Annotated in this window: 51 protein-coding genes, 4 tRNA genes and 1 other RNA gene (2 of these 56 only partly in view); 19 read left to right on the top strand and 37 right to left on the bottom strand. The window is 72.8% G+C overall.

Translation table 11 applies throughout. The features are described 5' to 3' along the window. The 5 genes from AA0005_RS07715 to AA0005_RS07695 form a co-directional block, all read right to left on the bottom strand. A protein-coding gene (locus tag AA0005_RS07715; RefSeq protein WP_413452827.1) for a hypothetical protein crosses the window boundary here: on the bottom strand, positions 1-570 show its 5' portion. 24 nt of this gene lie to the left of the window's left edge; 570 of the gene's 594 nt are visible here — the first part of the coding sequence; its start codon is at positions 568-570; its stop codon lies beyond the left edge, outside the window. A 22-nt stretch (positions 571-592) separates the two neighbouring features. Beyond that, complete coding sequence (locus AA0005_RS07710; RefSeq protein ID WP_413452826.1) at positions 593-1,249, bottom strand: hypothetical protein; 657 nt, start codon at positions 1,247-1,249, stop codon at positions 593-595. Between the two features lie 218 nt (positions 1,250-1,467). Then, positions 1,468-2,631, bottom strand: a complete 1,164-nt coding sequence (locus AA0005_RS07705) for an ABC transporter permease (protein WP_413452825.1) — start codon at positions 2,629-2,631, stop codon at positions 1,468-1,470. Next, on the bottom strand, positions 2,628-3,794 hold the full coding sequence (locus AA0005_RS07700; RefSeq protein ID WP_413452824.1) for an ABC transporter permease: 1,167 nt from the start codon (positions 3,792-3,794) through the stop codon (positions 2,628-2,630). Before AA0005_RS07700 ends, AA0005_RS07705 begins: the two co-directional genes overlap by 4 nt. Position 3,795: 1 nt before the next feature. Further along, positions 3,796-4,776, bottom strand: coding sequence for an ABC transporter ATP-binding protein (locus AA0005_RS07695; protein ID WP_413452823.1), 981 nt, complete (start codon positions 4,774-4,776; stop codon positions 3,796-3,798). A 134-nt stretch (positions 4,777-4,910) separates the two neighbouring features. Here AA0005_RS07695 and AA0005_RS07690 point away from each other — a divergent pair, with 134 nt between their 5' ends. Further along, positions 4,911-5,795: a class I SAM-dependent methyltransferase gene (locus AA0005_RS07690; RefSeq protein ID WP_413452822.1), complete on the top strand. Its 885-nt coding sequence runs from the start codon at positions 4,911-4,913 to the stop codon at positions 5,793-5,795. Here AA0005_RS07690 and AA0005_RS07685 read toward each other — a convergent pair. From AA0005_RS07685 to AA0005_RS07655, 7 genes are all read right to left on the bottom strand, one after another. Beyond that, on the bottom strand, positions 5,782-6,291 hold the full coding sequence (locus AA0005_RS07685) for a DUF1440 domain-containing protein (RefSeq protein WP_413452821.1): 510 nt from the start codon (positions 6,289-6,291) through the stop codon (positions 5,782-5,784). The two genes, AA0005_RS07690 and AA0005_RS07685, sit on opposite strands and share 14 nt — an antisense overlap. An 80-nt stretch (positions 6,292-6,371) precedes the next feature. Continuing rightward, positions 6,372-7,043: a hypothetical protein gene (locus AA0005_RS07680; protein WP_413452820.1), complete on the bottom strand. Its 672-nt coding sequence runs from the start codon at positions 7,041-7,043 to the stop codon at positions 6,372-6,374. 155 nt (positions 7,044-7,198) lie between these two features. Then, an RNA gene (gene rnpB, locus AA0005_RS07675) (RNase P RNA component class A) lies at positions 7,199-7,579 on the bottom strand. Positions 7,580-7,593: 14 nt separating this feature from the next. Continuing rightward, positions 7,594-8,790 (bottom strand): histidine phosphatase family protein, encoded by a 1,197-nt coding sequence (locus AA0005_RS07670; protein WP_413452819.1) that lies wholly within the window; start codon positions 8,788-8,790, stop codon positions 7,594-7,596. Next, complete coding sequence (locus tag AA0005_RS07665; protein ID WP_413452818.1) at positions 8,787-9,524, bottom strand: zinc ribbon domain-containing protein; 738 nt, start codon at positions 9,522-9,524, stop codon at positions 8,787-8,789. Before AA0005_RS07665 ends, AA0005_RS07670 begins: the two co-directional genes overlap by 4 nt. Next, complete coding sequence (locus AA0005_RS07660; protein ID WP_413452817.1) at positions 9,521-10,705, bottom strand: Nif3-like dinuclear metal center hexameric protein; 1,185 nt, start codon at positions 10,703-10,705, stop codon at positions 9,521-9,523. The genes AA0005_RS07665 and AA0005_RS07660 overlap by 4 nt, the downstream gene beginning before the upstream one ends. 139 nt (positions 10,706-10,844) lie before the next feature. Continuing rightward, positions 10,845-11,279, bottom strand: a complete 435-nt coding sequence (locus AA0005_RS07655) for an OsmC family peroxiredoxin (protein WP_413452816.1) — start codon at positions 11,277-11,279, stop codon at positions 10,845-10,847. 143 nt (positions 11,280-11,422) lie between these two features. Between AA0005_RS07655 and AA0005_RS07650 the strand changes: the two genes are divergently transcribed. Further along, positions 11,423-12,412, top strand: a complete 990-nt coding sequence (locus tag AA0005_RS07650) for an aldo/keto reductase (protein WP_413452815.1) — start codon at positions 11,423-11,425, stop codon at positions 12,410-12,412. A 14-nt stretch (positions 12,413-12,426) separates the two neighbouring features. Here the strand turns inward: AA0005_RS07650 and AA0005_RS07645 are convergent, their stop codons facing one another. Next, on the bottom strand, positions 12,427-13,263 hold the full coding sequence (locus AA0005_RS07645; RefSeq protein WP_413452814.1) for a formate/nitrite transporter family protein: 837 nt from the start codon (positions 13,261-13,263) through the stop codon (positions 12,427-12,429). Positions 13,264-13,426: 163 nt separating this feature from the next. Continuing rightward, positions 13,427-14,032: a GntR family transcriptional regulator gene (locus AA0005_RS07640; protein ID WP_413452813.1), complete on the bottom strand. Its 606-nt coding sequence runs from the start codon at positions 14,030-14,032 to the stop codon at positions 13,427-13,429. Here AA0005_RS07640 and AA0005_RS07635 point away from each other — a divergent pair. After that, the gene (locus AA0005_RS07635) at positions 14,016-14,849 is read left to right on the top strand and encodes an alpha/beta fold hydrolase (protein WP_413452812.1); all 834 of its coding nucleotides are present in this window, start codon (positions 14,016-14,018) and stop codon (positions 14,847-14,849) included. The two genes, AA0005_RS07640 and AA0005_RS07635, sit on opposite strands and share 17 nt — an antisense overlap. Here AA0005_RS07635 and AA0005_RS07630 read toward each other — a convergent pair. The 7 genes from AA0005_RS07630 to AA0005_RS07600 all read right to left on the bottom strand — a co-directional run bounded on the left by AA0005_RS07630 (position 14,788) and on the right by AA0005_RS07600 (position 24,309). After that, complete coding sequence (locus tag AA0005_RS07630) at positions 14,788-15,207, bottom strand: hypothetical protein (protein ID WP_413452811.1); 420 nt, start codon at positions 15,205-15,207, stop codon at positions 14,788-14,790. The two genes, AA0005_RS07635 and AA0005_RS07630, sit on opposite strands and share 62 nt — an antisense overlap. Before the next feature lie 50 nt (positions 15,208-15,257). Next, positions 15,258-15,641 (bottom strand): beta-class carbonic anhydrase, encoded by a 384-nt coding sequence (locus tag AA0005_RS07625; RefSeq protein ID WP_413452810.1) that lies wholly within the window; start codon positions 15,639-15,641, stop codon positions 15,258-15,260. Between the two features lie 239 nt (positions 15,642-15,880). Beyond that, positions 15,881-18,286 carry a glycosyl hydrolase 53 family protein gene (locus AA0005_RS07620; protein ID WP_413452809.1) on the bottom strand — a complete coding sequence of 802 codons (2,406 nt, stop codon included), beginning with the start codon at positions 18,284-18,286 and terminating at the stop codon, positions 15,881-15,883. A gap of 103 nt (positions 18,287-18,389) precedes the next feature. Next, positions 18,390-19,271, bottom strand: coding sequence for a sugar ABC transporter permease (locus AA0005_RS07615; RefSeq protein ID WP_413452808.1), 882 nt, complete (start codon positions 19,269-19,271; stop codon positions 18,390-18,392). Positions 19,272-19,273: 2 nt separating this feature from the next. Further along, positions 19,274-20,881, bottom strand: coding sequence for an ABC transporter permease subunit (locus AA0005_RS07610; protein ID WP_413452807.1), 1,608 nt, complete (start codon positions 20,879-20,881; stop codon positions 19,274-19,276). A 64-nt stretch (positions 20,882-20,945) separates the two neighbouring features. Beyond that, positions 20,946-22,205 (bottom strand): extracellular solute-binding protein, encoded by a 1,260-nt coding sequence (locus AA0005_RS07605; RefSeq protein WP_413452806.1) that lies wholly within the window; start codon positions 22,203-22,205, stop codon positions 20,946-20,948. A gap of 97 nt (positions 22,206-22,302) precedes the next feature. Continuing rightward, positions 22,303-24,309, bottom strand: a complete 2,007-nt coding sequence (locus tag AA0005_RS07600; protein WP_413452805.1) for a beta-galactosidase — start codon at positions 24,307-24,309, stop codon at positions 22,303-22,305. 176 nt (positions 24,310-24,485) lie between these two features. Between AA0005_RS07600 and AA0005_RS07595 the strand changes: the two genes are divergently transcribed. After that, on the top strand, positions 24,486-25,529 hold the full coding sequence (locus tag AA0005_RS07595) for a LacI family DNA-binding transcriptional regulator (protein ID WP_413452804.1): 1,044 nt from the start codon (positions 24,486-24,488) through the stop codon (positions 25,527-25,529). Positions 25,530-25,576: 47 nt separating this feature from the next. Here the strand turns inward: AA0005_RS07595 and AA0005_RS07590 are convergent, their stop codons facing one another. After that, positions 25,577-26,002 (bottom strand): VOC family protein, encoded by a 426-nt coding sequence (locus AA0005_RS07590; RefSeq protein WP_413452803.1) that lies wholly within the window; start codon positions 26,000-26,002, stop codon positions 25,577-25,579. A 102-nt stretch (positions 26,003-26,104) separates the two neighbouring features. Between AA0005_RS07590 and AA0005_RS07585 the strand changes: the two genes are divergently transcribed. Continuing rightward, on the top strand, positions 26,105-27,070 hold the full coding sequence (locus tag AA0005_RS07585; protein WP_413452802.1) for a helix-turn-helix transcriptional regulator: 966 nt from the start codon (positions 26,105-26,107) through the stop codon (positions 27,068-27,070). Between the two features lie 2 nt (positions 27,071-27,072). On the opposite strand, the gene AA0005_RS07580 is transcribed toward AA0005_RS07585, so the two are convergent. The 4 genes from AA0005_RS07580 to AA0005_RS07565 all read right to left on the bottom strand — a co-directional run bounded on the left by AA0005_RS07580 (position 27,073) and on the right by AA0005_RS07565 (position 28,584). Next, positions 27,073-27,146, bottom strand: a tRNA-Val gene (locus AA0005_RS07580). A 39-nt stretch (positions 27,147-27,185) separates the two neighbouring features. Further along, entirely contained in the window at positions 27,186-27,638 is a 453-nt protein-coding gene (locus AA0005_RS07575; protein WP_413452801.1) for a VOC family protein, read from the bottom strand. A gap of 90 nt (positions 27,639-27,728) precedes the next feature. Continuing rightward, complete coding sequence (locus AA0005_RS07570; RefSeq protein ID WP_413452800.1) at positions 27,729-28,178, bottom strand: redoxin domain-containing protein; 450 nt, start codon at positions 28,176-28,178, stop codon at positions 27,729-27,731. Further along, positions 28,162-28,584: a DUF3052 domain-containing protein gene (locus AA0005_RS07565; protein WP_413452799.1), complete on the bottom strand. Its 423-nt coding sequence runs from the start codon at positions 28,582-28,584 to the stop codon at positions 28,162-28,164. The genes AA0005_RS07570 and AA0005_RS07565 overlap by 17 nt, the downstream gene beginning before the upstream one ends. 268 nt (positions 28,585-28,852) lie before the next feature. On the opposite strand from AA0005_RS07565, the gene aceE reads away from it, so the two are divergent. Then, positions 28,853-31,594: a pyruvate dehydrogenase (acetyl-transferring), homodimeric type gene (aceE, locus tag AA0005_RS07560; protein WP_413452798.1), complete on the top strand. Its 2,742-nt coding sequence runs from the start codon at positions 28,853-28,855 to the stop codon at positions 31,592-31,594. A gap of 79 nt (positions 31,595-31,673) precedes the next feature. Here aceE and adhP read toward each other — a convergent pair whose 3' ends face one another. Together adhP and AA0005_RS07550 are read right to left on the bottom strand one after the other, a co-directional pair. Next, positions 31,674-32,705: an alcohol dehydrogenase AdhP gene (gene adhP / locus AA0005_RS07555; RefSeq protein WP_413452797.1), complete on the bottom strand. Its 1,032-nt coding sequence runs from the start codon at positions 32,703-32,705 to the stop codon at positions 31,674-31,676. A gap of 176 nt (positions 32,706-32,881) precedes the next feature. Next, the gene (locus AA0005_RS07550; RefSeq protein ID WP_413452796.1) at positions 32,882-33,550 is read right to left on the bottom strand and encodes a hypothetical protein; all 669 of its coding nucleotides are present in this window, start codon (positions 33,548-33,550) and stop codon (positions 32,882-32,884) included. A gap of 130 nt (positions 33,551-33,680) precedes the next feature. On the opposite strand from AA0005_RS07550, the gene AA0005_RS07545 reads away from it, so the two are divergent. The 7 genes from AA0005_RS07545 to lipA all read left to right on the top strand — a co-directional run bounded on the left by AA0005_RS07545 (position 33,681) and on the right by lipA (position 40,350). Continuing rightward, a complete protein-coding gene (locus AA0005_RS07545) occupies positions 33,681-34,874 on the top strand; it encodes a PucR family transcriptional regulator (RefSeq protein ID WP_413452795.1) in 1,194 nt (397 codons plus the stop codon). Between the two features lie 122 nt (positions 34,875-34,996). Beyond that, positions 34,997-35,923: an ACP S-malonyltransferase gene (locus AA0005_RS07540; RefSeq protein WP_413452794.1), complete on the top strand. Its 927-nt coding sequence runs from the start codon at positions 34,997-34,999 to the stop codon at positions 35,921-35,923. After that, entirely contained in the window at positions 35,920-36,927 is a 1,008-nt protein-coding gene (locus AA0005_RS07535; protein WP_413452793.1) for a beta-ketoacyl-ACP synthase III, read from the top strand. Before AA0005_RS07540 ends, AA0005_RS07535 begins: the two co-directional genes overlap by 4 nt. Before the next feature lie 80 nt (positions 36,928-37,007). Beyond that, positions 37,008-37,259, top strand: a complete 252-nt coding sequence (locus AA0005_RS07530; RefSeq protein ID WP_413452792.1) for an acyl carrier protein — start codon at positions 37,008-37,010, stop codon at positions 37,257-37,259. A gap of 67 nt (positions 37,260-37,326) precedes the next feature. After that, on the top strand, positions 37,327-38,568 hold the full coding sequence (locus AA0005_RS07525) for a beta-ketoacyl-[acyl-carrier-protein] synthase family protein (protein WP_413452791.1): 1,242 nt from the start codon (positions 37,327-37,329) through the stop codon (positions 38,566-38,568). 142 nt (positions 38,569-38,710) lie between these two features. Then, entirely contained in the window at positions 38,711-39,355 is a 645-nt protein-coding gene (lipB, locus tag AA0005_RS07520) for a lipoyl(octanoyl) transferase LipB (RefSeq protein WP_413452790.1), read from the top strand. Beyond that, positions 39,352-40,350, top strand: a complete 999-nt coding sequence (gene lipA / locus AA0005_RS07515; protein ID WP_413452789.1) for a lipoyl synthase — start codon at positions 39,352-39,354, stop codon at positions 40,348-40,350. The genes lipB and lipA overlap by 4 nt, the downstream gene beginning before the upstream one ends. A gap of 94 nt (positions 40,351-40,444) precedes the next feature. Here lipA and AA0005_RS07510 read toward each other — a convergent pair whose 3' ends face one another. The 4 genes from AA0005_RS07510 to AA0005_RS07495 all read right to left on the bottom strand — a co-directional run bounded on the left by AA0005_RS07510 (position 40,445) and on the right by AA0005_RS07495 (position 45,200). Continuing rightward, a complete protein-coding gene (locus tag AA0005_RS07510; protein WP_413452788.1) occupies positions 40,445-40,945 on the bottom strand; it encodes a DUF3145 domain-containing protein in 501 nt (166 codons plus the stop codon). 148 nt (positions 40,946-41,093) lie between these two features. Further along, positions 41,094-42,530 carry a dicarboxylate/amino acid:cation symporter gene (locus tag AA0005_RS07505; protein WP_413452787.1) on the bottom strand — a complete coding sequence of 479 codons (1,437 nt, stop codon included), beginning with the start codon at positions 42,528-42,530 and terminating at the stop codon, positions 41,094-41,096. 308 nt (positions 42,531-42,838) lie between these two features. Next, positions 42,839-43,327, bottom strand: coding sequence for a peptide deformylase (gene def, locus AA0005_RS07500; protein ID WP_251838038.1), 489 nt, complete (start codon positions 43,325-43,327; stop codon positions 42,839-42,841). 220 nt (positions 43,328-43,547) lie between these two features. Next, entirely contained in the window at positions 43,548-45,200 is a 1,653-nt protein-coding gene (locus AA0005_RS07495) for an FAD-binding dehydrogenase (RefSeq protein WP_413452786.1), read from the bottom strand. A gap of 223 nt (positions 45,201-45,423) precedes the next feature. Between AA0005_RS07495 and AA0005_RS07490 the strand changes: the two genes are divergently transcribed. Next, on the top strand, positions 45,424-48,798 hold the full coding sequence (locus tag AA0005_RS07490; protein ID WP_413452785.1) for an endo-1,4-beta-xylanase: 3,375 nt from the start codon (positions 45,424-45,426) through the stop codon (positions 48,796-48,798). A gap of 59 nt (positions 48,799-48,857) precedes the next feature. Here the strand turns inward: AA0005_RS07490 and AA0005_RS07485 are convergent. The 3 genes from AA0005_RS07485 to AA0005_RS07475 all read right to left on the bottom strand — a co-directional run bounded on the left by AA0005_RS07485 (position 48,858) and on the right by AA0005_RS07475 (position 49,706). Next, positions 48,858-48,932, bottom strand: a tRNA-Asn gene (locus AA0005_RS07485). Between the two features lie 114 nt (positions 48,933-49,046). Further along, positions 49,047-49,119 (bottom strand) — tRNA-Asn (locus AA0005_RS07480). Positions 49,120-49,199: 80 nt separating this feature from the next. Beyond that, positions 49,200-49,706: a hypothetical protein gene (locus tag AA0005_RS07475; RefSeq protein WP_413452784.1), complete on the bottom strand. Its 507-nt coding sequence runs from the start codon at positions 49,704-49,706 to the stop codon at positions 49,200-49,202. 67 nt (positions 49,707-49,773) lie between these two features. Here AA0005_RS07475 and AA0005_RS07470 point away from each other — a divergent pair. Then, positions 49,774-49,847, top strand: a tRNA-Ile gene (locus AA0005_RS07470). A 504-nt stretch (positions 49,848-50,351) separates the two neighbouring features. After that, positions 50,352-50,993 carry an SMI1/KNR4 family protein gene (locus AA0005_RS07465; RefSeq protein WP_413452783.1) on the top strand — a complete coding sequence of 214 codons (642 nt, stop codon included), beginning with the start codon at positions 50,352-50,354 and terminating at the stop codon, positions 50,991-50,993. Between the two features lie 6 nt (positions 50,994-50,999). On the opposite strand, the gene AA0005_RS07460 is transcribed toward AA0005_RS07465, so the two are convergent. Continuing rightward, on the bottom strand, positions 51,000-51,566 hold the full coding sequence (locus AA0005_RS07460; RefSeq protein WP_413452782.1) for a hypothetical protein: 567 nt from the start codon (positions 51,564-51,566) through the stop codon (positions 51,000-51,002). 36 nt (positions 51,567-51,602) lie between these two features. Here AA0005_RS07460 and AA0005_RS07455 point away from each other — a divergent pair, with 36 nt between their 5' ends. After that, on the top strand, positions 51,603-52,397 hold the full coding sequence (locus AA0005_RS07455; RefSeq protein WP_413452781.1) for an endonuclease/exonuclease/phosphatase family protein: 795 nt from the start codon (positions 51,603-51,605) through the stop codon (positions 52,395-52,397). A 1-nt stretch (position 52,398) separates the two neighbouring features. On the opposite strand, the gene dnaG is transcribed toward AA0005_RS07455, so the two are convergent. Continuing rightward, complete coding sequence (dnaG, locus tag AA0005_RS07450) at positions 52,399-54,426, bottom strand: DNA primase (RefSeq protein ID WP_413452780.1); 2,028 nt, start codon at positions 54,424-54,426, stop codon at positions 52,399-52,401. Between the two features lie 282 nt (positions 54,427-54,708). On the opposite strand from dnaG, the gene AA0005_RS07445 reads away from it, so the two are divergent. After that, on the top strand, positions 54,709-55,416 hold the full coding sequence (locus AA0005_RS07445; protein ID WP_413452779.1) for a GAF and ANTAR domain-containing protein: 708 nt from the start codon (positions 54,709-54,711) through the stop codon (positions 55,414-55,416). Positions 55,417-55,420: 4 nt separating this feature from the next. After that, a protein-coding gene (locus AA0005_RS07440) for a PP2C family protein-serine/threonine phosphatase (RefSeq protein WP_413452778.1) crosses the window boundary here: on the top strand, positions 55,421-56,301 show its 5' portion. The gene runs 604 nt beyond the window's last position; the window shows 881 of its 1,485 coding nt (coding positions 1-881); it begins with the start codon at positions 55,421-55,423; the stop codon falls past the right edge of the window.

The raw sequence follows: 56,301 nt of genomic DNA, 5'->3' as shown, positions 1-56,301 counted from the left end.
CACGTCGTCGGCACGCACCGGACGGCCGTCCTCGTCCTCGACCCACACGTCGTCGGCGAAGGTGTCGAGCTCGCCGACCATGGCCACCGCCTCACCGGGGTCGAGGGTGGACAGCGTGAGAAGAACCGACGTGGGGCCCAGCGTCCACCGGTAGGCCACGGTGACGAGAAGGTCGCCGCGCTGCTCATCGGCGAGCCCGGCGAAGACGGTCCGGACGGCCTGACCCAGCCGGTCCGCGTCGTAGACATCGGTGGCGGGCTCGAGCGGCCCGGCGGGCGGCTCGTCCGGCAGGTCCTCCGTGGGCAGCGAACGCAGGCGCGCCAGATGCATCGGCCGCTTGTCGGGCGGCAGGAAGAGGTAGGCCAGCCCCTCGTCGCGGCCGTTCTCGGAGCGGGCCAGGTCCTCGAGGATCCGCTCGAGGAGCTTGCGGTCCTTGCGGTCGGTGGCCACCTCGGCGGCGACCATCCGCGCCCACGCCCGCGGGTCGCGGGCGTCCTGGTCCGGGTACCGGTTCGGCACCGCGAACCACACCGCGGGGTCCGGGTCGGACAGGAGGTACAGGTCGTTCACGGTGCCATCCTCACCTCGGCCATCAGCGTCCCCTCCCTTGGCGCTTGGCGGCCTTCGCTGCCGCCCGGCGCTCCGCGGCGGCGACCCGCCCGGCCTCTCGTCGGCGCTCCCGCTCGAGGCGCTGCCGCCGCCGGCGCACCGCACCGGCCAGGACGACGGCCAGCATGGCGAGCGCCACGGCCCACCAGAGCAGGGCCACCCACTGGGTCAGGCCGTAGTGCTCGTCCCAGAGGAGAGCGTGCCCGGGCATGAGACTGGCAGCAGAGTGCGCCAGCATGCCCACAGCAAGAGCGCCCCAGCCGACGAAGCCTGCCGGGAGACGGCCGACGGCTCCGCTGGCACCTGTCCCGGCGTCGGGCCCGCGCCACTCGGCCACCGCCGAGCGCGCTGCCAGCACCGCTCCCCAGCACCACAAGGCGAGCAGGAGCGGGACGTGTGCCCAGACGAGGAGCGCGACCAGGAAGGAGTGCCACCGGTCCCCCAGAGCGCCGGCGGCAAGATCGGCGAGGGTGCCCTCCACTCCCTCCCGCGGCAAGGAGAGGACATCGACGATCCCGAAGATCCAGAACGCCACCGCCATGGACGTGAGGAGCACGACCTGGAACTGGCGCAGCGGACTTCCCAGCAGGGCGTCCCGCCACACGAGCCGCACGGGGCGGATACCAGCCGGGTGAGTCATCGCTCTTTCAGGACGGCGTCCTGGACGTTGTCCGGTGCGCCGGTTGCGGCCGCGAGCCAGTACAGGGCCACCTCGAGTCGGCCCATGGTGCTGCTCCTCCGGTGTCGGTTCGCCGCCCATTTCTACCCCAGTGGGAGGCGTCCGGACGAGCCCTCCCCCTGGGGAGAACTCCCCATCGCTCAGCAGCCTCGGAGGCGGGACGCGCCGCGCTCGCCCAGCTACATCGCCCGCGCGACGCTGCGGCGCAGTGCCCACGCGCCGAGGAGGACCAGCCCGAGCGCCATCGCCGCGAGCACGCCCAGCTGCGGGGCGATGTCAGCCAGGCCGCCGCCGTGGCGCTGGATCTCGGCGAAGGCCTCGTAGCCCCAGGCGTGCGGGGTGACGTGGGCGACCGACTGCAGGGTGTCGGGCATGAGCTCGAGGGGGAACATGCAGCCACCGAGCGCGGCGAGCACGAGCCCCAGGCCGACGGCCACGCCGTTGGCCGCGCCCTCGTGGTCCATGAGGGAGCCGAGCAGCATGGCCGCGCCCGTCGCCACCACCCCGAAGACGAGGACGATGAGCAGCGCCAGCCCCACGTCGCCGAAGTCGACGTCGAAGAGCAGCACGCTGGCCACCATGATGTAGACGCCCTGGAAGCTGGCGATGACCCACCGGCCGAGGAGCTGGCCGAGGATCGCCTGCGTCCCGGACACCGGCGCGGCGAGCACCCGGCCCTGGACGCCGAGGCGGCGGGACTGGATGAGGGTGACGGCGCTGCCGAGGGTGGAGAGGAAGACGAAGAGCAGCATCATCGTCGCCGCGCCCAGGTCGAACTGGCCCAGGCCGCCGAGCTCCTGGGCGATCTCGTCGACGTCGACGACGCTCAGCTCGACCGGTGCCACCGCCTCCCGGCTCTGCGCGAGGGCGGCCTGTGCCTCGTCGGCGGGCGCGCCAGCGGCGGTGAGGGCGGTCAGCTGGATGTGGTCGAGGGACAGCGTCTGCAGCGCGGTGCGCACGAGCTGGGCCGCCGTCGGGGAGGCGGCGTCGGAGGAGGAGATGAGCTCGACCTGCGCGGGCGCGCCCACCGCGAAGGCCTCCTCGGCGGCGTCGTCGACGAGCAGACCGATGTCCACGCGTCCGCGGGCGACGAGAGTGCGCATGTCCTCGGCGTCGGCCTCGGTCACGGTGCCGCCGGCGTCGGTGAGCTCGGCCGCGAGCGCGGTGCTCAGCTCGCCGCCGCTGCCGGTGAGCGCCACACGGCCCGAGGGCCCGCCGCCCCCGAACTGCAACCCGATGACGACGACGAGGAGCAGCGGGAAGATGAGCGCGAAGAAGATGTTCGAGCGGTCGCGCACGAAGCGGCGCAGCTCGGTGCCGGCGATCGCCAGGGGCGCCCTCATGCCGTCACCCCGCGGTCGGGCACGAGCCGCGAGAGGAGCGCGCACACGGCGGCGAAGGCGAGCATCATCCCGACCGGTCCGGCGACGTCGGCCAGGCCCCCGCCGCCCGACGTGATGCCGAGCGCGCGGGTGAAGGCGGCGACGGGGTTGAGGTCGAGGAGCGTGGCGGCCAGCCCGCCCGCGGCGATCGGGAAGAAGGCCCCGCCCGCCATCCCCAGGACGACGGCGAGGATCGCCTGCGCCACCCCGGCCTGCTCGGCGGTGCGCGCCACGCGGGCGACGACGAACATGAGCGAGGTTGCAGCGGCGACGACGCACAGCACGAGGACGACGACGACGGCCTCGGAGCCGAAGTCGACGTCGAACAGGAACGTCCCGGCCGTGATGAGCACGAGGGTGGCGGCCACCCCGAGGACGTAGCTCGACAGCGCCTTGGCTCCGACGATGAGCCCGGGCCGCATCGGCATCGACCGCAGCCGCGCCAGGGTGCCCTGCTCCCGCTCGTTGACCAGGGCGAGCACCCCGAAGCCGACGGTGAACAGCAGGAAGAGGCCCGCCTGACCGGCGACCGTCGTGGCGGCGGGGTCGAGCTGCTCGGTCGCGGTCGTCCCTTCCACGGCGGTGACGGCGGGGGCCGCCTGGGCCACCTGCTGCCCGATCGCGCCCACCGCCTCCTCCTCCAGTCCGAGGCCGGCCCCGGCCTGGGTGGCGACTGTCCCGGCGGTCATCTGCTCGGTGACGCCGCGGACGACGAGGACGAGGACGTCGGTCTCCAGGCCGGCGCCGTTCCCCTCGACGAGGTCGACGGTGACGGGCTCCCCAGCAGTGACCGCCGCCCCGAAACCGTCGGGAACGAGGATCCCGAGCGCCGCGTCCCCGGACTCGGCGAAGGGCCGGACCTCCTCCGGCGTGACGTCCTCGACGGTGACCTCGAAGTCCTCGATCCCCGCCAGCGTGGTGAGGAGGGTGGCGGCGAGCTCGTCGTCGGCGGGGGCGGCGGCCGCCACGGTGACGGCGTCGAGCTCGGGCGTCTCTCCACCCGCGAACACGAGGTTCATGACGAACATGAGGGCAACGGGCACGAGGATGCCCATGATGAGGACGGAGCGGTCGCGGACCCGCTGGCGCAGGTCGCTGGCGGCCATCGTGAGGAGCGCGCGCATGTCAGTCCCGCAGCGCCTTGCCGGTGAGGTGGAGGAAGACCGACTCGAGGTCGGGCCGGGTGATCTCGACGTCGGAGAGCTCCATCCCGCTGCGCCCGGCGGTCGTCACGACACCGGCCACCGCCGTCGGCGCCTCACGCAGGTGGAGGATGAGGTCGCGGCCCTCGACGACGACGTTCTCGACGGCGGGCAGCTCGCGCAGCGCGGTGGCGGCCGCGGCGGTGTCGCCGGTGCCGACGAGGCGGATCTCGTCGAGCTCACCGATGATGCGGATGAGCTCGTGGCGGGTGCCCTCGGCCTGGATGCGCCCGGCGTCGATGATGCCGATGCGATCGCAGAGGCGTTCGGCCTCCTCCATGTAGTGCGTCGTGTAGAGGACGGCCATGCCCTCGGTGGAAAGCGCCTCGACGGACTCGAGGATCGCGTTGCGCGACTGCGGGTCCACCCCGACGGTCGGCTCGTCGAGGATGAGCAGCTCGGGGCTGTGGAGCAGGCCGACGCCGATGTTGAGGCGGCGCTTCATGCCGCCGGAGAACTCCTTGGTCTGGTCCTTGGCGCGGTCCGTGAGGCCGATGAGCTCGAGGACCTCGGCGGTCCGCCGCTTGAGCGCGCCGCCGCTGAGGCCGTGGAGGCGTCCGAAGAACTGGAGGTTCTCCCGGGCGGTGAGCTCGGGGTAGATGGCGAGCTCCTGCGGGACGAGGCCGAGGTAGCGCTTGGGCTCCACCTCCCGGGGGCCCATCCGGCGCCCTCCGACGCGGACCTCGCCGGCGTCGGAGGCGAGGAGGCCGGCGACCATGGAGATCGTCGTCGTCTTCCCGGCGCCGTTGGGGCCGAGCAGGCCGTAGGTCTCCCCCGGGGCGATACGGAAGGAGACGCCGTCGACGGCGGTGAGGTCACCGAAGCGGCGGACGAGCCCCGAGACCTCGAGGACCGGGGACCCGGTGCGGGGCGCGGCGGTGCGGTGGACGACGTCGCTCGTCACGGGAGGCTCCTGCGGGTGGGCGGTCGGTGCGGCTCATCGTGGCACAGCCACGGGTGTCCGCGGGAGGGCATTTCACGTCCACACCGGTCCGAAAAGCCTGGCCCGGGTGACGCCGTCGCCGCTACGGTCCCGCCATGCTTGCTCATCCTGACGTGCCGCCCGGCTCCGACGCCGCCGTCGACCCGACCGAGGCGGTGCTCGTCAACCGGACCAACTGGGACGACCGCGCCGACATCCACGCCGGCTCCGCGATGTACGACCTGCCCGGCTTCGTCGCCGACCCGGAGCGGATCAGCGACGTCGTCACCGACGACCTCGCCCTCCTCGCCCCGCACCTGCCGGGCGGCACGGTGCGGGGGCTGGACCTCGTGCACCTCCAGTGCCACGTCGGCCAGGACACCCTGTCCCTGGCCCGCCTCGGGGCGCGGGTCACCGGGGTCGACCTGTCCCCGCGCAGCCTGGAGGTCGCCCGCGAGCTCGCGCGGGAGTGCGGGCTGGAGGCGCGCTTCGTCGAGGCCGACGCGCAGCACGCGGCCGACGCCGTCGCGGACACCTTCGACGTCGTCTACACGAGCATCGGCACGGTGACCTGGCTGCCCGACCTCACCTCCTGGGCGCGCAGCATCGCCCGGCTGCTCCGCCCCGGCGGGACCTTCTTCATCCGGGACGGCCACCCCATGCTCTACACGCTCGACGACGGGCGCAGCGACCTCCTCGAGGTGCGCTACCGCTACTTCCCCACCGGGCTGGCGCAGGTGTGGGACGACGAGATCTCCTACACCGGCGACGAGCGGGTGATCGCCCACCCGCGCACCTACGAGTGGCCGCACTCGCTGGCCGAGATCATCGGTTCTCTGCTGGGCGCGGGCCTGCGCATCACGAGCTTTGGGGAGCAGCAGACCTGCCCGTGGCCGGCGCACCCGCTGATGGAGCCGGTGGGCGCCGACTGGGCCTTCCCCGAGCCGCTGCGCCAGAACGTCCCCACGACCTACAGCATCACCGCCGTCAAGGACGCGTGAGCCGGGCGAGCGCCGCCGTCGTCCCCTCGAAGAGGGCGGGTACTGAGAGCCCGAACGCGACGTGCCCGACCAGCCCCCGCACGTGGGAGGCGAGCGGGTAGTCCTGCGGCGGGGCCGCGGACCCGAGGAGCGGGTTCGCCACCTCGTCGACGAGGAGGGAGACGGACAGGCCGAGGGCGAGCCCCGCCGTGAGCGGCCGCATACCTAGGCGACGGCGCAGGAGGACGTACCCGGGGACGAGGGCGGTGCCCATGGCGTAGTGGAACGCGAGGCCGAGCCGCTCCGCCGTTCCCGGGTCGAGCTGCCCGCCCACGACGCCGGCCACGCGCTGCATGAGGGCGGCGTAGGCGACGTCGCCGCTCGCCTCCTTCTCGCGCCGCCGCGACTCCGGCGACTGCCGCTGCTGGAAGGCGGTGGTCGCCCGGTTCATCACCCAGGAGGCGCCCACGCCGGCAACCGCTGTTGCTGCGGCGTCGTGGGCCAGGTCCGTGCGCATGTCGTCCTCCGGGGGCGGCGGTGCTCGTGGCCGACGGTAGTCGCCGCAGGGCACCGCCGCGCGTCCGCGGGTGGCTGCCGTCAGCCGCTGAGGTGCTCGGGGCACGGGCCCTCCTGCACGCTCTGGCTGGCCAGGAGCCAGGCGCCCTCGTGGTCGGTGAGGCGCACGACGAGACGGACCGGGTCGCCGTCGAGCCCGTAGACGACGGTGCCGTCGGCCTCCTTGACGGCGCCCTCGATGTGGACGCACACGTCGAAGTTGATGCCGAGGCCCGTACCATCCGCCTCCGGCACGACGAGGGAGTAGAGCTCCATCCCGAGCACCTCGCCTCGACCGTCCATCACCCGGCCCTCCTCGGCGAAAGCGGCAGCCTCGGCCTCGAGCAGCTCGCGGACGTCACCGGTAGCGGTGGCGAAGAGCTTCTCGACCAGCCCGGGGGCGGTGAAGCCGGTGCTGGCGGCGGCGTCGTACACGGCGCGGTGGGCGACGTACGCCGCCTCGGCCTCGAGGATCATGCCGTCGATCTCCTCCTCGGGCGGCATGCGGGCGGCGAGCTCCGGGGGCAGCGTGGGGCCCTCGAGGGCGGAGGAGCTCTCCGACGGTTCGGGCTCGGGCGTCGCGGTCGGCTCGGAGCTCGGGCGCGCGCTCGGCGGCGCGGGCGGTGACTCCCGCGCGGACTCCTGCCCGGGACTGCACCCGGCGAGCACGAGGGCGACGGTGGCGAGCATGACGGCGGCTGGGCGGACGCGCACGGGACCTCCTCCGGCTCGCGGCGGACGGGCCCGCCGAGGACTCCAGGATGTCGTCGTCCGCCGACGCGCGTGACGGCAGCCGCGCCACCTGTGGACAGGCTGCGCGCGAAGCCAACCTGTGGACGACCCGCGGCGGAGCGGAAACCCACGAGGGGCGGATGAGTCGGCCGGTACGCCGGGTTCTGTCCCGCGGTGCCGTTACCGGCTCCGCGGTGGCGGCCATCCATCTACGACGTACGTTGCCGCACGCCTCCAGCGACCTACCCGCAGGCTCGGGCGAGCAGCCCTCGGGCGCCTGCTGTCTGGTCTTGCTCCGGGTGGGGTTTACCTAGCCGCACCGGTCACCCGGCACGCTGGTGGTCTCTTACACCACCCTTTCACCCTTACCGCCGCGGCCCGGAGGCTGCGACGGCGGTCTGCTCTCTGTGGCACTGTCCCGCGGGTCACCCCGGGTGGGCGTTACCCACCACCCTGCTCTGCGGAGCCCGGACGTTCCTCGTCGCCCCGAGGGGCGCCGCGACCGCCTGGCCGACTCATCCGCCCGCCGAGTCTAGCCGACCTCGCTGCCCACGAGCTGCGCCGGGCAGCCCATGACATGGACCTCTCCGCGCCCGCTCCAACGGCGGACCACGCTGAGCGTGCCGGGCGCGATGCGGAAGACGTCCCACGCCTCGGTGGGCGCCTCGACGACCGTCCCGATGACCGCGGCGATGACGTCGGCGTGGGCGGCGACGACGACGGTGCAGCCCCCGCACGTGTCGTCCAGCCGAGCCAGGGCCCGCTCGACGCGTACGGCAAGCTCCGCGCGCGACTCCCCGGGCGCGGCGGCGGCGAAGTCGTCGTCGACGGTGGGGATGCCGAGGTCGGCGACCTCGCTGATGAGCTCGGCGGTCTGCTGGGCGCGCACGAGAGGGGAGGCGAGGAGCATCGTGGGGCGGTGCAGGTGCGGCCACAGCGTGTCGCCGATCCGGTCGACGACGGCCGCTGCGCCTCCCGCCAGCTCCAGACCCTCGTCGGTGAGCTCGGGGTCCTCCTCACCGTCGCGCGGGGCCCAGCCCGGGCTGACGAGCACGAGGGTGATGGCGCCGGGGTCGGAGAGGGATGGGGCTCCGGTGTCGACGTCGGGGATGGGCGGTTCCTCGTCCCAGTCCTCGTCGGTGCCGGCGGTCGTGGCGGGCCGGGCTCCGTCGTCGGCGGTAACTGTACTGTCGGGGCTAAGTGAGCTGTCGGCGGTAAGTGAGCTGTCGGGGTAGTTGTTGGTGATGGTGCGGCGGCTGTCCATGGCGGCGTTGGCGAGGGCGTCGGCAGCCGAGTTCTCGGCGCGGGGGACCCAGGTGTAGGTCACCTGGCCGGGCGGGAGGATCGTGCGGGCCTCGTCGGCGAGGCGGCGCATGTCGGCGTGCTTGATCTTCCAGCGCCCCGACATCTGCTCGACGACGAGCCGGGAGTCCATGCGCACCTCGACCCGCGCCGTCGGGTCGATCTCGGCGACGGCGCGCAGCCCGGCGAGCAGGCCGCTGTACTCGGCGACGTTGTTCGAGACCTCCCCGAGGTACTCGGCGCGCTCGGCGAGCACCGTGTCCCCCTCCCGCACGAGCGCCCCGTAGCCCGCGGGCCCGGGGTTGCCGCGGGAGCCGCCGTCGGCCTCGACGACGAGCCGCCGCCCGGAGCCGGCCAGCCCCTGCTCCCCCGCGCCCACCGCCGTCGTGACGGGGGGCTCGGCGTCGAAGAGGCTGGCCTGGCTCACTTCGGCTCCATCCTCACGATGATGTAGCCGTAGTCCTCGTGCTGGACGACCTGCTCGGCCGGGGCGGAGTGGATCGCGTCGAGCTCGGTGAGGGAGAAGTCGAGCTGGGTCCCTTCGGTGCGCGAGCCGTAGAGGGCGACGGCGGCCAGGCCGCCGGTGCGCTCGCGGACGCGGTCGTACAGGGCGAGCAGGCCGGCGTCGATCTGCGCCGCGGCGGCGGCACGCTCCTTGGCCACGGACTCGAGCTGGCCGTCGATGGTCGCCCACTCGGCGTCGCGGGTGGCGACGTGCCGGGCGACGTCCGCGGCGATCGCCGCCTCCTGCTCGCCGAGCTCGGCGAGCCGGGACTCGGCCTCCTCGAGGCGCTCCATGACTTCGAGCTCGGTCTCCTCCAGGTCGCCCTGGCGGCGGGCGAGCTGCTCGAGCTCACCCTGCAGCGCCTGGGCCTCCTTGGCGGACACCGCACCGGAGTCGAGCCGGGCCTGGTGGCGGGCGGCGCGCTGGCGCACCTGCTCGACGTCGGCCTCCGCCTTGGCGACCTCGCGGCGGATGTCGCCGACGACGGTGCGCTCCTCCACCTGGGCGCTGTGGAGGTCCTGGAGCCGGCCCTCGAGCTCGGCGATCGTCTCGAGCACGGGCAGGGTGCGGCGCTGGTGGGCCAGCTTCGCGGCGCGCGTGTCGAGCGTCTGGATGTCGAGCAGACGGCGCTGGTCGGCCACCGGGGCAGTGGTCACAGGGTGACTCCCTCGTTGTCGGTCGTGGTGCCATTGTCAGGGGCGCCGAGGCGCAGCGTCCACGGGTCGGTGACGATCCTGCTCACCTCGGTGCGCAGGGCGGCGCCGGCCTCGCGGGCGTCCTCCTCGAGCCGGGCGGCCGCGACGGGCAGCCAGGGCCACTCGCTGGCCCAGTGCGTCGCGTCGATGAGGTAGGGCGGGCCGGCCTCCAGAGCCTCGGAGGCCGGGTGGTGGCGCAGGTCGGCGGTGAGGTAGACGTCGGCGCCGAGCGCCCGCACGGTGGCGAGCAGCGAGTCGCCCGACCCGCCGCACACGGCCACCCGGCTCACCTGGGCGTCGAGGTCCCCGGCCACGCGGATGCCCTGCGCGGTGGCGGGCAGGACGGCGGCGACGTGCTCCGCCAGCTCACGCAGCGTCGTCGGTGTCGGGAGGGTGCCGATGCGGCCGATGCCCGTCCCGGCCGGGTGGGTGGCGTGCTCGACGACGGAGAAGGCCGGCTCCTCGTAGGGGTGCGCGGCGCGCAGCGCGGCGAGCACGGCGGGGCGGCGTTCGCGCGACAGGGTCATCTCGAGGCGGTCCTCGGCCACCTCGGTGACCTCCCCGCGCTCGCCGATCGTCGGGTTGGCGGCGGCGCCGGCGCGGAAGGTGCCCTGGCCGGCGACGGTGAACGCGCAGCGGTCGTAGTCGCCGATGTCGCCGGCGCCCGCCTCGGCGAGCGCGTCGAGGACGGCGGCGGTGTCGTCCTGCGGGACGAAGACGGTGAGCGTGTCGAGCGCGGCGGCGTCGTGCGGGGTGAGGGGCTGGCGCTCGCGCAGGTTGAGGAGGTCGGCGAGCGCGTCGGCCACTCCCCCGGCGGCGGAGTCTGCGTTGGTGTGCGCGGTGTACAGCGCGCAGCCGGCGCGCACGAGCTCGTGGACCACCCGGCCCTTGGGGCTGGTGGCGGCCACCGACGTCGTCCCGCGCAGGTACAGCGGGTGGTGGGTGACGAGGAGGTCCGCGCCGGTGGCGATCGCCTCGTCGACGACGGCCTGGACCGGGTCGACGGCGAACATCACCGTCCGCACCGGAGCGTCCGGGTCGCCGGCCACGAGTCCGACGGCGTCCCAGCCCTCCGCCGTCCGCGGCGGGTATCGCTGCTCGAGGAGGCCGACGACGTCGGCCACGGTCAGGGTGCTCGCCATGGGCTCAGGCTATCGGTGCCCGCCGACGTGCCGGGCCACGCACCACCGCCCGCGGGGCGCCGCACAGTGCCCCGGCACAACGTGTGGGTTCCGGCTTCCTGGGGAGCGCGGAACCCACACGGTGTCGGCAGCGTCGATGTCAGGCGAGCTGGACGTCGGCCAGGGTGATCTCCGTGCCCGCCAGCGCCTGGCTCACGGGGCAGGTGTCCTTGGCCTTGCGGGCCAGCTCGTCGAAGCTCGCGGCGTCGATGCCCTCGACGGTCCCGCGGACGGTGAGCTCGATGCCGGTGATGCCGGTGCCCGCGACGAAGGTGACCGCGGCACTCGTGTTGAGCTGGGTGGGCGGGGTGCCGTTCTCCTTGAGCATGTTGGAGAACTGCATGGCGTAGCAGGTCGCGTGTGCGGCGGCGATGAGCTCCTCGGGGGTCGTCGTCCCACCCTGCTGCTCGCCGCGCGACTGCCACGCGACGTCGAAGGTGGCCTTGCCGGAGGTCTCGAGGGTCGTGGTGCCGGAGCCGGTGAACAGCTCACCGTTCCACTCGGTGCTCGCCTTGTTGACCACGGGGTTGGGCATGAGTCTCTCCTTCGCACATGGGGCGGCCCGGAGGCCGGCGGCACGCTGCGCCGCCACTGCCATCCCACCACAGCCCCCTCGCGAGCACACCGCGAGACCCCCGGTAGCCTGGGCCCACCCCGTCCCGCAGTCGAAGGAGAAGCATGCAGTCGCGCACCCTGGGCCGTACCGGCCGTACCGTCTCGGCCATCGGACTCGGCACCTGGCAGCTCGGCGCGGACTGGGGGGACGTGGCCGAGGCCGACGCGCTCGCCGTCCTCGACGCCTCCGCGGAGGCCGGGGTCACCTTCTTCGACACCGCCGACGTCTACGGCGACGGCCGCAGCGAGTCGCTCATCGCCCAGTGGCGCCGCGCCAACCCGGGCACCGAGGTCACGGTCGCGACGAAGATGGGCCGGCGCCTGCCGCAGGAGCCCGAGAACTACTCGATGGACAACTTCCGGGCGTGGACAGACCGCTCGCGCCGCAACCTCGGCGTCGACACCCTCGACCTCGTCCAGCTCCACTGCCCGCCCACCGCCGTCTACGGCATCGACCGCGTCTTCGACGACCTCGACACGCTCGTCGAGGAGGGTGTCACCGCTGCCTACGGCGTGAGCGTGGAGAAGGTCGAGGAGGCGCTGGCGGCGATCGCCCGCCCGAACGTCGCGACCGTCCAGATCATCCTCAACGCCTTCCGTCTCAAGCCGCTGGAGCAGGTGCTGCCCGCCGCGCGCGAGGCCGGTGTCGGCATCATCGCCCGCGTCCCGCTCGCCAGCGGGCTGCTCTCGGGCCGCTACACCCCCGAGACGACCTTCGCGGAGAACGACCACCGTAGTTTCAACCGCCACGGCGAGGCCTTCGACGTCGGCGAGACCTTCTCCGGGGTCGACTTCGATACGGGCGTGCGCGCCGCCACCGAGTTCGCCTCCGTCGCTCGCCTCCTCGTCCCGCAGGCGACGACGGCGCAGGTCGCCCTCGCGTGGGTGGCGGCCCAGGACGGCGTCTCCTCCGTCATCCCCGGCGCGCGCAACCCCGAGCAGGCCCGCGCCAACGCGGCAGCGGGCTCCATCGAGCTGCCCGCCGAGCTCGACGACGCCGTCCGCACCATCTACGACCGCGACCTGCGCGAAGCCATCCACCCGCGCTGGTGACCGGCCCGGCCCGGTCACCGCCCGTGGGCGGTGTCCGGGTCCTCCGGGGCCTGCTCGCGGAAGTGGACGACGAGCTCCTTGCTTCGCGCGACGCGCAGACTGGTCACCAGGACGATCCCGCCGACGACGTTGAGCACGACCGTGTAGCCGAACCAGCTGAGCCACTCGAGGAACGAGATGTCGGCGCCGGCGTGGATGGCGCCGAAGACGAGGAGCGAGTCGAGGATCGAGTGGAACAGCTGGAGGCCGGCGAGGAGGAAACCACCGACCACGCCGGCGACCACCCGGACGATGTCTGAGTCGGTGCCCTTCTGCATCCGGGTCATGAGCGTCATCGTGCTGCCGCCAAGAAGCGCGAGGCAGACCGTCTGGAGGGTGAAGGGGGCGTCGACGAAGTGGCGTGCCGACTCCTCGATCGTCGGTCGCCACTCGGGGAAGGCGTGCATGACGAGCCACATGAACACCCAGCCACCCACGAGGTTGCTCACCAGCGTCCCTGCCCACAGCTTGACGAGCTGCCAGACGCTCGCCTGACGGGTCACCAGCCCCATGACGGGGACGAGGAAGTCCTCGGTGAACAGCTCGCTGTGGGCGAGCAGCACCGCGATGAAGCCGGCGCCGAAGGCGATGCCGGCGAGGAGGTGGTTGCCCGTCTCGTGGAGCACGGCGAGGTAGGCCATGACGCCGAGCCCGACCTCCATCCCGCCGAACAGGCCGGTGATGACCACGGAGCGGACCGTGCGGTGCAGCCGCTGGGCGCCCTCGTCCATGATCTTGTCGAAGGCGTCCTTGAGCTCCTGCTCCACGGGGAAGTCGGTCTCCCCGAGCTCGCGACGTCGTTCCTCGCTCATGGTCCCTCCCTGCGCCGTCGGATGAGCCACGGTGGCACGTCCCGGGCGGGTGCCGCCCGCCTGCGCCGTCGCACGACGCCTCGAAGCGTCTCCACCGTCCTTCCGACACGACCTCGACCGAGAGCACGTCCGACCCGGCGGGGCGCCGAGGGTCGGCGCGCGCTCACTCGGCCGCAGGCAGCGTGCTCCAGATGGTGCCGGCGATCCGCTCGGCCCGCTCGACGTCGCGGTCCGCGCAGGCCGCGATGAGCTCGTCGTGCCGGTCCGCCGACGCCTCGGCGTCCACCGTGGAGAAGCGCAGGCGCTCGGCGCGGCGGAGCACCGCGGTGAACTGCTCGAGCACCGTGCTGAGGGCGCGGTTGGCGGCGACGGGCACGGCGTGCAGGTCGTCGTCGGCGGCGAGCGCCGCGTCGACGTCCCCCTCCGCGAGCGCCGCGCGGAACCGGGCTTTGGCCGCGCGCATGGTCTCGAGGTCGTCCTCGGAGAGGCTGTCGACGGCTTCACGGACGGCCAGCTGGTGCATGGCGGCGACGACGTCGCGCGCCTCGCGGACGCTGCGCTCGGTGAGCGAGGTGACGGTGGTCGAGCGCCCCGGCTGCGCCGTCACCAGTCCGGCCTCCGCAAGACGGAGCAGTGCCTCGCGCACGGGGGTGCGGCTCACGCCGAGCCACGCGGCCAGGTCCCCGTCGCGCAGCTGCTCCCCTGGGGCGAAGGTGCCGTCGACGATGACGTCACGCAGGCGGCGGTAGACGTTGTCCCTGAACACCACCGGCTTCACCACCCCCACCGTGGTCCTCGTCCACGGCGCCTTCGCCGAGTCCGCCAGCTGGAACGGCGTCGTCGCTGACCTCTCCAGGCGCGGCTACCGCTCGGTCGCCGTCGCCAACCCGCTGCGCGGGCTCGCCCAGGACGCCGCCTACCTGCGCAGCGTCATCGACAGCATCGACGGCCCGGTCGTCGTCGTCGGCCACTCCTACGGCGGCTCCGTCATGGGCGAGGCCGCCGAGGGCGCCGCGAACGTCACGGAACTCGTCTACGTCGCCAGCTTCCACCTCGACGTCGGTGAGAGCACCGCCGAGCTCGCCGCGAAGTACCCCGGCGGCGAGCTCGGGCCCGCACTGGCGCCCCGCCCCTTCCCCACCGCCGACGGCGCGACCGCCTCGGACCTCTACATCGCGCCCGGTGAGTTCCGCCGGGTCTTCGCCGCCGACGTCGCGCCCGACGTGGCCGACCTCATGGCCGCGACTCAGCGGCCGATCGCCGCGAGCGCCCTGGAGGACCGGGCGACGAAGGCCGCCTGGCGGACCATCCCCAGCTGGGCCCTCATCACGACCCAGGACCTCGCCATCCCGGCCGACTCGATGCGCTTCATGGCCGAGCGAGCCGGCTCGCACACCACCGAGATCGACGCGTCGCACGCCGTGTCCGTCTCCCAGCCGGCCGCCGTCGCCGACATCGTCGACGCCGCCGCTCGCGCCACCGCCGAGTCCCGGAGCGGCCCGTCCGCTCCGGGACTTCTGTGCGTCAGCCTCCCGGCAGGGTGCCGTAGCTGTTGTGGTAGATCTTGCCGGGCTTCGGCAGGGTGAGCTTGAGGGCGGACCAGGTGTCGTCCACGCGCAGGCAGGTGCTCTCGACGAGGCCGGCGTCGTAGGCCAGGGCGATGACCACGTGGAGGGTGAGGTCGGTTCCCAGCTGCCCGCCCTTGGGCCAGGACACCCACAGCGTGCCGCGCGGGCGCAGGTGGTCGCGTAGGGAGCCGAGGGCGGTGACCAGGTCCTCCTGTCGGGTGACGAAGACGTGGAGGTGGTCGAAGTCGCCCTCGAGCTCCTGGGCGAGGTCGAGCTCCGGCAGCCCCATCGCGGCGACGGCCTCGGGCGGCGCACCGACGACGTGGGCGCGGGCCCCGGCCCGTACCCCCATCTTCTCGGCGACCGTCCGGGCCATGTCGGGAGGCTAGTCCGTGAGCTCGGCGCCGGTACCCCGGCCGCGGGGGGCTACTCGACCTCCGTGAGCGTCCCGTCCGTGACGGAGTAGACGAAGCCGCGGACCTGGTCCTTGTGCGGGACGAAGGGGTTCGCGGCGATCCGCGCGAGGGACTGGCGCACGTCCTCGGCCGGGTCGCGGAAGGACTCCGGGGACCACGGCGGACGGATACCCGTGTCGGCCTCGATCTGGGCCTTGAGCTCGTCGTCGGTGAAGGTGAGCATCCCGCAGTCGGTGTGGTGGACGAGGATGATCTCCCGGGTGCCGAGGAGGCGCTGACTGATGACCAGGGACCGGATCTCGTCGTCGGTGATGACCCCGCCGGCGTTGCGGATGACGTGGGCGTCACCCTCCTCGAGCCCGAGCAGCCCGTACGGGTTGAGCCGGGCGTCCATGCAGGCGACGACGGCGACGTGCCGGGCCGGGGGCGTAGGCCTCGGCGTTGCGGAGGAGCTCGTCGGTGACGCTCATGGGGTGCCTCTCGTCGACGGACACGGCCGGCGCGGCCGCTGCCCCCATCCTCGGCCCGTGCCGCGGCGTGGCGGCGGCCGCCTGCGCGGCATCTCGCATCGTGGTCGAACCGACGGACGTGGCCCACTCCTCGGGAGGAGCGGGCCACGTCGTCGGGCTGGGCTCAGCCGGCGGTCATCCGCCGCCGCACGACCAGCGCGGTGGCACCGAGGCCGAGGAGCAGAGCGACCGTGAGCAGCGGCGCGGTGACGCCGGTGCGGGGCAGCTCACCGCCCCGCGGGCCGGCGCCGGGACGGTCGGCAGGACCGGCCGGGCCGTCGGGGTCCGCGCCCGGGGTGTCCCCCGGGTCGGTCGGGCCACCGGGGGCGGTGGGCCCGCCCGGCTCCGTGGGCTCGGGCCCGGGCACCTCGACGAGTGCGGCGAGCGCCGCCTCGAGCTCACCGGCCGCCGCGTCCACGCTGGCCTGGCTCGGCTCCGGCGAGCCGAGGACGAAGGCGGCACGGGCCAAGGCGGCGTCGAGCACGGCGAGGGACTCGGCGGTGTACGCGGCGCGGTCCACGCCCTCCGCGGCCGCGACGAAGCCCTCGAGCTCGGCCGTATCGACCACTGTCGGCTCCTCCACCGCGGTGAAGGAGAACTCGTCCAGCGCACCCCACGCCCCGCCGCTGAGGCTGAGCTCGGCGCGGATGGTCACCACGCCGTCGGCGCCCACGGTGATCGGACCGGTCTGCGGACGCTGCCACACCTGCCACCCGGCGAGGCCGAAGGGCGCGGACACGGTGGAGATCCCGGAGGCGGCGGAGATGCTCATCGTGTCCGCCGCGCCGGCGGCACCACCGTGCGCGACGGCCGAGAGCCGGTACTCCCCCGGCGGGACGTCGCGGAGCACCTGCTCCACCGAGAAGCTGTAGGGGCCTTCGGCGAAGAAGTGGAGGGAGCGGCTGCCCTGGTAGGGGTCGCTCGAGCTGCTGATCGTGTACCCGCTGCCACTTCCGGTCCACGGGGCCACGCCGTCCTCGAAGCCGGGGTTGACGACGAGGTTGGTGCCCGTCGCGTCACCCGAACGGACGGTCACGGTGGCGGCCACCGGGTGGCCGGCCTCGGTGGTGCCCCGCACGCGGTAGGTGCCGACGCCGAGGATCCAGTCGGTGGAGTCGTGCCAGGTCACCGCCTGCTCCTCGGAGGTGCCGTCGGTGTAGGAGACGCTCACGGTCGCGGGCAGCGCGACCGGCTCTCCCTCGAGCACCGAGAGCTGGGGGCTGGCGACGGCGTCGACCTCACGCGGGCCCACCGAACCGGTACGGGCGTACTCGTACACGCGCAGCGACTCCAGCGGCGTGCCGTCGTGGGCGAAGAGCGCCTGGTTGTCCCAGCCCGAACCGCCGTAGGCGTCCGCCCACTCCGAGGGGTCGAGGTCGGGCGACCACCCGCCGTCGGGGTCGTAGAACTCCTGGGAGTACGTCGTCGCCCAGCCGGAGCCGTCACGCTGCCACAGCTCCCAGTTCTGCTCGAACTCGTCCGGCGGGCCGACCGGGAGCCACGCCGGCTCCCAGTAGAAGGTGCCGATGCCGCGTCCGTCGGACACGTTCGCCACCGCCTGCATGACGTCGCGCACGGCCAGCGCCTGGCCCTGTGGGGAGACCGAGTAGGGACCGTCGACGCTCTGCACCGAGTTCGGCGTGCCGTCCCCGTCGTCGAGCGTGTAGGTCCACGACGTCTCGGCGACCGCCACCTCCTTGTCGTAGGTCGTGGCCACGTGGTCGAGCACGCTCGTGAGGTTCGCGAGGCTGCCGTGCCAGAAGGCGTAGTAGGAGCTGAGGAAGACGTCGTAGTCGACGCCATGCACGTCGAGCTGGCGGGCGACCTCGGCGTACTGGCCGGCCCGCTCGGGGTTGGTGAAGTGGACGGCGACCTTGACGTCGTCGCCCAGGGTGTCGCGCACGGCGCGGGAGCCGGCGTCGAAGAGCTCGGCCGTCTGGTCCCAGCCGCGGGTGCCGGCGATCTCGCCGCCCGTCGTCTCGTTGCCGATCTGCACCATGCCGACGTCGACGCCGGCCGCCTCCATCTGCGTGAGGGTCGCGGCGGTGTAGTCGTACAGCGCCGTCACCCGCTCGTCGTGCGTGAGGTCGCGCCACGCGCGCGGGCTGTGCTGCTGGCCGGGGTGGGCCCAGAAGTCGGAGTAGTGGAAGTTCACGAGGACGCGCATGCCGGCATCGGTGGCGCGCACGCCGATCTCCGTCGCGCGGTCGGCGTCGACGTTGCCGGCGCCGTAGCCCTTCGTCGGGTCGGCGGCGAGGAAGGGCTGGTTCCACACCCGCACGCGCGCCCAGTTGACCCCGGCGTCGGCGAGGACCTCGAAGAGGTCCGCCTCGTTGCCGGCGAAGTCGCGGAAGGTCACCCCACTTTCCTCGAGGGACAGCACCGAGGAGACGTCGGCGCCGTTGATCCAGTCCTCCCCCATGCCCTCGACCCTGGGCACGGTGATGCCGGCCTCGACCGGCTCCTCCGCCGCCCCGGCGGGTGCGACCAGCGCCCCGCCCACGAGGGCAGCGGTGGCCGCGGCGACCACGGCTGCCCTCCTTGTCCTGCCTGCCATGTCGGTCCTTTCCGTTGATCGTCGTCGATCTCCGCCCCGTGCGGGTGCACGGGGCAGTCGTCAGGAGGTACGTGCCTCAGCCCTTGACGGACCCGGCGGACAGGCCGCCGACGATGTAGCGCTGGAGCGAGAGGAACAGCACGAGGATGGGCACCGCGGCGACGACCGAGCCGGCCGCGAACAGTCCCCACCGGGAGGTCAGCTGGTTGGACACCCACTGGTACATCCCCACCGCGAGCGTCCAGTTGTCCTCCCCGGTGAGCACGATGCGCGCGAGGATGAAGTCGCCGAAGGAGGAGATGAAGGCGAGCAGCCCGACGACGGCGAGGATCGGCGTCACGAGCGGCATGATGATCCGCCAGTAGATCTGCGCGTGCGGCGCGCCGTCGATGCGGGCGGCCTCGTCGATCTCGATGGGGATCGTGTTGAAGAAGCCGTACATGAGGAAGGTGTTGGCGCCCAGCGCACCGCCCAGGTACACGCAGATGAGCGCGAGCTTGGAGTTGACGCCCAGCTGCGGCACGACCTCCCCGAGCGCGATGAGCAGGAGGAAGACAGCGACGAAGGCCACTGTCTGCGGGAACATCTGGATGATGAGCAGGGTGGTGAGCGAGGCGCGCCGCCCGCGGAAGCGGAAGCGGGAGAAGGCGTAGGCCGCCGCGCCGCCCATGAGGACCGCGCCGACCGCGGCCGCGCTGCACACGAGCAGCGTGTTGGCCACCCACGTCCAGTACCGCGTCTCGCCCAGCTCGGCGTAGTTCAGCGTGCTGAGCTCGTCGAAGAGCGAGGAGGACCCGGCGAGGGAGCCCTGCGGGTCGAGGGAGGCCGAGAGCGCGTAGACGAGCGGGAAGGCCGCGTAGAACACGATGACGACGGCGACCGGGTACTTCCAGCCCACCTCCGCCCACCAGCGGCGCCGGCGGGCCGTCGTGCGGCCGGTCTCCTGGAGCGAGGTCATGGCTAGATCTCCTCGAGCTTGCGGGTCCGGCGGAAGGCCAGGGCCGAGATGAGTCCGATGACGATGAAGACGATGATCGACAGCGCGCTCGCCAGGCCGTAGTCCGCCCGGCCGCCGGACACCCCGGAGATCTGGTAGATCGCGGAGATGAGGATGTCGGTGGACCCCAGGGGCACCTGGGCGCCGGGGAAGGCCGGCCCACCGCCGGTGAGCATGTAGATGATCGTGAAGTTGTTGAAGTTGAAGGCGAAGGAGGAGATCGCCAGCGGCGCCGTCGAGACCATGAGCAGCGGCAGAGTGATCGAGCGGAACTGGCGCCAGCGGCCGGCGCCGTCGATGCGGGCGGCCTCCATCGTCTCGGCCGGCAGCGACTGCAGCGCACCGGTCGTCACAAGCAGCCAGTAGGGGTAGCTGAGCCACAGGTTGACCCACAGGACGGCGAGCTTGGCCAGCCACGGGTCGCTGAGCCACGGGATGCCCGCCCCGAGGAAGAACCAGTCGTTGATGACGCCGAACTCCTGGTTGAGCATGCCGCGCCACAGGAGCGCGGACATGAAGGCCGGGAAGGCGTAGGGAAGGATGAACACGGTGCGCAGCACCTTGCGGCCGCGCACCCGGGTGTCGTTGTAGATGAGCGCGATGAGCAGGCCCAGGCCGAAGCTCGTGAGCACCGTGAGCGCGGCGAAGGCGAAGGTCCACAGCGTGACCTTGAGCAGCGGCCCGGCGTAGGCGGCGTCGGTGAAGGCCCGGACGAAGTTGTCGAAGCCCACGCTCACGTACCAGCCGGCGGCCAGCCGCTCCCCCTCGGGGCTGACGAAGCTGCCGCGGTCGTCCGGGGAGTAGACGGTGCCGGTCTCGGTGTCGGTCAGCGTCTGCGCCTGCGGGTCCCACTCGAGGCTCGAGGTGTAGACGGTGCCGGTGGAGCCCTCGCGGGTGCGGATGGCGCCGTCCTCGGCGTCGTCCGACACGGGCACGCGCAGGTCGGCGGCGGCCTCCTGCAGCGCGGCGTCGCTGAAGAGCTCCGCGCGCGGGACGACCTCCCACCCGGGGACCTCGACGGCGGCACCGCGGTCGTCGACGACGGCACCCGATACGGGCTCCAGCGGCTGCTCCTCGGTGCCCACCCGGACGACGCCGTCCTCACCGGTGACGGCGAAACCCAGCTCCCCGCCGTCGCGCACGAGCGCGAGGGGGTAGGAGGGCGAGTCCTCCACGCGGCGCTCGTCCTGGATGAGCGCGGCCTCCACGGCCTGCTCCATCGAGCCGAGGTGGCCGGTGCCGTAGTTGGTGAAGGCGACGTAGCCGGTGTAGCCCATCGTGAAGATCTGGAAGACCCCGAGGAAGACGAGCCCCGGGTAGAGGTACTTCAGCGGCACGACCCGGCGGGAGAAGTAGATCCAGTCCGCGAGCACGAGCAGCACGACGAGCACGCCCAGGATGAACCAGGACCTGGCGCTGTAGGCCGACAGGATCGCCGCCACGCCCAGGGCGTTGACGACCATCATGACGACGAGCTTGAGCAGGAAGCCCCAGCCCGGGCCTCGCCAGCTGCGGGCGTGGACCTCGGCGGGCGCGGGCGGGCGCGTCACGCCCTCCTGACCGACGGACATCTCGACTCCTTCGGGTCTGTCCTGCCGGGTCGGGGCGCGGCGCGCCCCGACCCGGCGGACGGGGTCAGTCGGCGATCGCGGACTCGATGTTGCTGACCATGGTCGGCCAGACGTCCTGCGGGTTCTCACCCTTGATCAGCGCGATCTGCACGGGGTTCCAGAACTCCCACACGGCGCCCATCTCGGGGATGTTGGGCATCGGCACACCGTTCTGGGCCGACTCGAGGAAGCCGGCGATGACCGTGTCGCTGGCGACCTCCTCGGCGACGGAGGTCAGCGCCGGGATGCGCGGGTCGGCCTCGTAGAGCGCCTGCTGCGCCTCGTCGGTGGACATGTAGTTCGCGAGGAACTCGTTGGCCAGCAGTGCGTTGTCGGACTGCGCGGACAGGTAGAAGCCCTGGACGCCGACGAAGGGCGCGGCGGTCTCCCCACCGGCGGACGGCACCGGGCCGACGGCGACGTTCACGCCGGCGTCCTGGTAGACCGGGATGGTCCACGGGCCCTGGACGATGAAGGGCGACTGGGCGGTGGCGAAGAGCTCGTTGCCGATGTCGTAGTCGACCGTGTCGGTGAAGTAGCCGGTGCCCGCCTGGCCGTTGTCGTACAGCCACTGCGCGAAGGCCAGGCCGGCGTCCCCGCCGAGGCCGACCTCGCTGGTGTAGGAGCCCTCCTCGTCCTGGACGAAGACCGGCGCCCCGAAGGAGGTCTGGAAGGCGTAGGAGGTGTACATGTCACCCTCCGTGCCGTTGGTGTAGAAGACGACAGGGCGGTCGCCGAAACCGGCCTCGGTGGCCATCGTGACGAGCTCGTCCCAGGTCTCGGGGGTCTCCTCGCCGACGAGGTCGACGTTCTGGATGAGGCCGACGGTCTCCTGCGCGTAGGGCAGGGCGTAGAGCTGGCCGTCGTAGGTGAGGGCCTCGAGGGTGACGTCCTCGAAGTCGGCGGTCCGCTCGCCGAGGTCGATGGTGTCGACGACGCCGGACTCGACGAACTCACCGAGCCAGTCGTGCGCACCGACGGTGATGTCGGGGCCCTCGCCGGTGGGCACCTGGGCGAGGAAGTCCGCGCGCAGGTCCTCGAAGTTCTTCTGGACGACGGTGACCGTCGCCCCGGTGTCCGCCTCGAAGTCGGCGGCGGCCTGCTGGATGGCCTCCTCCCGCTCCGCGTCGGACCACACGACGAGCTCGGCGCCCGCGGCGTCGCTTCCGCCCGTGCTCTCCTGGGTGGCGGCGGGCTCGGCGCTGGGCTCCGCGTCGTCGCTGCACGCCGCCACGAGGGCGACCGTCGCGACGAGCGAGGCGCCCACTCCTAGGTACTTGCGCATTGTTCTTCCTCTCTGAAGGGGCACCGTCGGCACCCGGGTGGTGGCCACGTCCTCGCGGCCACCGCGTGTTTCCTGCGTTGTGCTGACGCCCCCGCCGTCAGCGGCCACCTCCGCGGCGGACCACCGCGACCTCACCGGCCGGGATGGTGAGCACGCCGGCCACCGGGCTGCCTGTGAGCAGCTCGGTCCCCTCGGCCGGGACGCGCACGGTCTCCTCACGGTGGTTGACGGCGACGAGGTAGTCGGCGTCCTTCCCGTGGCGGGTCATGAGCTCCACGCCCTCGGGCGCCGACGACGGCGCGATCCCGGCGTCGTCGTACACGGCGGCGAGGACGCGGGCGAGTGCCGCGACGTCGAGGCGGGTGCTCACGTACCAGCCCACGCCGTCGCCGTGCTCGTGGCGGGTGACGGCGGGGGCGCCGTCGGCCGGCCCCCCGCGGTAGGTGCCACGGACCTGGGCGCCGTCGACGGCGAGGTCCTCGGCCCACACGTCCGCGCTCACGGTCTGCCCGTCGAGCTCGACGGCGCAGCTCTCGCCCTCGCGCATCGGGAGGAACTCCTCGACGGTGAGGCCCAGGGCCTGGCGCAGGGGGGCGCCGAAGCCGCCCGCGTGAACGGCGTCGTGCTCGTCGACGACGGCCGCGAAGCACGAGACGAGCAGGGTGCCGCCGCCGGCGACGTAGCGGGTGAGGTTCTCCCCCTGCTCGGCCGTGAGGAGGTAGGACGCCGGGGCGACGACGAGGCGGTAGCCGGACAGGTCGTCGCCCGGGTGGGCGAAGTCGACCTGGACGCCGTCACGCCACAGCCGCTCGTAGTAGGCGCGCATGCGCTCGCGGAACTGCAGCGCGTCCGAGGGGCGCCACTCGAGGTCCTGGGCCCACAGCGACTCCCAGTCGTAGAGGACCGCGACCTGCGCGGTGACGCGCGAGTCCTGCAGCTCCCCGATCCGCCCGAGGCGCTCGCCGAGCGTGGCGACCTCGCGGAAGACGCGGCTCGTGGGGCCGGCGTGAGGCAGCATCGCGGAGTGGAACTTCTCCGCGCCGGAGCGGGAGGCGCGCCACTGGAAGAACATGATCGCGTCGGCGCCGCGGCCCACGTGGGTGAGGGCGTTGCGGTGCATCTCCCCCGGCCGCTTGGCGATGTTGCGCCCCTGCCAGTTGACGGCGGAGGTCGAGTGCTCCATGAGGATCCACGGGCGGCCGCGGGCGACGGAGCGGGTGAGGTCGGCGGAGAGGGCGAGCCCGACGTGCGCGTCGGGGTCCGGGGACCACAGGTAGTGGTCGTCGGAGACGATGTCGACCTCCTGCGCCCACTTCCACAGGTCGGTGTTCCACGACTGGTGGGCCATGAAGTTCGTCGTGATGGGCTGCGGGGCGAGCGCGCGGATGGCGTCCCGCTCGAGGCGGAAGCACTCGCGCAGCTGGTCGTCGGTGAACCGGGCCCAGTCGAGCTTCATCGCCGGGTTGGCGACGGTGGGCGTGGTCGCGGGGGCGACGACGTGCTCCCAGCGGCCGTAGCGCTGGCCCCAGAACGCGGTGCCCCACGCGTCGTTGAGGGCCTCGAGGGAGCCGTAGCGCTCCTGCAGCCAGCGCTGCCAGGCCGCGACGGCCCGCGGGGAGAAGTCCTCGGCGACAGGCACGCCGTACTCGTTGTGGACGTGCCACATGACGACGGCGGGGTGGGAGCCGTAGCGGCGGGCCAGCTCGCCGGCCATCCGGGCGACGGCTTGCCGGTACTCCGGCGAGGCGTGGGAGGCCATCCCGCGCGAGCCGAAGCCCATGACGACGCCGTCCTTGTTGACGGTGCGGGCGTCGGGGTAGGTGGCGAAGAACCAGGCCGGCGGGGAGACGGAGGGGGTGCCGAGGTCGACGGCGATGCCGTTGGCGTGGAGCAGGTCGAGCAGCTCGTCGAGCCAGGCGAAGTCGTAGACGCCCTCCTCCGGCTCGAGCATGGCCCAGGAGAAGATGCCGACACTGACGAAGTTGACGCCGGCCTCACGCATGAGGACGACGTCCTCGTCCCAGACCTCCCGCGGCCACTGCTCCGGGTTGTAGTCACCCCCGTACGCGATCGTCTCGGGGATGGGCCAGGACTGCTTCGACATGACGCTCCGTCGCCTCGGTGGACCCGGCGCCGGGTGCGCGCCGTGCGCTAACTGTGACCGGGCACAGTCTGGAATGTCAAGTGCGACAACGGTTGTTTGTGTTCGGTCGGTGCGAATTCCTGTGATCGCGCACAGGCGGTCCCGCTGACCGCCTCGGACGGCGTAAGGTCTGGCCGGTGAAGACCATCCCGGCCGCGTCCGCCGCGGCCCCCGCCGACGCACCGCGGCGTCGCCCGACCATCCGCGACGTCGCGGCGGAGGCCGGCGTGTCGCGCGGGACGGTGTCGCGCTACCTCAACGGCGGCAAATGGGTCTCCCCCGAGGCGCGCGACGCCGTCGAGCGGGCCATCCGGCGGACCGGCTACCGCACCAACCAGCACGCCCGCTCGCTGGCGACGGGCCGGGCCAACGCCATCGCCTTCCTCCTCGCCGAGCCGCAGGACCGGCTCTTCGCCGACCCGACCTACGCCCCGCTCCTGCGCGGGGCCGCCGAGGCGCTGACCGCCCGGCAGATGACGCTCAACCTGCTCGTCGCCGGCACCCCGAAGGAGCGGGAGAACGTCGCCGCGTACATGTCCGCCGGCCACGTCGACGGCGCGATGCTCATCTCCTCCCACGAGAACGAGCCGCTCCTCGACCTCCTCCTCGCCCACGAGGTCCCGCTCGTGTCCTGCGGGCTGCCCCTGGGACGGACCGACCGGGTCGCCTCGGTCTCCGTGGACGAGGCGGGGGGCGCGCGCGAGATGGTCAGCCACCTGCGCTCGCGCGGCAGGCGGCGGATCGCGACGATCACCGGCCCGCTCGACCTGCCCGGTGGCCGGTACCGCTTCGAGGCCTACCGGGACGAGCTCGGCGCGGACTACGACCCCGCGCTCGTCGCCCACGGCGACTTCGGCACCGAGTCCGGCGCGGCCGCGATGACCGAGCTGCTCGAGCGCGCCCCGGACATCGACGCCGTCTTCGCGGCCTCCGACGCCATGGCCGCCGGGGCGATCACCGTGCTGCGCCGGGCGGGTCGCAGCATCCCGGAGGACGTCGCCGTCGGCGGCTTCGACGACTCCGGGCTCGCGGTCAACCTCGACCCGCCGCTCACGACGATGCGCCAGCCCTTCGACCGCATCAGCGCCGAGATGGTCTCCCTCCTCCTCGAGATCATCGCCGGCGGTGCCACGAAGTCCGTGACGATGCCCGCCACCCTCGTCGTGCGGGAGAGCACCTAGTACCGGCCGGCCTACCGCGGCGCGGCAGACCGGCCCGGCACGCGACGTCAGGCGCCGTCCCACGCCATCTCGACGTCGAGCACCCAGGTGATGCCGAAGGGGTCGACGAGCATCCCGTAGAGCGGCGCCCACGGGGCGGGGGCGAGCGGGACGAGGACGGTGGCGTCGGCGGCCAACGCCTCCCAGTAGCCGCGGATCTCCTCGGCGTCGGTCCCGCGCACCGACACGTACGACGCGTTGGTGCCCTGGTCCCACGGGTCGGTGGAGGGGACGTCGTAGGCCATGACGCGCACGCCGGCCGGCGAGGAGACCTGGCCCCAGCTGATGTTCGCCTCCTCCCCGGCGGGGACGGGGCGGCCGGTGTCGGCGTGGGTGACGGCGACGACCTCCCCGCCGAACACGGATCGGTAGTGCTCCAGCGCCTGGCGTGCCTGTCCGCGGAAGTTGAGGTGGGGGGTGACGGCGACGGACATGGTGGTGCTCCTTCGGTTGTGGGCTCCCCGTGGTGGGGACAGGAGCGACGGTGCCACCAGTGCAGGTCAGATCGTGTCCGCCACCTCCCCTACGGTGGAGTCATGACGACGCCGACCTCCCGGCTCCTGAGCCTGCTCTCGCTGCTGCAGACGCGGCGCGACTGGCCCGGGCAGCACCTGGCCGAGCGCATGGGCGTGAGTCCGCGGACCGTGCGCCGCGACGTCGACCGTCTCCGCGAGCTCGGCTACCGGGTCACCGCCGTCATGGGTCCCGACGGCGGGTACCGGCTCGAGGCCGGTGCCGAGCTGCCGCCGATGCTCTTCGACGACGACCAGGCCGTCGCGATCGCCGTCGCCCTGCGGACCGCCTCGGCCAGCGGCCTGTCCACCGACGACGCCGCCACGCGGGCCCTCGCCACCGTCCGCCAGCTCATGCCCGCGGCGCTGCGCCACCGGGTCGACGCCGTCGCCGTCACCGCCGTCGACCCGCGCGCGGGAACACCCGCCGTCGCCCCCGAGGTGCTCGTCGCCGTCAGCGCCGCCGCCCACCGGCGCGAGGTGCTGCGCTTCGACTATGGCAGCGAGGAGGACGGGCGGCCCCCGCGGCGGGCCGAGCCGCACCACGTGGTGAGCCGCTCCGGGCGCTGGTACCTCGTCGCGTGGGACCTCGACCGGGAGGACTGGCGCACCTTCCGCCTCGACCGCCTCCGCCCGCGGATGCGCACCGGAGTCACCTTCACCCCCCGGCCGCTGCCCGGCGGGGACGTGTCGACCTTCCTCACCGGCGCCTTCCGCGGCTCGGCCGGCAGCGCCGACTGGCCGTGCCGCGGCGAGGCCACGCTCGCCCGGCCGGCACACGAGCTCGCCCCGTTCGTCGGGGACGGGACCGTCGTCGCGCTCGACGCCGACCGCTGCCGGGTGTCAGCGGGCTCCTGGTCGTGGACCGCCCTGGCCGCCTTGCTCGGCCGTTTCGACGCACCGATCGAGGACGTCTCCCCCGCCGAGCTGCGCGAGGCGTGCGCCCGGCTGGCCGAGCGGTACGGCAGCGTGTCCCGCCGCCGACGGTGAGGTGGGCCCGGCCGGTCTCGAACCGGCGACCTCCGCGGTGTAAACGCGGCGCTCTGACCAACTGAGCTACAGGCCCCGACGCAGCCTGGGCGACTGCCAGGGGCCAGCGTACTGGTCAGCGCTCGGTGCCAGTGCCGAAGCCCTCGCGCGCGCTGCGCTCCTCCAGCGTCTCGGTCTCCTGGAAGAGGGTGATCTGCAGCCCGGCGGGCGCCTCGAGCCGGGAGTTCACCGATCGCCACGGGGTCATGACCGGCTCGGCGACGACCTCCCCGCCGGCGGCGGCGAGCTCCGCCGTCGCCGCCGGGGAGTCGTCCACCTCGAAGGCGAGCCGGATCCGCGGGCTCGGCACGGTCACTCCCTCGACGCGGTCGATCTCCCGCTTGTGGGCGGGTGAGGCGATCTCGAGCGTCGCGCGGCCGGCGTCGAGGATGGCGACGCGGTCGTCGTCGCCCTCGGCGAAGGCCGCCTGCTCGTCCATGCCGAGGACGTCGCGGAAGAAGCGGACCGCCTCGTCGTAGTCCTCCGCCTCGACGACGACCCGCAGCTGCCGGACCCGTTGCTCTGCCATGGCCGCATCATGCCGGGCCGCCGGGCCAGCGGTGGAGGAATCCGACTGTCGGCGGGGACAGGGCCGCTGTCGGCGAGGGGCGGGGCTGCGCTACGAACCCGTCAGCGCGGCCACCGCGGCGCGGTAGTCGGCGACGGACCGGGCCACCCCACCCGGTGTGCGCACGGACCAGGCGACCGCGCCGTCGTCGTCGATGAGGAAGGTGACCCGCTGCGGGGCGCCGGACGCGTCGTCGAACGCCCCGAAGGCGCGCGCCGCCCGCCCGTGCGGCCAGAAGTCCGACAGCAGCGGGAAGCCCACGCCTTCCTCCTCCCCCCACGCGCGGAGCGTGAAGACCGGGTCGCAGGTGACGGCGACGACGTCGACGCCCGTCAGCGGCTCCTCGACGAGCGCGCGCAGCTCACCGCCACACACGCGCGAGAACGCGAAGGGCAGGAACACGACCAGCTGCGGCCGCGTGCGCGCCCCGCCGACCCGCACGGGCGTGCCGTGCGTGTCGGGCAGCTCGAGGACGGGCGCCCGGTCAGCGACCGCGGCCACGGGCGAGCAGACGCAGCCCGTTCCAGTCGGCGCCGGCGGCGACGGAGCCGGTCGGCTGCAGACCGGCCGTGCGGGCCGCGTCCTCGACGACGGCGGGGCCCACATGGCCACCACGGCCCGGCTTGGGGGTGAGGACGACGATCGTCCCGGCGTCGTCCAGGTTGTCCAGGGCGTCGACGAGGAGGTCGGTGAGGTCGCTCTCGTCGCCGTCGTCGTCGCGCCACCAGATGATGGCGCCGTCGACGACGTCGGAGTACTCCTCGTCCACGAGGTCCGTCCCCGTGACGTCCGAGACGGCCTCGCGGACCGCCTCGTCGACATCGGTGTCGTACCCGAACTCCTGGATCTCCTGCCCGGTGGTGAAGCCGAACCGGCTGCCGGCATCAGGGCCAGCGGTCGCTGCCACGTGTACTCCCACTCTCGTCTCGGTGGCGCTCAGGTGCGCCGATCGACCCCACCGGTCGTGGGGACGGGCACAACGCTACTGCCGGGACGTTCCCAATCCCAGACGAACCGCCTCGCGTCGCGCCGCCGTCTGTAGTCAAGGTCATAGCGCCCCGGGCTGCACGGCGATGGAACTGGCTGTCAACGAGCGAGAGAATGGGCCTAATCTGGATGACACCGAGCACCAGCCACGCGCGTCGGCGCGCCGACGCTTGAGGGAAAGAGGACGTGTGAGTCCACAGGACGGATCTGGACCGCTCATCGACGGCCTGCTGAGCCAGGTCAGGGACATTGACACCGCTGAGACCCAGGAGTGGCTCGAGTCCCTCGATGGTCTCATCGACGAGCGCGGCGGGCCGCGGGCCCGGTACATGCTGCTCAACCTGCTGCGCCGCGCACGTCAGCGCAACGTCGCCGTGCCGGCGCCCATGACGACGCCGTACGTCAACACCATCGGCGTCCACGAGGAGCCCTACTTCCCCGGCGACGAGGCCACCGAGCGCAAGTACCGCGGCTGGATCCGCTGGAACGCCGCCGTCATGGTCACCCGTGCCCAGCGCCCGGGCGTGGCCGTCGGTGGCCACATCTCCTCCTACGCCTCCATCGCCACGCTCTACGAGGTGGGCCTCAACCACTTCTTCCGCGGCAAGGACCACCCCGGCGGCGGCGACCAGGTCTTCTTCCAGGGCCACTCAGCGCCGGGCAACTACGCCCGCGCCTACCTCGAGGGCCGCCTCACCGAGGACGACCTCGACGGCTTCCGCCAGGAGCACTCCCACCCCGGCGGCGGGCTGCCCTCCTACCCGCACCCGCGCCTCATGGACGACTTCTGGGAGTTCCCCACGGTCTCCATGGGACTGGGCCCGGCCGAGGCCATCCACCAGGCCTTCACCAACCGCTACGTCCACGAGCGCGGGATCAAGGACACCTCCCAGCAGCACGTGTGGGCCTTCCTCGGCGACGGCGAGATGGACGAGCCCGAGTCGCGCGGCATGCTCCAGCTCGCCGCCCAGCAGGGGCTGGACAACCTCACCTTCGTCGTCAACTGCAACCTGCAGCGCCTCGACGGCCCGGTCCGCGGCAACGGCAAGATCATCCAGGAGCTCGAGGCCTTCTTCCGCGGGGCCGGCTGGAACGTCATCAAGGTGCTGTGGGGCCGCGAGTGGGACTCCCTGCTCAACGCCGACAAGGACCGCGCGCTGGTCAACCTCATGAACCAGACGCTCGACGGCGACTACCAGACCTACAAGGCGAACGACGGCGCCTACGTCCGGGAGCACTTCTTCGGCCGCGACCCGCGGACCAAGGAGCTCGTCAAGGACATGACCGACGACGAGATCTGGGCGCTCAAGCGCGGCGGTCACGACTACCGCAAGATCTACGCCGCCTACAAGGCCGCCATGGACCACACCGGTCAGCCGACGGTCATCCTCGCGCAGACGGTCAAGGGCTACGGCCTGGGCCCGAGCTTCGCTGGTCGCAACTCCACGCACCAGATGAAGAAGATGAAGACGACGGACCTCAAGATGCTCCGGGACGCCCTGCGCATCCCGATCTCCGACGAGCAGCTCGAGGACCCCTTCAACGCGCCGTACTACCGGCCCGAGGAGGACGACCCGGCGCTGCAGTACATGCTCGAGCGGCGCAAGGCGCTGGGCGGCTTCGTGCCCGAGCGGCGCGGCGACAAGGGCACCCTGCCCCTGCCGGGCGACAAGCCCTTCGAGGTGCTCAAGAGCGGCTCGGGCAAGCAGGAGGTCGCCTCGACCATGGCTTTCGTCCGCCTCCTCAAGGAGCTGATGAAGGACAAGGAGATCGGCAACCGCATCGTGCCGATCATCCCGGACGAGGCCCGCACCTTCGGCCTGGACGCCATCTTCCCGACCGCGAAGATCTTCAACACCCACGGCCAGAACTACACCGCCGTGGACGCCGACCTCATGCTCTCCTACAAGGAGTCCGAGACCGGCCAGATCATGCACATGGGCATCAACGAGGCGGGCTCGGCCGCGGTCTTCCAGACCGTCGGCACGTCCTACGCCACCCTCGGCGAGCCGCTCATCCCGGTCTACATCTTCTACTCGATGTTCGGCTTCCAGCGGACTGGCGACCAGTTCTGGGCCGCCGGCGACCAGCTCGCGCGCGGCTTCGTCATCGGCGCCACCGCGGGCCGCACGACGCTGGCCGGTGAGGGTCTGCAGCACATGGACGGGCACTCCCTCGTGCTCGCCCAGACGAACCCGGCGTTCGTCAACTACGACCCCGCCTACGCCTACGAGATCCGCCACATCGTCCGCGACGGCCTGCAGCGCATGTACGGCGCCGATGACCCGCGCGACCCGAACGTCATGTACTACCTCACGGTGTACAACGAGCCGATGGTCCAGCCGGCCGAGCCGGAGGACGTCGACGTCGAGGGCATCGTCAAGGGCATCCACCGCGTCGCGGCGGCCGAGGGCGACGGGCCGTGGGTCCAGCTCATGGCCTCGGGCGTCGGTGTTCCGTGGGCGATGCACGCCCGCGAGATCCTCGCCGAGGACTGGGGCGTGCGTGCCGGCGTGTGGTCCGTGACGAGCTGGGGCGAGCTGCGCCGCCAGGCCCTCGAGGTCGAGCGCAAGCGTCTCCTCGAGCCGGGCGGCGACCACGGCGAGGCCTTCGTCACCACCAAGCTGCGTGACGCCGGCGGCCCGTTCATCGCCTCGAGCGACTGGGACCACATGGTCCCGGACATGATCCGCCAGTGGGTGCCGGGCGACTACCACGTCCTCGGCGCGGACGGCTTCGGCTACTCCGACACCCGCCCCGCGGCGCGCCGCCAGTTCCTCATCGACTCCCACTCGATGGTGGTCAAGGCGCTGCAGGCCCTCGCGGCCCAGGGCACGATCGACGCCGACATCCCGCGCCAGGCGGCCGAGCGCTACCGCCTGTCCGACGTCAACGCCGGCGAGTCCGGCACCGCCGGCGGCGACGCGTAAGGCGTCTCCCCGCCTGCAAACGCCGAGAGCGGAGTTGTTCCCCCGGAACAACTCCGCTCTCGGCGTTCTCGGTAGGGGGTCAGCCGGCCATGGTCATGACCACGCGGCCGTCGATCCTGCCCTCCTCCATCTCGGCGAAGATCGCGTTGATCTCCTCCATCGGGCGGACCGTGAAGGTCGGGCTGATCTTGCCGCGGGCGAAGAAGTCGAGCGCCTCGGCCATGTCCTTGCGGGTGCCGACGATCGAGCCGCGCACGGTGAGACCCAAGAGCACCGTGGTGAAGATGTCGAGCGGGAACTGCTCGGGCGGCAGACCGACGAGCGAGACGGTGCCACCCCGGCGCAGCGCCGCGACGGCCTGCGGGAAGGCGTGGGCGTTGACGGCGGTGACGAGCGCACCGTGGACGCCGCCGGTGGCTGCCTTGATCTCGGCCGCCGGGTCCGCGCTCGTGCGCGCGTTGACGGCGACCTCCGCCCCGTGTCGGCGGGCCAGCTCGAGCTTGCTGTCGTCGACGTCGACAGCGGCGACCCGCAGCCCCATCGCGACGGCGTACTGGACGGCGATGTGCCCCAGCCCGCCGATGCCCGAGACGAGCACCCACTCCCCCGGCTTGGTGTCGGTGACCTTGAGGCCCTTGTAGACGGTGACCCCGGCGCAGAGGATCGGCGCGGCGGCGGCCGGGTCCACGCCGTCGGGGATGACGGGGCAGTAGCGGGAGTCGACGAGCATGTACTGGCCGAAGGAGCCGTCGACGGAGTAGCCGCTGTTCTGCTGCGACTCGCACAGCGTCTCCCAGCCGGTCTGGCAGTACTCGCACTCGCCGCACGCGGAGGCGAGCCAGGCGTTGCCGACGGTGTCGCCGACCTTGACCCGCTCGACCCGCTCACCGACGGCGACGACGGTCCCCACGCCCTCGTGGCCGGGGATGAAGGGGGCGACTGGCTTGACCGGCCAGTCGCCGTGCGCGGCGTGGAGGTCGGTGTGGCACACGCCGGTGTACTCGACCTTGACGAGCGCGTCGAAGGGGCCGGGCGTCGGGACGGGGACGTCCTCGATGCTCAGCGGCTGGCCGAGCTCGGGGACGACGGCGGCGCGCATCGTGTCTGACATGGGGTCCTCCTTGGCTGGCCGAGGGCCGTGGGTAGGAGGCCCTCGGGGGTGCTACCAGTCAAGCAAGGCAGCGACCGCCCTCGGAAGGGACCGATGTCCCGCCGTTTCGCCCCCGAACGCGTTGAGAGCCGGATTCCTCCGGGAGGAGCCCGGCTCTCGACGGGAGGGGAGCCGCGTCAGACGCGCTCGGCGGCCTGCACGCGGGGCTCGAGCTCGGCGACGGCGGCCTGGGTCTCGGGGTCCTCGCGGACCTTGAGCTCGTCGAGGTGGCGGCGCGCGTCGAGCGGACGCTCGGCCTCGAGCGCGGCGAGCACGATCTGCCGGCCGGCCTCCACGACGTGGTCGCGCGGGGACCACTGCCCCACGCCCAGCCCGAGCCCGTCACCGGGCAGGTCCGCCTCGCGCAGCGTGCGCACTCCCTCGGCGAGCGCCAGGCCCGTGTGCTCCCGCTCGCAGGCGGCGTTGAGACGGCGCATGGCGCCCTCGTGGTCCTCGTGCAGGGACAGGCGGCCGAGCTCGATGAGCGGGTACCAGGCGCGCGGGTTGCCGGCCAGCTCCTCGGCGAGCGCCCAGATCGCCACGTCGGCACTGATGTGGTGCTCCGCGTGCTCGTGCTCGGCGATGAGCGGGTCGACCGGCTCCACGGAGTCCGCGCGGCGGCGGACCAGCTCGGCCAGCTCGCGGAAGGCCTGGATGTCGTTCGGGTCGTCCACCAGCTTGGCGCGCAGGGTGTCCTCCCGGGGGAGGTCCGCGCTGCGGGCAGCGGTCGTGGCCTGCCGGGTACCCGGCCGCCGCATCGGGCTGCGCCGGGTGAGCAGCGCCTTCAGTCGCGCGAGAAGAGCCATGTCCTTGACCCTACTGTCAGATGGCGCTCCCCTCACGCCGACGGCGCAGCCGACGCTGATCCGTCCCTTCCCTTCTCACCAGCCGGGCGCTCTTGTCGGCTTCCCACAAGCGCTCCCCTATGCTCTGGCCATGGCCCCCGCCCGCCCGTCCACCGACGAGCAGGACAGCTCGGACGTCGTCCGGCGCCTGCGCGGCGGCACCGACCTGCTCACCTCGGCGGCCCTCAAGCGCCTCGACGCCGAGATCCCCTGGTACCGCGAGCTCGCTGCCGAGGACCGCTCGTGGATCGGGCTGGTCGCCCAGTCCGGCATCGCCGCCTTCATCACCTGGTACGAGAGCTCCTCGGCAGCCACCTACAACGCGGCGGAGATCTTCCGCGCCGCGCCGCCCGAGCTCACCCGCTCGATCTCCCTGCAGCACACGCTCCAGCTGGTGCGGCTCGTCGTCGAGGTCGTCGAGGACAACGCCGTCCAGCTCGCCGCCCCCGGCCAGCAGCGGGACCTGCGCGACGCCGTGCTCCGCTACTCCCGCGAGGTCGCCTTCTCCGCCGCGGAGGTCTACGCCCGCGCCGCCGAGGCCCGCGGCGCGTGGGACGCCCGCCTCGAGGCGCTCGTCGTGGACTCCCTCGTACGCGGCGACACCGACGCCTCCCTGCGCTCGCGCGCCTCCGCGCTCGGCTGGTCCGGCACCGGCTCCACCGTCGTCCTCGTCGGCACCACCCGCGGGCCGCTCGACGAGCGCAGCACCGCCGAGCTGCGCCGCGCCTGCCGCCGGGCCGCCCACGACGCGCTCGTGGGCATCCAGGGCGACCGGCTCGTCATCGTCCTCGGCGGCGAGGAGCTGCGCGCGGCCGCCGACTCCCTCATGCCGCGCCTGCGCCCCGGCACCGTCGTCATCGGCCCGCAGGTCGCCGACATCGCCGACGCCGGACGCTCCGCCCGCGCCGCCCTCGCGGGGCTCCTCGCGGCCCCCGCCTGGCCCGACGCCCCCGAGCTCGTCGAGGCCGACGAGCTGCTGCCCGAGCGGCTCGTCAACGGCGACCCCCTCGCCCGGCGCACCCTCCTCGCCGAGATCTACCGCCCCCTCGCCACCGCCGGCGGCCCGCTCCTCGAGACCCTCGGGGAGTACCTCGCCCAGGGCCGCTCGCTCGAGGCCGCCGCCCGCGCGCTGTACGTCCACCCCAACACCGTGCGCTACCGCCTGCGCCGCATCTCCCAGGTGGTCGGCTGGGACGCGACGGTCCCCCGGGAGGCCTTCGTCCTCCAGGTCGCGCTCGTCGTCGGCCGGCTCTCGGCCGGAGCGGGAGACCACTCCGGGGTGTGACCGCCGTCGCACGCCGCCGACGGCGCGGCCCCGTCTTTGTGGACACTCCACAAGGCCCCGGAAACGAGTTGGTAGGCGTCGTAGGCGTGGGCGGGGCGCCCTTTGTTGGCAGAGTGGAATCCGTGCTTGCCATCCTCTGCCCCGGTCAGGGCGCCCAGGCTCCCGGAATGCTCAGCCCCTGGCTCGAGCTGCCGGCGCTCGACGCCACCCTCGACGCCTTCAGCGAGGCCGCCCAGGCGGACCTGCGCCAGCTGGGGACGCAGGCCGACGCCGAGACGATCCGGGACACGCAGTACGCGCAGCCGCTCATCGTCGCCGCCTCGCTCCTGTCCCTGCGGGCGCTGCTCGGTGACGACACGAGCGGCGTCGACGTCACCGCGGGCCACTCGGTCGGCGAGCTCGCCGCGGCCGCCGTCGCCGGCACGCTGAGCGCCACCGACGCGCTCGCGCTCGTCGGGGTGCGCGGACGCGCCATGGCCGCGGCCGCCGCCGTCACGCCCACCGGGATGAGCGCCGTCGTCGGCGGCGACCCCGCCGAGGTCGAGCAGACGCTCGCCTCCCACGGGCTCACCGCCGCCAACGTCAACGGCGGCGGGCAGGTCGTCGCCGCCGGCACGCTCGAGCAGCTCACCGCCCTCGCCGACGCGCCGCCCGCCAAGGCGCGCGTCGTCCCGCTCCAGGTGGCCGGCGCCTTCCACACCGAGCACATGGCCCCCGCCGTCGCGGAGGTCCGTACCGCCGCCGAGGCGATCGCGCCGGCCGACCCGCGCGCCACCCTCCTGTCCAACGCCGACGGCGCGGCCGTCGCCTCCGGCACCGACGCCCTCGAGCGGATCGTCGCCCAGGTCGCCCGCCCGGTCCGCTGGGACCTGTGCTGCGAGACGATGCTCGAGCTGGGCGTCACCGCCGTCATCGAGCTCGCGCCCGCCGGTGTCCTCACCGGCCTGGCCCGACGTACGCTGCCCGGCGTGCAGACCCTCGCCCTGAAGTCCCCCGACCAGATCGACGCGGCCCGCGAGCTCGTGCGCGAGCACGGAGGCTCCCGATGACCCGTCCCGCCCTGCGTGCGGCGCAGCCGACCACCTACTCGCGCATCCTCGGCATCGGGGGTGTGCGCGGTGAGAACGTCGTGCCCAACGACGACATCGTCGGCCCGATCGACAGCTCCGACGAGTGGATCCAGCAGCGCACCGGCATCATCGAGCGCCGCCGCGCCACCGAGGAGCAGACCATCGCTGCGATGACCGAGGAGGCCGCCCGGAAGGCGCTGGCCGCCGCGGGCGTCGAGGGATCACAGCTCGGCGCCGTCATCGTCGCCACGGTCACCCACCTCGAGCAGACCCCGGCGCTGGCGACGATCATCGCCGACCGCATCGGCGCGACCCCGGCCGCGGCCTACGACATCTCCGCGGCCTGCGCCGGGTACTGCTACGGCATCGCCCAGGCCGACGCCCTTGTGCGCGCCGGCACCGCCGAGTACGTGCTCGTCGTCGGCGCCGAGCGGATGTCGGACTTCATCGACCCGACCGACCGCACGATCTCCTTCATCCTCGGCGACGGCGCGGGTGCCGCCGTCGTCGGCCCGTCCGACACCCCGGGCATCGGCCCCACGGTGTGGGGCTCCGACGGCGGTCAGGCCGACGCGATCTACCAGACCCACTCGTGGAGCACCTTCCGCGACGGCAGCGACACCTCGTGGCCGACGCTGCGCCAGAAGGGCCCCACGGTCTTCAAGTGGGCGAGCTTCGAGATGGCGAAGGTCGCCAAGGAGGCCATCGAGGCCGCCGGGCTGAGCCCGGAGGACATCGAGGTGTTCATCCCGCACCAGGCCAACATGCGGATCATCGACCAGCTCGCCAAGCAGCTGGGCCTGCCGGAGTCGGTGGTCATCGCCCGCGACATCGCCCAGACCGGCAACACCTCCGCCGCCTCGATCCCCCTGGCCGCCGAGCGGCTCCAGCGGGAGGGGCAGGTCCAGTCCGGGGCGCTGGCCCTGCAGATCGGCTTCGGCGCCGGGCTGGCCTACGCCGCCCAGGTGGTGGCCCTGCCCTGACGGGCGCGTCCCCGGCGGCGAGCCGCTGTCGTGGACCACACTGTTTCTCGACCAACCCACACCGAATTGGAGCAACGCGCATGGCACACAGCGAGCAGGAGATCCTGGCCGGACTGGCGGAGATCGTCAACGAGGAGACCGGCCTGCCGGTCGACGCGGTCCTCCCGGAGAAGTCCTTCACCGACGACCTCGACATCGACTCCCTGTCGATGATGACGATCGTGACGCTGGCCGAGGAGAAGTTCGAGGTCCGCATCCCCGACGAGGAGGTCGCCAACCTCGCGACCGTCCAGGACGCGGTCTCCTTCATCTCCGGCGCCCAGAACGCCTGACCGAGTCGACCGGGGCGGCCCTCGCGCCGCCCCGGTCGTCCCCACCCGCCACACCCGAGGAGCTGTCATGGCCACCCCCACCGTCGTCATCACCGGGCTCGGAGCCACCACGCCGCTGGGCGGCGACGTGCCCTCCACCTGGGCCGGTGCCCTTGCCGGCCGCTCGGGTGTGCGCACGCTCGAGAACGACTGGTCCGAGCGCTACGAGATTCCGGTGACCTTCGCCGGCCAGCTCGCCGTGCCCGCCTCCGAGGTCCTCCAGCGCACCGAGACGCGCAAGATGGACCCGAGCGCCCAGTTCGCCGTCATCGCCACCCGCGAGGCCTGGGCCGACGCCGGCGCCCCCGAGGTGGAGCCCGAGCGCCTCGGCGCCGTCGTCTCCTCCGGGATCGGCGGCGTGTGGACGCTGCTCGACGCCTGGGACACCGTCAAGGAGCGCGGCGCCCGCCGCGTCATGCCGCTGACCGTGCCCATGCTCATGCCCAACTCCCCCTCCGGCTACGTCTCCCTCGAGGTCGGCGCCCGGGCCGGCGCGCACGCGCCCGTCTCGGCCTGCGCCTCGGGTGCGGAGGCCATCGCCTACGGGGTGCACATGATCCGCTCGGGCCGCGCCGACGTCGTCGTCGCCGGTGGTACCGAGGCCGCGATCCACCCGCTGCCGCTGGCGGCCTTCGCCAAGATGCAGGCGCTGTCCACCCGCAACGACGACCCGGCGGGCGCCTCGCGCCCCTACGACACCACCCGTGACGGCTTCGTCATGGGTGAGGGCGCCGGCATCGTCGTCCTCGAGAGCGCCGAGCACGCCGCCGCCCGCGGTGCGCGCGTGTACGCCGAGGTCTGCGGAGTCGGCATGACGTCCGACGCCTACGCGATCGCCCCGCCCGACCCGTCCGGGGCCGGGCAGGAGCGCGCCATGCGCCTCGCCCTGGAGGACGCGGGCGTCACCGGCCGCGACGTCGTCCACGTCAACGCCCACGCGACGTCCACCCCCGTGGGCGACGGCATCGAGGCCGCGGCCATCCGCCGCGGGCTCGGCTCGGAGACCGACCACGTCGCGATCTCCGCGACGAAGTCGATGACCGGCCACCTGCTCGGCGGCGCCGGCGCGCTGGAGACGATCTTCACCGCGCTGGCGATCAAGGAGCGCACCGCTCCCCCGACCATCAACGTCACCGAGATGGACGCGGACCTCGAGATCGACCTCGTGCGCGACACGCCGCGCGAGCTGCGCTCCGGGGACATCGTCGGCGTCAACAACGCCTTCGGCTTCGGCGGCCACAACGTCGCCCTGGCCCTGCGCAACGCCTGACGCGCCCCCCCCTCTTCGCCGAGTACGCACCAACGGTCATCGGGACGCCCCTGCGGGGGCGACCTGGTGACCGTTGGTGCGTACTCGCGTGCCGTCGAGCGGGTAGTGTGGCCGCATGGACATTGTTCGACTGAGTCTAGGAATGGCTCAGGTGGACTTCCGCGAGGTCTGGGCGTTGCAGCGGGAGGTCCACGACGACGTCGTCACCGGGCGGCGTCCGGACACCGTGCTGCTCCTCGAGCACGCGAGCGTCTACACGGCCGGCCGCCGGACGGCGCGCGCCGAGCGGCCCACCGACGGCAGTGACGTCGTCGACGTCGACCGCGGCGGTCGCCTCACGTGGCACGGGCCGGGCCAGCTCGTCGCCTACCCGATCGTGCGGCTCGCCGACCCGGTCGACGTCGTCGCCTACATCCGCGCACTCGAGCAGGCGGTCATCGACACGGCCGCGGAGTGGGGCGTCGCCGGCGGCCGCGTCCCGGGTCGCTCGGGGGTGTGGGTGACCGGGACACCGGACCGCAAGCTCGCCGCCGTCGGCGTCCGGGTCGCCCGCGGCGTGACCATGCACGGGGTGGCGATCAACGCCGACGCCGATCTCTCACCCTTCGCGGCCATCGTCCCCTGCGGCATCAGCGACGCCGGTGTCACCTCTCTGAACATCGAGGCCGGGCGGCGCATCACGCCCGTGGACGTCGCCGACGCCTTCGAGCAGCACCTCGCCACCGCGCTGACGCCGTGCCTCGCGAACCCGGCACTCCTCGCTACGACCCCGAACGGAGACCGATGACCATCGCCCCCGAGGGCCGCCGCATGCTGCGAGTCGAGGCGCGCAACGCGCAGACCCCGATCGAGCGCAAGCCGGCCTGGATCAAGACCCGCGCGACCATGGGGCCGGAGTACCGGGACCTCAAGGAACTCGTCCACGGCAACGGCCTGCACACGGTGTGCGAGGAGGCCGGCTGCCCGAACATCTTCGAGTGCTGGGAGGACCGGGAGGCGACCTTCCTCATCGGCGGCTCGCAGTGCACCCGCCGCTGCGACTTCTGCCAGATCGACACCGGCAAGCCGGACGCCTTCGACCGGCTCGAGCCGCTCAAGGTCGCGCGGTCCGTCCAGACGATGGGGCTGCGGTACGCGACCGTAACGGGCGTGGCCCGCGACGACCTCGACGACGGCGGAGCCTGGCTCTACGCCGAGACCGTGCGGCAGATCCACGCGCTCAACCCCGGCACCGGCGTCGAGCTGCTCATCCCGGACTTCGACGCCGTGCCCGAGCAGCTGGCCGAGGTCTTCTCCTCGCGGCCGGAGGTGCTGGCGCACAACGTCGAGACGGTGCCGCGCATCTTCCGCCGGATCCGCCCGGGCTTCCGCTACGAGCGCTCGCTGAGCGTCCTCCGGGCCGCTCGCGACGACGGCTTCGTCACCAAGTCCAACCTCATGCTCGGCATGGGCGAGACGATGACCGAGGTGCTCGAGGCGATGGAGCTCCTCCGGGAGGCCGGGTGCGACCTGCTCACCGTCAACCAGTACCTGCGCCCCTCGGTACGCCACCACCCGGTGGAGCGGTGGGTGCGGCCCGAGGAGTTCGTCGACCTCGCAGTGGCTGCTGAGGAGATGGGCTTCCTCGGGGTCATGGCCGGCCCGCTCGTGCGCTCCTCCTACCGGGCCGGGCGGCTGTGGGGCACCGCGATGCGCCGCCGCGGCGAGACCGTGCCGGACTCGCTCCAGCACCTCCTCGAGCCGGCCGAGTCCCGCCAGGAGGCCTCCGCCCTGGTCCGCTGACCCCAGACGCGAGTACGCACAGACGGTCACCACCGCCCCCGTTTCAGGGGTCAGGGTGACCGTCTGTGCGTATTCGCGCGTCGGGGGCGGCGGGTCAGCCGACGCGGTGGAGCCAGCGGACGGGGGCGCCGGCACCGGCGTAGCGGAAGGGCTCGAGCTCGTCGTCCCAGGCCTGGCCCAGGGCGAGGTTCATCTCGTGGCGCATGCGGGCGGGGTCGGCGGCGAACTCCAGGGCCGCGCGGATGCGGTCCTCGGGGACGACGACGTTGCCGTGCGCGTCGGTCTGGGCGTGGAAGATCCCCAGCTCCGGGGTGTGGGACCAGCGGCCGCCGTCGACGCCGGGCGCCGGGTCCTCGGTGATCTCGTAGCGCAGGTGGGTCCAGCCGCGCAGCGCGGACGCGAGCCGCGCCCCGGTGCCGACGGGACCGGCCCAGGAGTACTCGGCGCGGAAGAGCCCGGGCGCAGCGGGCTGCTCGGTCCACTCGAAGGACACCCGGCCGTCGAGGACCGTGCCCGAGGCCCACTCGATGTGCGGGCACAGCGCACGGGGCGCAGAGTGCACGAAAATGACACCGCGGGTGATTGCACCACTCATGTCGACCCTCCTGGTTCCGGTTGAGGTACGTCTTCCCCTACGACCTCAGCGGTGGAACCAGCGGCTCTCCACGATCACGGCGTGACGCGCTCATCATGCCACACCGGCGCCGGGACGGCCCCACGCGGGGGCCGTCCCGGCCGGTGGCTCAGGCGCGTGCCGGCTGCGGCTCGGCAGCCTCGGGGCGGCCGCTCACCTGCTCGGGAGCGTTCGCCGCGTACTCCTCGTCCTCCTCGGAGAAGAGGTTCTCCGCGTTGGCCGAGTTGTACCGCTCGACGTCGAGGATGCCCTCGCGCTTGGCGACGACGGTCGGCACGAGCGCCTGGCCGGCGACGTTCGTCGCCGTGCGGCCCATGTCGAGGATCGGGTCGATCGCCAGGAGCAGGCCCACGCCCTCAAGCGGCAGGCCCAGGGTGGAGAGCGTGAGGGTGAGCATGACGATCGCGCCGGTGAGTCCCGCCGTCGCCGCGGAACCGACGACGGACACGAACGCGATGAGGAGGTAGTCGGTGACCGCGAGCTCGAGGCCGAAGAACTGGGCCACGAAGATCGCGGCCAGGGCCGGGTAGATCGAGGCGCAGCCGTCCATCTTCGTCGTCGCGCCGAGCGGCACGGCGAAGGAGGCGTAGGACGACGGCACGCCGAGGTTGCGCTCGGTCACCCGCTGGGTCAGCGGCAGGGTGCCGATGGAGGAGCGGGAGACGAAGGCCAGCTGGATGGCCGGCCAGGCGCCGCGGAAGAAGCGCATGACGCCGAGCCCGTTGGTCTTGAGCACGATCGGGTAGACGACGAGCAGCACGAGCGCGAGACCGATGTAGACGGCGCCGGCAAAGGTCCCGAGCGGAGCGAGCGCGTCCCAGCCGTAGGTCGCGATGGCGCGGCCGATGAGGCCGAGCGTGCCGAGCGGCGCGAGGCGGATGATCCACCACAGGACCTTCTGGATGATGGCAAGCAGCGAGCGGTTGACCGAGAGGAAGGGCTCGGCCTTGTCCCCTACCTTGAGGGCCGCGAGGCCAACGACGAGCGCCATGACGAGGATCTGCAGGACGTTGAAGCTCAGCGAGCTGCCGACCCCGATGATGTCCCCCGCCTCACTCCGCTCGAGGGAGGCCGAGGTCTCCAGGCCGAGGAAGTTGACCGGCACGATGCCGCTGAGAAAGTCGAGCCAGCTGCCGGAGCGGCCCGGGTCGCTCGCGGCGTCCGCGCCGACGGAGGTGTTGATGCCTGGCTGCATGACCAGGCCCAGGCCGATGCCGATGACCACGGAGGCCGCGGCGGTGATGGCGAACCACAGGAGCGTCTGGCCGGCCAGACGGGCTGCGTTCGCGACGCCGCGCAGGTTGGCGATCGAGGCGACGATCGCGGTGAAGACGAGCGGCGGGACGGTGGCGCGCAGCAGGCTGACGAAGGTCGAGCCGATGGTGCTGAGGGCGACGGTCAGGCCGTTCGGCTCCTCGTTCGGGCCCTCGCCGATGGCGAGCGCCCACCAGCCCAGCAGCACGCCCAGGACGAGGGCGGCGAGGATCTGGACGGTGAAGGACGGTGCGCGCAGACGCCGTCGGGTGGGTGCAGTGGACGTGGACATGGCTGCCTTTCCGGGTACGCAGACGTGACGAGGGTGGCGGCGCGCAGGCGCGCGCCAACGCGGGCAACCGGACGCGTGCCGACACGGGTCGGCGGAAGATCAGGGTCGGCAGCGCTGCCGGGGGCGTCCGGGACTCAGGTCCCGCGGGTGCTCAGGGACGACAACACAGCGCGCTGGCCTGACGACCGAGGTCGCAGTGGTAGCGCGCAGTGAGGTTCCAGAGGTTGAGCACACACCCTCCCCGAGTGACGATCCGAGATCCGGACCAGCCGCTCACTTTAACGAACAATCCACATGAATGGAAGGGTCTACAGCATCTCGCGGATCGCGCGCATCGCCTTCTTGCGCTGAGCGCGCTCGAGACGGTCGATGTAGAGCATGCCGTCGAGGTGGTCGCACTCGTGCTGGAGGCAGCGGGCCATGAGCTCCTCGCCCTCGACGACGACCTTCTTGCCGTCGAGATCGGTGCCCTCAACGCGGGCGTACCAGGCGCGCTCGGTGGGGAACCACAGGCCGGGCACGGACAGGCAGCCCTCGTCGCCGTCCTGGTACTCCTCCTCGGAGACCTCGACGAGGCGCGGGTTGAGGACGTAGCCGATCTCGTCGTCGATGTTCCACGAGAACGCGCGCAGGCTCACACCGATCTGGTTGGCCGCGAGCCCGGCCCGCCCCTCGTGGTCGACCGTCTCGAGGAGGTCCTCGACGAGCATCTTCACGCGCTCGTCGATGTCCGTGATCGGTTCGCACGGGGTGCGCAGGACGGGGTCACCCACGACGCGGATGTCTCGCATAGCCATGGGGACCAGTTTCCCACGGTTCGTGAGGTGCTCCGGCACGCGTCCCCGGTTCCGTCGACCGCCTTGGTGCGCCCGCCGCGACGACCGTCCGGCACAACGTGCGGGTTCCGAGTCCTGGGAGAACGCGAAACCCACACGGTCCGCGAGGGCGGCGGGGGCGGGTTGCTCGTACGGGCGGGTGGGGCGGGCAGGTCGAGCCGACTGACGACGACGGCGCCGCTCAGGACGTCGCCGCGATCGCACCTCGCCCCGCCTGGCGGCCGGAGAAGAGGCACCCACCGAGGAAGGTGCCCTCGAGCGAGCGGTAGCCGTGCACGCCTCCCCCGCCGAAGCCGGCCGCCTCCCCGGCCGCGTAGAGCCCGGGCAGTGGTGCGCCGTCCTCGGTGAGCACGCGGCCGTCGAGGTCGGTCTCGATGCCGCCGAGGGTCTTGCGGGTGAGGACGTGGAGCCGGACGGCCACGAGCGGCCCGGCGGCGGGGTCGAGAAGGCGGTGCGGCGGGGCGACGCGGATGAGGCGGTCCCCGCGGTAGGTGCGGGCCTGGCGCAGCGCCGTCACCTGCGCGTCCTTGGTGAACTCGTTGGCCATCTCGCGGTCGCGGGCACGGACCTCCCGGGCGACGACGTCGAAATCGAGGGGCGCGTCGGGCGTGATCCGGTTCATCCCCGCGACGAGCTCCTCGAGCGTGTCCGCGACGACGAAGTCCGCGCCCCGCCGCATGAACTCGGCCACCGGTCCGGGCGCCCCCGACCGCAGCCGCTCGGCGAGGCGGCGCAGGTCCTTGCCGGTGAGGTCGGGGTTCTGCTCGCTGCCGGAGAGGGCGAACTCCTTCTCGATGATCCGCTGGGTGAGGATGAACCAGCTGTGGTCGTGCCCGGTAGTGCGCAGGTGGCGCAGGGTGGCCAGGGTGTCGAAGCCGGGGAAGAGCGGGGCGGGCAGCCGGCGGCCCGCCCCGTCGAGCCACAGCGACGAGGGGCCGGGCAGGATCCGGATGCCGTGCCCGGGCCACACGGGCGCGTAGTTCTCGATGCCCTCGGTGTAGTGCCACATCCGGTCGCGGTTGACGAGGCTCGCGCCGGCCTCCGCGGCGACCTCGAGCATCGAGCCGTCGACGTAGGCGGGCACCCCGGTGAGCATCCGCTCCGGCGGCGTGCCGAGCGACTCCGGCCACCAGCGGCGCACGAGCTCGTGGTTCCCGCCGATCCCGCCCGAGGCGACGACGACGGCCTGGGCGCGCAGGGTGAAGTCCCCGACGACGGCGCGTGAGGTTACCTCACCGCGCGCGGCGGTGTCCGGGGCCAGGACCTCCCCCGCGACGCCGTCGACCACTCCCCCGCTCGTGGTGAGCCGGGTGACGCGGTGACGCGGCGCGAGACGCACGAGCCCGTCGTCGACGGCGGCGCGGACCTGCCGCGCGAAGGGCGCGACGATGCCGGGGCCGGTGCCCCACACGATGTGGAAGCGCGGCACCGAGTTGCCCGGGCCGGTGGCGAGCGTGCCGCCGCGCTCGGCCCAGCCCACGACCGGGAAGAAGCGCACGCCCAGCGAGTGCAGCCAGGCCCGCTTCTCCCCTGCGGCGAAGTCGACGTAGGCGCGCGCCCAGCGCTCGGGCCAGTGGTCCTCGCGCGGCCGGTCGAAGCCGGCGGTGCCGAGCCAGTCCTGCCAGGCGAGCTCGACGTCGTCGTGCACGCCCATGCGGCGCTGCTCGGGTGAGTCGACGAGGAAGAGCCCGCCGAAGGACCAGTAGGCCTGCCCGCCGAGGTTCTGCAGCGGCTCCTGGTCCACGAGCACCACCCGGCGGCCCGCTCCGACGAGCTCCGCCGTGGCGACCAGCCCGGCCAGTCCCGCTCCCACGACGATGACGTCCGCGTCCATGCGACTCTCCCCTCCCATAACGGCTCCCTCACCGTCGCGGCCAGGCTAGCGGGCCCCACCGACACGGAGGGCCGCTCGGGCGCCGATACCGCACACGACCGCCCAGATCGACACCGATATCGACAACGTTTTCGATTCTTATAGTCCAATCTCTGTACAAAACGCTGTCCGGCTGCCTACGGTGCTGAACGGCACCAGTTGACCATCTGCGAAGGAGCAGAGAATGACGCGGAACCGACCACGCTGGCGACCCTGGACAGCCGGGCTGCTGGCACTCACGATGACCGGAGGAGCGGCCGCCGCCGCAGCACCGGGCGACACCTCCCCCGCGGCGGCGGGCGACCCCGTCGTCGTCGTGAGCAACCACTTCGAGAACGGCTCCTGGGACCCGTGGACCCTCAGCGGCGAACCCACCCTCTCCGTCGTCGACGTCGACGGCGACAAGGCCCTCCAGGTCGCCGGCCGTACCGCCGACTTCGTCGGCGTCCAGACCCCGGCCGGCCTCCTCGAGGAGGGCACCGAGTACACCTTCTCGATGCGCGCCCGCCTCGCGGAGGGCACTCCCGGTGCGGCCGGCGTGCGCTTCGTCATGAAGCCGGACTACACGTGGATCGGCGACACGACGATGACCGCCGACGCCTGGACCACCGTCACGGGCACCCTCACGGTCCCCGCGGACGGCCAGGTCTACATCGGCACCGCCGACCTGCCCGAGGGCGCCTACACCTACCTCCTCGACGACCTCCTCATCACCGCGGCACCGGACGACGACGGCGAGGAGCCGGGCACCCCGCTCGACCTCGTCTTCGACTTCGAGGACGGCCTGCAGGGCTGGACCCCGCGCGGAGACGCGGACGGCGACCCGACCGTGTCCGTCACGGACGCCGAGGCCCACGGCGGCACGCAGGCCGCCCTCGTCTCAGGCCGCACCTCGCAGGGCGACGGCATCGGCCTCGACCTCACCGGGCAGGTGGCGACGGGCACGACCTACGAGGTCAGCGCCTGGGTGAAGATGGCCGCCGGGGCGGACCCCGACGACATCTGGCTGAGCATGCAGCGCACGACCGACGGCGCCGACGCCTTCGACACCCTCGCCCAGGTCCCCGGCGTCACGTCCGACGGGTGGACCGAGGTGACGGCGACCTTCACCATGCCGGCCGCCGACTCCGCCCGGATCTACCTCGAGACGAGCTACAACACCGGCAGCAACGGCGACTTCCTCGTCGACGACGTGACGATCCGCTCGCAGACCAGCACCGGGATCGAGGAGCTCACGCCGCTCAAGGACACCGTGCCCTTCCCGATGGGCGTGGCGATCGACCAGCGCGAGACGCTCGGTGACTCCGCCGCGCTGACCACCCGGCACTTCAACCAGGTGACCGGCGAGAACCACATGAAGCCCGAGGCCTGGTACGACGACGAGCAGCACTTCCGGATACACCCCGAGGCCGCGGCGATCATGGACTTCGCCCAGGCCGAGGACCTCGACGTGTACGGCCACGTGCTCGTGTGGCACAGCCAGACCCCGGCCTGGTTCTTCCAGGACGCGGCCGGCGAGCCGCTCACGACGCGCGCGGCGGACCAGCAGGTGCTGCGCGACCGGATGCGCGAGCACATCTTCGCCATCGCCGAGACGCTGAGCGACGAGTACGGCCCCTTCGGCAGCGAGACGAACCCGCTCAGCGCCTGGGACGTCGTCAACGAGGTCGTCTCCGACAGCGGCGAGTTCGCCGATGGGCTGCGCCGCAGCGAGTGGTACCGGATCCTCGGCGAGGAGTTCATCGACCTCGCCTTCGAGTACGCGGACGAGGCCTTCAACGGGGAGTACGCCGCCCCCGGCACCGACCGCCCGGTCACGCTGTTCATCAACGACTACAACACCGAGCAGTCAGGCAAGCAGAATCGCTACTACGACCTCGTCGAGCGGCTGCTCGCGCGCGACGTGCCGATCGACGGCGTGGGCCACCAGTTCCACGTCAACCTCGCCATGCCGGTGCAGGCGCTGGAGGACGCGATCGTCCGCTTCCAGGACACCGGGCTCACCCAGGTGGTCACCGAGCTCGACGTCACGACCGGCACCCCGGTGACCCAGGCGCTGCTCGTCGAGCAGGGCTACTACTACCGCGACGCGTTCCGTGTCTTCCGGGAGTACGCCGATGACCTGTACTCGGTGACGGTCTGGGGCCTCATCGACACCCGCAGCTGGCGCGACAGCAGCGGCGCTCCCCTGCTCTTCGACGGGAACCTCCGCGCCAAGCCGGCGTACTACGGCGCCGTCGACAGCGCGGAGCTGCCGCCGCGGCAGCGCTCGGCCTTCGTCTTCGCCGGCGACGTCGCCCTCGACGACGCCGCGTGGGACGCCGTCGAGTGGGAGCAGCTGCCGCTCCACTCGGTGCAGGACGAGGCGCTCGAGGAGCGCGCGGCCTTCCAGCTGCGCTGGGCGGCCGACCACCTCACCGTGCTCGCCACCGTTGCGGACGGCTCCGACGCGATCGAGATCGTCGTCGGTGACGAGACCTACGCCGTCGGGCGCGACGGGGGCGCACCGGCCGCTGCGGCCGTTGCGGCGGCGGCCGACCTCGCCGCGGTCACGACGGAGGTCGACGGCGGCTGGCTCGCCGTCGTCCACGTCCCGCTCGACGGCGCGGCGGAGGGCGACCTCCTCGGCTTCGACCTGCGGACCGTGGGCGACGACGGCGCGGTGGGCTGGTCCTCGCCCGGCACCCTCGCCCAGCTCACACTCGTCGAGCCGCTGTCCTACCTCGAGGTGGCCCCGGCCGAGGGGACGCCGGAGGTCGACGGGACGGTCGACGAGGTGTGGGAGTCGGCCGGCGTCGTCACCACCGACAAGCAGACGCTGCTGGCCGAGGGCACCGACGCCGCCGCCACCGCGACGGCCGAGGTCCGCACCCTGTGGGAGGAGAACACGCTCTACGTCCTCATGGAGGTCACCGACGCGGAGCTGAACGCCGAGCACAGCGACCCATGGGCGCAGGACTCGGTGGAGATCTACGTCGACGCGGGCAACTACAAGAACGGCCCCTACCGCTACGACGACACCCAGATCCGGATCAGCTACGAGAACGTCGTGTCCTTCGGCACCGGTGACGAGGCCTTCCAGGCCGCGCGTGTGGAGAGCGCGACGTCCGTGACCGAGGACGGGTACGTCGTCGAGGCGGCGATCAGTCTCCTCGAGGAGGGCGGGCTCGGGACGTTCCACGGCCTCGACTTCCAGGTCAACGACGCGAGCACGGTCGACGGCGTCGCGGCCCGCACCTCGATCCGCAACTGGGCCGACCCGACCGGGCTCGGCTACCAGAGCACGGCGCGGTGGGGCGTGGGCCAGCTCGTCGCGGCCGTCGAGGAGCCGACGACGCCGCCCACGGACGGGCCGACGACGGAGCCTCCTGCCACGGAGCCGCCGACCGACGGGACACCGAGCGACGGCGCCACCCCGCCGACGGGCGGAACGGACACCCCGGGACGCGGCAGCCTGCCCATCACCGGTGTGGAGCTGACCGCCCTGCTGGTGGCGCTGCTGCTCGTGGCCGCCGGCGGCACGCTCGTCGCGCGCCGGAGGTCCGCGACGGTGGAGTAGGAGCGAACGAGAAGCAGCAGGGGCCCTGCCGGACATGCACCGGCGGGGCCCCTGCTGTGTGGCTCCCGCGGCTGGATTCGAACCAGCAACCGTCCGATTAACAGTCGGATGCTCTGCCGTTGAGCTACACGGGATTGCGGGGACGATGCTACCAGGGACGGGACGTCTGACGGTCTGCCGAGTCGCCCGCAGCCGCAGCCGGTGGAAGCACAAAGGCCCGGAACCGCTGAGGTTCCGGGCCTTGCCTGCTCCCGCGACTGGACTCGAACCAGTAACCGTCCGATTAACAGTCGGATGCTCTGCCAATTGAGCTACGCGGGATCGTGCGGATCGACTCTAACAGGACGGTGGTGTGGTCCGGGAGTCGCGCCCGGGCGTCGCGGCTGTGAGTTGGGCCGCACTTAGCCGGTGAGGCCGACGGCCTCGCGGACCCGGCGCTCCAGCTCGTCGATCTCGCGCTCCGCCTCCTCGCCGCGGGGCAGCGGCCCGAAGGCGGTGACCTGCGAGTACAGGCTCCCGTCCTCCCGGCGCCGGACGATGGCGCGCACGCGGGTGCCGCCGACCTCCGCCGTCTCGTGGTGCACGACCGACGCCTGCACCCGCTCGCGCAGCGCGGAGGTGAAGACCTCGACCTCGTCGGACTCGAGGACCAGCTCCTGGTCCGGGCGCTCCCGGTCGGCCCAGGTGATCGTGAAGGTGCGGGAGTCGCCGTCCCAGGACCCGTTCTCGATCTCGTGCCACGCGGTGCGCTGCCCCAGCCCGTCCTCGCCGACCACGAGCAGCGCGTCACGGGCGACGACGGCGAAGGAACCGTTGGTCATCGCGGCGAAGGCGAGCGGCCGGTCACCCTTCGGCAGGTGCGCGGCGACGGCGTCGGGCAGGCGGGGGGAGCGTCGGAAGATCGGCACGCCCTCACGGTAACCCGACCGCCGGCCGCTAGGATTGCCGGGCCGTGGCGGCCCCCAGCCGCCCTGCGCCCCAGTAGCTCAGCCGGTCAGAGCAGCGGACTCATAATCCGTCGGTCGTGGGTTCAAGCCCCACCTGGGGTACCCAGCACCGAGGCTGCGTGCCACAAAGGCGCTCCAGAACGCTGGGTGAGGTCCGCACTCAAGTGTCATCGCTTGATCCACCCTCGACCACGTCAGGTCCGGGCCCCCTTGTGGCACGCGCCTTCGGCCGCCAGCCCCACCCGAGGCAGCCCGGTCCCTAGAGACACCACGGGACGTGCGGCGCCGGACCGCCGGCCACCGCCAGGTCGTCTGCGTGCCACAAAGGCGCTCCGGCTCGACGGGCTGGGGCCAAACTCAAGCCTCGGCGCTTGAGCCGCAGCGCGACGACGCCCGGCCCGGTCCCTTTGTGGCACGCAACGAGCAGCCGCGCCTTCGCACACAAAAGGCGCCGCCCCGGGCGGTGTCCCTACCTCTGGGGGGAGAAGGAGGAACCCGGATCCGGGGCGGCGCATCTCCTACGTTAGTACCATGAAGCCCCTACGAAAGCACGACTGCGGCAAGTGTGTCGCAGATCGCACGTTCGGCGACCGGCAGACTGCTCCCGTGACCACGCCTCCCCTTCCCCGTCTTCTTGACGCCTGGCGCCTCGCTGGCGCACACGTCGACCTCGCCCCGCCCGCCACTGCCGCGGAGCTCGCCCGCGCCGAGGCCGACCTCGGCCACCCGTTCCCCGCCGAGGTCCGCGAGCTCTACGCCGCGTGCAACGGGATGTCGCTCGCCTCCGGCGACCTCGTCCTCCACCCGCTCATCGGCCCGAACGGCAGGGGCGTCACCACCGCCGCCCCGCAGCTGCGCGAGCAGTCCTGGCGGGTGCCCGAGGAGCTCCTCGTCCTCGGTGACAACGGTGGCGACGAGGCCATCGGCGTCTGGACCGTCCCGGACGCTCGCCGCACCCTCGTCGTCCTTATCGGCTCCCCCCTCGACGACTCCCCGCTCGCCCTGCTCGGGACCAGCCTCACCGGTTGCCTCGCCGCCTGGACGGCCTACTTCCTCCCGCTCGCTGACCCGGGCGAGGATCCCGCCGTCGCGGACTTCCTCGCGGAGCTCGATGCACCACGCCCGGAGGCGGGCGAGGAGGACGAGCACCTCATGACCCTGCTCGCCTGGGGCTCACCGGACCTGCCCGAGCTCGACGACGTCCCCCTCACCCCCGAAGAGCTCACCCGCCTCGCCCAGCAGGCGTAGCCTGCCTCAGTCGACCTTCGCGGGCTCGACGATCTGCAGGTCCTCGACCAGCTGGAGGAAGGCCCGCGCGTAGGGGCTGTAGGACACCTCGTCGCGCACCCGCTGCCAGTCGATCTGCTCCCGCAGCGCCCGGGTGAGCGGCAGCAGCCGCCCGAAGTCGCAATAGTGCTCCCCCAGCACGCGCAGCTTGGAGGAAAGCACGTCGGTGGCGCTGAGGACCGGCATCCGCACGGCCAGCACCTCGAGCATGTCGGCGCGCTCGAAGAGCTCGTCCTCGACCGGCTCCCCGGTCATCCGGTAGAGCACGTCCACCAGCTGGCCCTTGTGGTACGCCTTGAACAGCCAGTTCTCCGCGGGCTCGTGGACGTCGAGGCCGGCCGCGCCGATCGCGGCCCGCGCCTGCTCGATGTGCTCCTCCTTGATGACGAAGTCGGCGTCGTGCTCCGGCTCCGGCGCCCCCCGCACCCACGCGGCGTAGCTCCCGCACAGCGCGAAGGGGATGTCCGCCTCCGTGAGCGCGACGGCGGTCATCCGCAGCGCGTCCTGCAACGCCTCTCGGGCCTCGTCTGCCATGCCACGGGTCTACACGACCGTGTGCGCTCCTGCACCGTGGGAACCACAATCGAGGCCATGCGCCTGGCCACCTTCAACATCCTGCACGGACGCTCCCTCGTCGACGACGCCGTGGACCTGGACCGGTACGCGCGAGCGGTCCGTGCCCTGGACGCCGACATCCTCGCCCTGCAGGAGGTGGACCGCGACCAGCCCCGCTCCCACGGCGCCGACCTCACGACGATCGCCGCGGAGGCGATGGGCGCCGTCGAGCACCGCTTCGCCGCCACCCTCGCCGGCCTGCCGACGGCGTGGTCCGCCGCCACCGGCGACCTGCAGCCCGGGACGGCGAGCTACGGCGTCGCGCTCCTGTCGCGCTGGCCGGTGAGCTCGTGGACCGTCATCCCGCTCGAGGCCATGCACGGGGAGGTGCCGGTCGTCTTCGACGACGCCACGGAGCCGACGATGGTGACGGACGAGCCGCGCGTCGCCGTCGTCGCCGTCGTCGAGACGCCCGAGGGGCCGATGACGGCGGTCTCCACCCACCTCACCTTCATACCCGACTGGACCGTGGTTCAGCTCGAGCGGCTCGTCGCGGCCCTCGCGGAGCTGCCGCGCCCGGCCGTCATCATGGGCGACCTCAACATGGCCGGCTCGCGTCCCACGGTCGCGACCGGGTGGCGCTCCCTCGCGGACGCGCTCACCTACCCGGTCTCCCACCCCGACCGGCAGATCGACCACATCCTCGCCGAGGGCGCGATCCGGGCGGCCGGGGAGGCGCGCTCGGTGGCCACCGGGATCTCCGACCACCGGGCGCTGCTCGTCGAGGTCGAGCGCGGCTGGGGCCGCTGAGTCAGCTGTCCTCGCGCAGGGCGCGGCGGCGGTTCTCCATGGCGACGAGCTCGGCGAAGATCTGCACCGCCTCCTCGCTGTCCGGGGCGGTGCGCTGCAGCCGCCCCTTGAGGTCGGCGATCTGCCGCGTCAGGCCCATCTGGATGAGGGAGAGCAGGACGCCGCGGGCGTAGTTGCCGAGCGCCTCCGGGCGGTCCTCGGGCAGCGGGGCGACGGCGAGCTCGGTGATGACACCCGCCACCGGCCCGACGGCGTTCTCCCGCAGCGTCTCGGTCCACCAGCTGGCGGCGTGGCGCTCCCCGTCGGCGCGGCCGCGCTCCTGGCTCGCGCGCTCGAGCTCGGCCCCGTAGGCACGGGTGCCGCCCGCCGCGCGGATGGCGTCGTGGACGCCGCGGTAGGCGGGGACGGTGAAGGTGTCCGGCGCGAGGTCGTCGAAGCCGGCACCGAGCGCGAGGTGCGGCAGCTGGAGGACAACCTCGAGCACCTGCCGCTCCAGGCGCGCCACCGGGTCCTCCCGGCCCGGGCGCGAGCCCTGCCGCGCGGAGGCGGGCTCCACGGGCTGGCGAGCGCCGTCGCCGCCGCGCCCGCCGTACCGGCCCCCGCCGTTCTGCTCGCCGCGGCCGCCCGGTGCGGGCTGACCGGCCACTCCCCCGCGTCCGCCGCCACCGCGCTCGGCCTGCGCGACGGCGCGCCGCACCGACTGCTCGTCCATCCCCAGCCAGCCGGAGAGCTCGCGGGCGTACTCGCTGCGCAGGGCGCGGTCGCGGATCCCGGCGACGACGGGAGCCGCGGCCCGCAGCCCGGCGACCCGGCCCTCGACGGTGTTGAGGTCCACGCGGCGCAGCGCGGAGCGGATCGCGAAGGCGAAGAGCGGCTCGCGGCTGTCGACGAGGGAGCGCACCGCTGCCTCCCCCCGCTGCTGGCGCAGGTCGCACGGGTCCATGCCGCTCGGCTCGACCGCGACGAAGGTCTGCGAGGCGAACTTCTGGTCCTCCCCGAAGGCGCGGAGCGCGGCCTTCTGGCCGGCCTCGTCGCCGTCGAAGGTGAAGATGACCTCCCCGCCGCGGGTGGCGCCGGAGGAGAGCATGACCCCGGAGGCGGCGTCGCCGCTCTCGCCGAGCAGCCGGCGCACGATGCGCACGTGGTCCGGCCCGAACGCGGTGCCGCACGTGGCGATCGCGGTGCCGACGCCGGAGAGGTGAGCGGCCATGACGTCGGTGTAGCCCTCGACGACGACGACCCGCTTGTCCTTGGCGATCGCCCGCTTGGCGAGGTCGATGCCGTAGAGCACCTGGGACTTCTTGTAGATGGGTGTCTCGGGGGTGTTGAGGTACTTGGGCCCCTGGTCGTCCTCGCTCAGCTGCCGGGCGCCGAAGCCGATCGTGTCCCCGGTGACGTCGCGGATCGGCCACACGAGCCGCCCGCGGAAGCGGTCGTAGATGCCGCGGTTGCCCTGGCTGACGAGGCCCGAGGCGATGAGCTCGGGCTCGGTGAAGCCGCGCCCGCGCAGGTGGCGCAGCAGGCCGTCCCAGCCCTGGGGGGCAAAGCCGACGCCGAAGGTCGCGGCGGCCTGCTCGTCGAAGCTGCGCTCGGCGAGGAAGCGGCGCCCGATCTGCGCCTGCGGGGTGAGCAGCTGCTCGCGGTAGAACTCCTCGGCCACCCGGTGGGCCTCGATGAGCCGCTGGCGGCGGCCGTGGTCGCCGCCCGGACGGGAGGGGCCGCCGTCCTCGTAACGCAGCTGGATGCCGGTGCGCCCGGCGAGGTACTCGACGGCCTCGGCGAAGGAGAGGCTGTCGATCTTCTGGACGAAGGAGATGACGTCCCCGCCCTCGTCGCAGCCGAAGCAGTGCCACAGGCCCAGCTGGGGGCGGACGTGGAAGCTCGGGGTGCGCTCGTCGTGGAAGGGGCACAGCCCCTTCATCGAGCCGACGCCTGCCTGGCGGAGCGTCACGTGGGCACCCACGACCTCCTCGATGCGGGCACGCTCGCGGACGGTCGCGATGTCCTCCCGCTTGATCAGCCCTGCCACGCCCCGAGTGTAGGTCGTCCACGACCGCGCCCATGCCGCCTCCGCCCCGGCGCTGACGCCCTCACCGCGCGGCGGCCGCCTGCGGGTATACGGTGGGGCCAAGCCGTCAGAAGCGCTTCGCTTCTGCCCCAGGCGCGGCCCAGCGTTCCCTGGGGTGGCGGCCGTCTCCTAGCGAGGAGCTGGGTCGAGACCACTCAGACCGCCCAGGAGAACCGATGTCGACTGCGACGCCTCCCGCTCGCGTACGCTGCCGCACGACCACTGTGGCCCGGTGGTGACGCCATGGACGTGAGACTCGGCGAGCAGCTGGCGCCCGCGGTGGCTCGGGCGTCGGGCCTCCTCCTGTCCGGCCGCGCGGTCGAGGCGGTGCTGCCGCTCCTGACGGCGACGGCGCTGCACGTGGTCCCGACGGCGGTCGGCTCCGGTATCACCCTGCTCGGCTCCGGCGGCTCCAAGGCCACGGCGGCCGGCACCGACCCGCTCGTGGAGAGGGCCGATGCGCTGCAGTACGAGCTGGACGAGGGGCCCTGCCTGGACGCCTGGCGCCAGCGTCGCTACATCGTCGCCGACGACCTCACCACGGACGGACGGTGGCCGCGGTGGGCGCCTCTGGCCGCACAGCTGGGTCTGCGGTCTGTCGCGAGCGCCGGGCTGGTGGCCGGGGAGGCCTCCGTGGGCGCGATCAAGCTGTACTCCACCGAGCCGGCAGCCTTCGACGAGGCCGACCGGGCGGCGTTGATCCTCTTCGCCGCCCAGGCGGCGATCCTCGTCGACAACGCCGGGGGCTTCGAGCGTGCCGGTCACCTGAGCGAGGACGTGCAGGCCGCGCTCCGTGAGCGGGACACCGTCACCCGCGCGACCGGCTTCGTCATGGGCCGCGAGAAGGTGCCGGAGGACCGGGCCTTCAGCTACCTCATGAGCCGGGCGCAGACCGAGGGGACCTCGATCCACGAGGCCGCCACCCGGCTGCTCCGCACCGCGGGGGGCTGACGCCGTGGTCGTCCTCGCACCGGGCCGTCAGCGTGAGCTGTGCCGGCACGCCCAGGTGAGCGCCCGGCTCGGCACGGACGAGCTGTGGAAGCGGTACTTCGCCCTCGGCGGGACCGCCGGCGCCGTCGAGCTCGACGCCTACCTCAACGGTGCCCTCGACCTCCCGACCGACCAGCGCGACCGGGTCGCGCTGGCCATCAACGAGCACATCGACGCGCTCGCCGGAAAGGTGCGCGCACCGTACTCCCGCCCCCTGCGCTCCGCCGGCGACCAGGACGCCGCCCTCGCCGCTCTCAGCGAGCTGCTGCGCGGGACCCACCTCGCGCCACCGGACCGGGTCCCGGCAGCCCTGGACGCCGCAGCGGCGCACCTCGGTTTCTCGGCGGTGCTATACCTGGCCGACTACGCCAACGAGCTGCTCGTCCCCTTCCCCGGGCGGCACGGCAACGACCGCACCCCGCTCACGATCGATGCCACCCTCGCGGGACGGGCCTACCGCCACGTGAAGCCGCAGACCACTGTCAGCGGCGACGGCCAGGCCCGCATCTGGATGCCCGTGATCGACGGCGTCGAACGGGTCGGCGTGCTCGACGTCATGGTGGAGGACTCCCTCGACCTGCACGACCCCGTCCTCCAGCGCCAGGTGTGGATGGTGTCCCACTACCTCGGGCACCTGGTCACGGCGCTGGAGGTGCTCGGTGACCGCATCGACGCCGTCCGCCGCACGCACCCACGGAGCGTCGAGGCGGAGCTCGTGTGGAGCCTGCTCCCGCCGCTGACCGCGGGTACCGACAAGGTGCTCCTCAGCGGCCGGCTCGAGCCGGCCCACACCGTCGGCGGGGACGTCTTCGACTACTCGCTGTCCCCCACGCGCGCCCACCTCGC

Origin of the sequence: Georgenia phoenicis (genome assembly GCF_047302425.1) — a bacterium.
Classification (GTDB): Bacteria; Actinomycetota; Actinomycetes; order Actinomycetales; family Actinomycetaceae; genus Oceanitalea.
The sequence above is the reverse complement of the archived record's forward strand: the minus strand, read 5'-3'. Positions and strand labels throughout refer to the sequence as shown.

Bases quoted from the DNA above. Each gene is read 5' to 3' on its own strand.
- AA0005_RS07710 (WP_413452826.1), bottom strand. From the start codon at position 1,249: ATGACTCACCCGGCTGGTATCCGCCCCGTGCGGCTCGTGTGGCGGGAC.
- AA0005_RS07705 (WP_413452825.1), bottom strand. From the start codon at position 2,631: ATGAGGGCGCCCCTGGCGATCGCCGGCACCGAGCTGCGCCGCTTCGTG.
- AA0005_RS07700 (WP_413452824.1), bottom strand. From the start codon at position 3,794: ATGCGCGCGCTCCTCACGATGGCCGCCAGCGACCTGCGCCAGCGGGTC.
- AA0005_RS07690 (WP_413452822.1), top strand. From the start codon at position 4,911: ATGCTTGCTCATCCTGACGTGCCGCCCGGCTCCGACGCCGCCGTCGAC.
- AA0005_RS07685 (WP_413452821.1), bottom strand. From the start codon at position 6,291: ATGCGCACGGACCTGGCCCACGACGCCGCAGCAACAGCGGTTGCCGGC.
- AA0005_RS07660 (WP_413452817.1), bottom strand. From the start codon at position 10,705: ATGGCGAGCACCCTGACCGTGGCCGACGTCGTCGGCCTCCTCGAGCAG.
- AA0005_RS07655 (WP_413452816.1), bottom strand. From the start codon at position 11,279: ATGCCCAACCCCGTGGTCAACAAGGCGAGCACCGAGTGGAACGGTGAG.
- AA0005_RS07650 (WP_413452815.1), top strand. From the start codon at position 11,423: ATGCAGTCGCGCACCCTGGGCCGTACCGGCCGTACCGTCTCGGCCATC.
- AA0005_RS07645 (WP_413452814.1), bottom strand. From the start codon at position 13,263: ATGAGCGAGGAACGACGTCGCGAGCTCGGGGAGACCGACTTCCCCGTG.
- AA0005_RS07630 (WP_413452811.1), bottom strand. From the start codon at position 15,207: ATGGCCCGGACGGTCGCCGAGAAGATGGGGGTACGGGCCGGGGCCCGC.
- AA0005_RS07625 (WP_413452810.1), bottom strand. From the start codon at position 15,641: ATGGACGCCCGGCTCAACCCGTACGGGCTGCTCGGGCTCGAGGAGGGT.
- AA0005_RS07615 (WP_413452808.1), bottom strand. From the start codon at position 19,271: ATGACCTCGCTCCAGGAGACCGGCCGCACGACGGCCCGCCGGCGCCGC.
- AA0005_RS07610 (WP_413452807.1), bottom strand. From the start codon at position 20,881: ATGTCCGTCGGTCAGGAGGGCGTGACGCGCCCGCCCGCGCCCGCCGAG.
- AA0005_RS07605 (WP_413452806.1), bottom strand. From the start codon at position 22,205: ATGCGCAAGTACCTAGGAGTGGGCGCCTCGCTCGTCGCGACGGTCGCC.
- AA0005_RS07600 (WP_413452805.1), bottom strand. From the start codon at position 24,309: ATGTCGAAGCAGTCCTGGCCCATCCCCGAGACGATCGCGTACGGGGGT.
- AA0005_RS07590 (WP_413452803.1), bottom strand. From the start codon at position 26,002: ATGTCCGTCGCCGTCACCCCCCACCTCAACTTCCGCGGACAGGCACGC.
- AA0005_RS07585 (WP_413452802.1), top strand. From the start codon at position 26,105: ATGACGACGCCGACCTCCCGGCTCCTGAGCCTGCTCTCGCTGCTGCAG.
- AA0005_RS07575 (WP_413452801.1), bottom strand. From the start codon at position 27,638: ATGGCAGAGCAACGGGTCCGGCAGCTGCGGGTCGTCGTCGAGGCGGAG.
- adhP (WP_413452797.1), bottom strand. From the start codon at position 32,705: ATGTCAGACACGATGCGCGCCGCCGTCGTCCCCGAGCTCGGCCAGCCG.
- AA0005_RS07550 (WP_413452796.1), bottom strand. From the start codon at position 33,550: ATGGCTCTTCTCGCGCGACTGAAGGCGCTGCTCACCCGGCGCAGCCCG.
- AA0005_RS07545 (WP_413452795.1), top strand. From the start codon at position 33,681: ATGGCCCCCGCCCGCCCGTCCACCGACGAGCAGGACAGCTCGGACGTC.
- AA0005_RS07535 (WP_413452793.1), top strand. From the start codon at position 35,920: ATGACCCGTCCCGCCCTGCGTGCGGCGCAGCCGACCACCTACTCGCGC.
- AA0005_RS07530 (WP_413452792.1), top strand. From the start codon at position 37,008: ATGGCACACAGCGAGCAGGAGATCCTGGCCGGACTGGCGGAGATCGTC.
- AA0005_RS07525 (WP_413452791.1), top strand. From the start codon at position 37,327: ATGGCCACCCCCACCGTCGTCATCACCGGGCTCGGAGCCACCACGCCG.
- lipB (WP_413452790.1), top strand. From the start codon at position 38,711: ATGGCTCAGGTGGACTTCCGCGAGGTCTGGGCGTTGCAGCGGGAGGTC.
- lipA (WP_413452789.1), top strand. From the start codon at position 39,352: ATGACCATCGCCCCCGAGGGCCGCCGCATGCTGCGAGTCGAGGCGCGC.
- AA0005_RS07510 (WP_413452788.1), bottom strand. From the start codon at position 40,945: ATGAGTGGTGCAATCACCCGCGGTGTCATTTTCGTGCACTCTGCGCCC.
- AA0005_RS07505 (WP_413452787.1), bottom strand. From the start codon at position 42,530: ATGTCCACGTCCACTGCACCCACCCGACGGCGTCTGCGCGCACCGTCC.
- def (WP_251838038.1), bottom strand. From the start codon at position 43,327: ATGGCTATGCGAGACATCCGCGTCGTGGGTGACCCCGTCCTGCGCACC.
- AA0005_RS07495 (WP_413452786.1), bottom strand. From the start codon at position 45,200: ATGGACGCGGACGTCATCGTCGTGGGAGCGGGACTGGCCGGGCTGGTC.
- AA0005_RS07490 (WP_413452785.1), top strand. From the start codon at position 45,424: ATGACGCGGAACCGACCACGCTGGCGACCCTGGACAGCCGGGCTGCTG.
- AA0005_RS07460 (WP_413452782.1), bottom strand. From the start codon at position 51,566: ATGGCAGACGAGGCCCGAGAGGCGTTGCAGGACGCGCTGCGGATGACC.
- AA0005_RS07445 (WP_413452779.1), top strand. From the start codon at position 54,709: ATGGACGTGAGACTCGGCGAGCAGCTGGCGCCCGCGGTGGCTCGGGCG.